General features: G+C 63.5%; 55 protein-coding genes (2 of these 55 running past the window's edge). 27 read left to right on the forward strand and 28 right to left on the reverse strand.

Annotation, left to right across the window (positions count from 1 at the left end; genetic code table 11):
- Positions 1 to 516, reverse strand: partial view of a GNAT family N-acetyltransferase gene (locus AWB74_RS20120; RefSeq protein ID WP_061148564.1) — the 5' portion only. The gene continues 357 nt to the left of window position 1, outside the view; 516 of the gene's 873 nt are visible here — the first part of the coding sequence; its start codon is at positions 514 to 516; the stop codon falls past the left edge of the window.
- Positions 517 to 759: 243 nt separating this feature from the next.
- On the opposite strand from AWB74_RS20120, the gene AWB74_RS20125 reads away from it, so the two are divergent.
- From AWB74_RS20125 to AWB74_RS20175, 11 genes are all read left to right on the forward strand, one after another.
- Complete coding sequence (locus AWB74_RS20125; RefSeq protein WP_061148565.1) at positions 760 to 2238, forward strand: aldehyde dehydrogenase family protein; 1479 nt, start codon at positions 760 to 762, stop codon at positions 2236 to 2238.
- Between the two features lie 209 nt (positions 2239 to 2447).
- Positions 2448 to 3116, forward strand: coding sequence for a haloacid dehalogenase type II (locus tag AWB74_RS20130; protein WP_061125266.1), 669 nt, complete (start codon positions 2448 to 2450; stop codon positions 3114 to 3116).
- Positions 3117 to 3142: 26 nt separating this feature from the next.
- Complete coding sequence (locus AWB74_RS20135) at positions 3143 to 4417, forward strand: NAD(P)/FAD-dependent oxidoreductase (protein WP_061148566.1); 1275 nt, start codon at positions 3143 to 3145, stop codon at positions 4415 to 4417.
- A gap of 99 nt (positions 4418 to 4516) precedes the next feature.
- A complete protein-coding gene (locus AWB74_RS20140; protein ID WP_061148494.1) occupies positions 4517 to 6139 on the forward strand; it encodes an ABC transporter substrate-binding protein in 1623 nt (540 codons plus the stop codon).
- Between the two features lie 85 nt (positions 6140 to 6224).
- On the forward strand, positions 6225 to 7181 hold the full coding sequence (locus tag AWB74_RS20145; protein WP_061125268.1) for an ABC transporter permease: 957 nt from the start codon (positions 6225 to 6227) through the stop codon (positions 7179 to 7181).
- Positions 7178 to 8110 carry an ABC transporter permease gene (locus tag AWB74_RS20150; protein ID WP_061148495.1) on the forward strand — a complete coding sequence of 311 codons (933 nt, stop codon included), beginning with the start codon at positions 7178 to 7180 and terminating at the stop codon, positions 8108 to 8110. Before AWB74_RS20145 ends, AWB74_RS20150 begins: the two co-directional genes overlap by 4 nt.
- Positions 8107 to 9954, forward strand: coding sequence for an ABC transporter ATP-binding protein (locus tag AWB74_RS20155; RefSeq protein WP_087039117.1), 1848 nt, complete (start codon positions 8107 to 8109; stop codon positions 9952 to 9954). Before AWB74_RS20150 ends, AWB74_RS20155 begins: the two co-directional genes overlap by 4 nt.
- Positions 9951 to 10262, forward strand: a complete 312-nt coding sequence (locus AWB74_RS20160) for a (2Fe-2S)-binding protein (RefSeq protein ID WP_061148496.1) — start codon at positions 9951 to 9953, stop codon at positions 10260 to 10262. The genes AWB74_RS20155 and AWB74_RS20160 overlap by 4 nt, the downstream gene beginning before the upstream one ends.
- Complete coding sequence (locus tag AWB74_RS20165) at positions 10247 to 11635, forward strand: FAD/NAD(P)-dependent oxidoreductase (RefSeq protein ID WP_061148497.1); 1389 nt, start codon at positions 10247 to 10249, stop codon at positions 11633 to 11635. Before AWB74_RS20160 ends, AWB74_RS20165 begins: the two co-directional genes overlap by 16 nt.
- A complete protein-coding gene (locus tag AWB74_RS20170) occupies positions 11632 to 12801 on the forward strand; it encodes an NAD(P)/FAD-dependent oxidoreductase (protein WP_061148498.1) in 1170 nt (389 codons plus the stop codon). Before AWB74_RS20165 ends, AWB74_RS20170 begins: the two co-directional genes overlap by 4 nt.
- Positions 12798 to 13214, forward strand: a complete 417-nt coding sequence (locus AWB74_RS20175; protein ID WP_061148499.1) for a helix-turn-helix domain-containing protein — start codon at positions 12798 to 12800, stop codon at positions 13212 to 13214. Before AWB74_RS20170 ends, AWB74_RS20175 begins: the two co-directional genes overlap by 4 nt.
- Here the strand turns inward: AWB74_RS20175 and AWB74_RS20180 are convergent.
- Positions 13128 to 14099, reverse strand: a complete 972-nt coding sequence (locus AWB74_RS20180; protein WP_061148500.1) for a LysR family transcriptional regulator — start codon at positions 14097 to 14099, stop codon at positions 13128 to 13130. The two genes, AWB74_RS20175 and AWB74_RS20180, sit on opposite strands and share 87 nt — an antisense overlap.
- 101 nt (positions 14100 to 14200) lie before the next feature.
- Here AWB74_RS20180 and AWB74_RS20185 point away from each other — a divergent pair, with 101 nt between their 5' ends.
- The 6 genes from AWB74_RS20185 to AWB74_RS20210 all read left to right on the forward strand — a co-directional run bounded on the left by AWB74_RS20185 (position 14201) and on the right by AWB74_RS20210 (position 20550).
- Entirely contained in the window at positions 14201 to 15277 is a 1077-nt protein-coding gene (locus tag AWB74_RS20185) for an ABC transporter ATP-binding protein (protein ID WP_061148501.1), read from the forward strand.
- Between the two features lie 70 nt (positions 15278 to 15347).
- A complete protein-coding gene (locus tag AWB74_RS20190; protein ID WP_061148502.1) occupies positions 15348 to 16061 on the forward strand; it encodes an HAD-IA family hydrolase in 714 nt (237 codons plus the stop codon).
- A 5-nt stretch (positions 16062 to 16066) separates the two neighbouring features.
- On the forward strand, positions 16067 to 17401 hold the full coding sequence (locus AWB74_RS20195) for an NAD(P)/FAD-dependent oxidoreductase (RefSeq protein WP_061148503.1): 1335 nt from the start codon (positions 16067 to 16069) through the stop codon (positions 17399 to 17401).
- Entirely contained in the window at positions 17398 to 18309 is a 912-nt protein-coding gene (locus AWB74_RS20200; RefSeq protein ID WP_061148504.1) for an ABC transporter permease, read from the forward strand. Before AWB74_RS20195 ends, AWB74_RS20200 begins: the two co-directional genes overlap by 4 nt.
- Positions 18306 to 19103, forward strand: coding sequence for an ABC transporter permease (locus tag AWB74_RS20205; protein WP_061148505.1), 798 nt, complete (start codon positions 18306 to 18308; stop codon positions 19101 to 19103). The genes AWB74_RS20200 and AWB74_RS20205 overlap by 4 nt, the downstream gene beginning before the upstream one ends.
- 19 nt (positions 19104 to 19122) lie before the next feature.
- On the forward strand, positions 19123 to 20550 hold the full coding sequence (locus tag AWB74_RS20210) for an aldehyde dehydrogenase family protein (RefSeq protein WP_061148506.1): 1428 nt from the start codon (positions 19123 to 19125) through the stop codon (positions 20548 to 20550).
- Here AWB74_RS20210 and AWB74_RS20215 read toward each other — a convergent pair.
- The 12 genes from AWB74_RS20215 to AWB74_RS20270 all read right to left on the reverse strand — a co-directional run bounded on the left by AWB74_RS20215 (position 20538) and on the right by AWB74_RS20270 (position 33250).
- Positions 20538 to 22262, reverse strand: coding sequence for a GMC family oxidoreductase (locus AWB74_RS20215; protein WP_061148507.1), 1725 nt, complete (start codon positions 22260 to 22262; stop codon positions 20538 to 20540). The two genes, AWB74_RS20210 and AWB74_RS20215, sit on opposite strands and share 13 nt — an antisense overlap.
- Positions 22263 to 22277: 15 nt before the next feature.
- Positions 22278 to 23339: an ABC transporter substrate-binding protein gene (locus tag AWB74_RS20220; protein ID WP_061148508.1), complete on the reverse strand. Its 1062-nt coding sequence runs from the start codon at positions 23337 to 23339 to the stop codon at positions 22278 to 22280.
- A 198-nt stretch (positions 23340 to 23537) separates the two neighbouring features.
- Positions 23538 to 23882 carry a cupin domain-containing protein gene (locus AWB74_RS20225; RefSeq protein WP_061148509.1) on the reverse strand — a complete coding sequence of 115 codons (345 nt, stop codon included), beginning with the start codon at positions 23880 to 23882 and terminating at the stop codon, positions 23538 to 23540.
- A 10-nt stretch (positions 23883 to 23892) separates the two neighbouring features.
- Positions 23893 to 24873 carry a M14 family metallopeptidase gene (locus AWB74_RS20230; RefSeq protein ID WP_061148510.1) on the reverse strand — a complete coding sequence of 327 codons (981 nt, stop codon included), beginning with the start codon at positions 24871 to 24873 and terminating at the stop codon, positions 23893 to 23895.
- On the reverse strand, positions 24870 to 26342 hold the full coding sequence (locus tag AWB74_RS20235) for an NAD-dependent succinate-semialdehyde dehydrogenase (protein ID WP_061148568.1): 1473 nt from the start codon (positions 26340 to 26342) through the stop codon (positions 24870 to 24872). The genes AWB74_RS20230 and AWB74_RS20235 overlap by 4 nt, the downstream gene beginning before the upstream one ends.
- Before the next feature lie 17 nt (positions 26343 to 26359).
- Positions 26360 to 27424, reverse strand: a complete 1065-nt coding sequence (locus AWB74_RS20240; RefSeq protein ID WP_061148511.1) for a tartrate dehydrogenase — start codon at positions 27422 to 27424, stop codon at positions 26360 to 26362.
- Between the two features lie 106 nt (positions 27425 to 27530).
- A complete protein-coding gene (locus AWB74_RS20245; RefSeq protein WP_061125287.1) occupies positions 27531 to 28028 on the reverse strand; it encodes an Lrp/AsnC family transcriptional regulator in 498 nt (165 codons plus the stop codon).
- A 43-nt stretch (positions 28029 to 28071) separates the two neighbouring features.
- Positions 28072 to 29481 carry an aspartate aminotransferase family protein gene (locus AWB74_RS20250; RefSeq protein WP_061148512.1) on the reverse strand — a complete coding sequence of 470 codons (1410 nt, stop codon included), beginning with the start codon at positions 29479 to 29481 and terminating at the stop codon, positions 28072 to 28074.
- A gap of 163 nt (positions 29482 to 29644) precedes the next feature.
- Entirely contained in the window at positions 29645 to 30571 is a 927-nt protein-coding gene (locus AWB74_RS20255; RefSeq protein WP_061148513.1) for a 2-hydroxyacid dehydrogenase, read from the reverse strand.
- 4 nt (positions 30572 to 30575) lie between these two features.
- On the reverse strand, positions 30576 to 31448 hold the full coding sequence (locus AWB74_RS20260) for a GNAT family N-acetyltransferase (RefSeq protein WP_087039119.1): 873 nt from the start codon (positions 31446 to 31448) through the stop codon (positions 30576 to 30578).
- A 69-nt stretch (positions 31449 to 31517) separates the two neighbouring features.
- Positions 31518 to 32045 carry a DUF488 domain-containing protein gene (locus AWB74_RS20265; RefSeq protein ID WP_061148515.1) on the reverse strand — a complete coding sequence of 176 codons (528 nt, stop codon included), beginning with the start codon at positions 32043 to 32045 and terminating at the stop codon, positions 31518 to 31520.
- Positions 32042 to 33250 (reverse strand): YbfB/YjiJ family MFS transporter, encoded by a 1209-nt coding sequence (locus AWB74_RS20270; RefSeq protein ID WP_061148516.1) that lies wholly within the window; start codon positions 33248 to 33250, stop codon positions 32042 to 32044. The genes AWB74_RS20265 and AWB74_RS20270 overlap by 4 nt, the downstream gene beginning before the upstream one ends.
- A 95-nt stretch (positions 33251 to 33345) precedes the next feature.
- Here AWB74_RS20270 and AWB74_RS20275 point away from each other — a divergent pair, with 95 nt between their 5' ends.
- Positions 33346 to 34218 (forward strand): LysR substrate-binding domain-containing protein, encoded by an 873-nt coding sequence (locus AWB74_RS20275; RefSeq protein ID WP_061148517.1) that lies wholly within the window; start codon positions 33346 to 33348, stop codon positions 34216 to 34218.
- Between the two features lie 22 nt (positions 34219 to 34240).
- On the opposite strand, the gene AWB74_RS20280 is transcribed toward AWB74_RS20275, so the two are convergent.
- Positions 34241 to 34864, reverse strand: coding sequence for a TetR/AcrR family transcriptional regulator (locus tag AWB74_RS20280; RefSeq protein ID WP_061148569.1), 624 nt, complete (start codon positions 34862 to 34864; stop codon positions 34241 to 34243).
- Between the two features lie 137 nt (positions 34865 to 35001).
- Here AWB74_RS20280 and AWB74_RS20285 point away from each other — a divergent pair, with 137 nt between their 5' ends.
- A complete protein-coding gene (locus AWB74_RS20285; protein ID WP_061148518.1) occupies positions 35002 to 37038 on the forward strand; it encodes an NADH:flavin oxidoreductase in 2037 nt (678 codons plus the stop codon).
- 12 nt (positions 37039 to 37050) lie between these two features.
- Positions 37051 to 37998, forward strand: coding sequence for an Ldh family oxidoreductase (locus AWB74_RS20290; RefSeq protein ID WP_061148519.1), 948 nt, complete (start codon positions 37051 to 37053; stop codon positions 37996 to 37998).
- A 25-nt stretch (positions 37999 to 38023) separates the two neighbouring features.
- Here the strand turns inward: AWB74_RS20290 and AWB74_RS20295 are convergent, their stop codons facing one another.
- The 7 genes from AWB74_RS20295 to AWB74_RS20325 are packed head-to-tail and all read right to left on the reverse strand — an operon-like array spanning position 38024 to position 44753.
- Entirely contained in the window at positions 38024 to 39070 is a 1047-nt protein-coding gene (locus AWB74_RS20295) for an ABC transporter substrate-binding protein (protein ID WP_061148520.1), read from the reverse strand.
- Between the two features lie 14 nt (positions 39071 to 39084).
- Positions 39085 to 40230: an NAD(P)/FAD-dependent oxidoreductase gene (locus AWB74_RS20300; RefSeq protein WP_061148521.1), complete on the reverse strand. Its 1146-nt coding sequence runs from the start codon at positions 40228 to 40230 to the stop codon at positions 39085 to 39087.
- Positions 40223 to 41638 (reverse strand): FAD/NAD(P)-dependent oxidoreductase, encoded by a 1416-nt coding sequence (locus tag AWB74_RS20305; RefSeq protein ID WP_061148522.1) that lies wholly within the window; start codon positions 41636 to 41638, stop codon positions 40223 to 40225. The genes AWB74_RS20300 and AWB74_RS20305 overlap by 8 nt, the downstream gene beginning before the upstream one ends.
- Positions 41635 to 41943, reverse strand: a complete 309-nt coding sequence (locus AWB74_RS20310; protein ID WP_061148523.1) for a (2Fe-2S)-binding protein — start codon at positions 41941 to 41943, stop codon at positions 41635 to 41637. Before AWB74_RS20310 ends, AWB74_RS20305 begins: the two co-directional genes overlap by 4 nt.
- A gap of 9 nt (positions 41944 to 41952) precedes the next feature.
- Complete coding sequence (locus AWB74_RS20315) at positions 41953 to 42747, reverse strand: ABC transporter permease (RefSeq protein WP_061148570.1); 795 nt, start codon at positions 42745 to 42747, stop codon at positions 41953 to 41955.
- Positions 42748 to 42751: 4 nt separating this feature from the next.
- Positions 42752 to 43669 (reverse strand): ABC transporter permease, encoded by a 918-nt coding sequence (locus AWB74_RS20320; RefSeq protein ID WP_061148524.1) that lies wholly within the window; start codon positions 43667 to 43669, stop codon positions 42752 to 42754.
- Positions 43662 to 44753: an ABC transporter ATP-binding protein gene (locus AWB74_RS20325; protein WP_061148525.1), complete on the reverse strand. Its 1092-nt coding sequence runs from the start codon at positions 44751 to 44753 to the stop codon at positions 43662 to 43664. Before AWB74_RS20325 ends, AWB74_RS20320 begins: the two co-directional genes overlap by 8 nt.
- A gap of 273 nt (positions 44754 to 45026) precedes the next feature.
- On the opposite strand from AWB74_RS20325, the gene AWB74_RS20330 reads away from it, so the two are divergent.
- Positions 45027 to 45902: an IclR family transcriptional regulator gene (locus tag AWB74_RS20330; RefSeq protein WP_061148526.1), complete on the forward strand. Its 876-nt coding sequence runs from the start codon at positions 45027 to 45029 to the stop codon at positions 45900 to 45902.
- A gap of 3 nt (positions 45903 to 45905) precedes the next feature.
- On the opposite strand, the gene AWB74_RS20335 is transcribed toward AWB74_RS20330, so the two are convergent.
- The 4 genes from AWB74_RS20335 to AWB74_RS20350 all read right to left on the reverse strand — a co-directional run bounded on the left by AWB74_RS20335 (position 45906) and on the right by AWB74_RS20350 (position 49291).
- Positions 45906 to 46736 carry a tetratricopeptide repeat protein gene (locus AWB74_RS20335; RefSeq protein ID WP_327362155.1) on the reverse strand — a complete coding sequence of 277 codons (831 nt, stop codon included), beginning with the start codon at positions 46734 to 46736 and terminating at the stop codon, positions 45906 to 45908.
- The gene (gene ku / locus AWB74_RS20340; RefSeq protein WP_061148571.1) at positions 46733 to 47656 is read right to left on the reverse strand and encodes a non-homologous end joining protein Ku; all 924 of its coding nucleotides are present in this window, start codon (positions 47654 to 47656) and stop codon (positions 46733 to 46735) included. The genes AWB74_RS20335 and ku overlap by 4 nt, the downstream gene beginning before the upstream one ends.
- A 78-nt stretch (positions 47657 to 47734) precedes the next feature.
- Positions 47735 to 48367, reverse strand: coding sequence for an NUDIX hydrolase (locus AWB74_RS20345; RefSeq protein WP_061148527.1), 633 nt, complete (start codon positions 48365 to 48367; stop codon positions 47735 to 47737).
- A 6-nt stretch (positions 48368 to 48373) separates the two neighbouring features.
- Positions 48374 to 49291, reverse strand: a complete 918-nt coding sequence (locus tag AWB74_RS20350; protein WP_061148528.1) for a LysR substrate-binding domain-containing protein — start codon at positions 49289 to 49291, stop codon at positions 48374 to 48376.
- A gap of 115 nt (positions 49292 to 49406) precedes the next feature.
- Between AWB74_RS20350 and AWB74_RS20355 the strand changes: the two genes are divergently transcribed.
- A complete protein-coding gene (locus AWB74_RS20355; protein ID WP_061148529.1) occupies positions 49407 to 49604 on the forward strand; it encodes a hypothetical protein in 198 nt (65 codons plus the stop codon).
- A gap of 15 nt (positions 49605 to 49619) precedes the next feature.
- Positions 49620 to 50927, forward strand: a complete 1308-nt coding sequence (locus AWB74_RS20360) for an NAD(P)/FAD-dependent oxidoreductase (protein ID WP_061148530.1) — start codon at positions 49620 to 49622, stop codon at positions 50925 to 50927.
- A 6-nt stretch (positions 50928 to 50933) separates the two neighbouring features.
- On the opposite strand, the gene AWB74_RS20365 is transcribed toward AWB74_RS20360, so the two are convergent.
- Positions 50934 to 51497, reverse strand: coding sequence for a PAS and helix-turn-helix domain-containing protein (locus tag AWB74_RS20365; RefSeq protein WP_061148573.1), 564 nt, complete (start codon positions 51495 to 51497; stop codon positions 50934 to 50936).
- A gap of 130 nt (positions 51498 to 51627) precedes the next feature.
- Between AWB74_RS20365 and AWB74_RS20370 the strand changes: the two genes are divergently transcribed.
- The 3 genes from AWB74_RS20370 (at position 51628) to AWB74_RS20380 (ending at position 54810) form a co-directional block, all read left to right on the forward strand.
- Positions 51628 to 52596 (forward strand): dipeptidase, encoded by a 969-nt coding sequence (locus AWB74_RS20370; protein ID WP_061148531.1) that lies wholly within the window; start codon positions 51628 to 51630, stop codon positions 52594 to 52596.
- A 63-nt stretch (positions 52597 to 52659) separates the two neighbouring features.
- Positions 52660 to 53994, forward strand: a complete 1335-nt coding sequence (locus AWB74_RS20375) for an MFS transporter (RefSeq protein ID WP_061148574.1) — start codon at positions 52660 to 52662, stop codon at positions 53992 to 53994.
- Positions 53995 to 54174: 180 nt separating this feature from the next.
- On the forward strand, positions 54175 to 54810 hold the full coding sequence (locus AWB74_RS20380; RefSeq protein ID WP_061148532.1) for a TetR/AcrR family transcriptional regulator: 636 nt from the start codon (positions 54175 to 54177) through the stop codon (positions 54808 to 54810).
- A gap of 26 nt (positions 54811 to 54836) precedes the next feature.
- On the opposite strand, the gene AWB74_RS20385 is transcribed toward AWB74_RS20380, so the two are convergent.
- Positions 54837 to 55766 (reverse strand): LysR substrate-binding domain-containing protein, encoded by a 930-nt coding sequence (locus tag AWB74_RS20385; RefSeq protein WP_061148533.1) that lies wholly within the window; start codon positions 55764 to 55766, stop codon positions 54837 to 54839.
- A gap of 151 nt (positions 55767 to 55917) precedes the next feature.
- Between AWB74_RS20385 and AWB74_RS20390 the strand changes: the two genes are divergently transcribed.
- Positions 55918 to 56535, forward strand: the 5' portion of a protein-coding gene (locus tag AWB74_RS20390) for a LysR substrate-binding domain-containing protein (protein WP_061148534.1). The gene runs 297 nt beyond the window's last position; the window shows 618 of its 915 coding nt (coding positions 1-618); it begins with the start codon at positions 55918 to 55920; the stop codon falls past the right edge of the window.

Below are 56535 nucleotides of genomic sequence, written 5' to 3' on the forward strand. Positions count from 1 at the left end.
GCGGTCCAGTCCGCTCGCGCGCGATGCGAGACCGGCGAGACGCGGCGTGTCCTTCGCGCCGATCGGCCGCAGCCGTTCGCCGGGCGGCAAGGAAACGAGCGGCGGCTGAAAAGCCGCGCCCTGATGTTGCTGGATCGTATCGATGCGCGTGAAGCCGCGTGCCCGGCACAACGGCACGCCTTCGTCCGATGCATGAATGAGCAGCATGCGCTGACCGAACTTCGCGATCAAACGATCGAGCAGTCCGCGCCCGATACCGCGCCGCTGATATTCCGGCGACACGATGAACATGCCGATCGTCGCGGCAGCCGCGCCGAACTCCCATGCGAGCGCCGTGCCGACGACCTGGCCCTGACTGTCGACCGCGGCGAAGCCATGACCGAGACGCGCCGCGAAGCGCAGGTCTTCGGCGCGATGCCGCCATTTGACGGAGGTGGTCAACGCGTGGGCAGCGGACACGTCGTCGAGCGTGAAAGCCCGGTATTCGATCACATCGTTCTTGTTTGAGTCGGGCACGCCGGCCTCCTCATCCTGAGACATTTACCGTGACTTTGACACCGCGCAGCGCGCATGGCTAGGACGATCTTCTTGTCCCGCACGGCGTCTGGGCGTGCGCGCATGATGCAACGCAAAACCGCGGGTTATCGCGGCGAGAACGCGCACGATGTGCTGAATCGGCAATTTTGTCAGCGAAATATGCCGGCGCTCTGGTCCTACGATGAAGCCATGTCAACGCACCGTCCCGGAGGACTCACGCATATGGACCGTTTCGATCCCGCCAGCATCGGCATCAGGAGCGGGCATTTCATTGGCGGCGAACTGATCGATGCAGGCGCGGCGCGTATCGACGTGTCGCGGCCCTCGGATGGCGTCGTCTATGCATCGGTGCCCATCGCCGATGAAGCGATGATCGACTACGCCGTGCAAAACGCATATAACGCGTTCAGGAAGAGCGACTGGGCGCGACGTGCGCCGCGCGAACGCGCACGCGTACTGCGCAAGTTCGCCGATCTCGTCGCCGCCGATGCCGCCCATCTCGCGCCGCTCGAAGCGCTCGGCTCGACGCGTCCCGTGCGCGATGCGTACAACTGGGACGTGCCGTTCACTGCCGAAAGCCTCCGCTTCTATGCGGAGTTCGCCGACAAAATCGGCGGCGATGTCGCGGCCACCGATCATCGTCATCTCGGCATGACGATCGCCGAGCCGTATGGCGTGATCGGCGCGATTGCACCGTGGAATTTTCCGCTCGTCATGGGCATCTGGAAGACCGCGCCCGCGCTCGCGGCGGGCAATGCGGTCGTGCTGAAGCCTTCGGAGATGACGCCGTTTTCCGCATTGCGTCTTGCCGAACTCGCGCTCGAAGCGGGCGTGCCGCCGGGCATCTTCAACGTCGTTCAGGGCGATGGCCGCATCACCGGCGATGCGCTCGTGCGTCATCCGCGCATCGGCAAGGTGACGTTCACCGGATCGACGCGCACCGGCGCCGCGATCATGGCCGCGTGCGCGGAGACGGGCACGAAGCCGGTCACGCTCGAACTCGGCGGCAAGAGCCCGCAGATCGTTTTCGCCGATGCCACGCGTATCGATGACGTCGCGCGGCGCATCGCGGGCGCGATCACCGGCAACGCGGGACAGGTATGCGTCGCGGGCTCGCGACTGCTCGTGCAACGCGCCGTCGCCGATGAGCTGATCGAGCGCATCGCGAAAGTCTTCGGCGAACTCAAGGCCGGACCGACATGGGCTGCGGGCACGACCTTGTCACCGATCATCTCGGAGCCGCAGGCGCAGCGCATCGACGGCATCGTTCAGCGCAGCATCGCGAATGGCGCGACCTTGCGTTGCGGCGGCGCACGCGCGGATGCAGCGACGCCCGGCGCGTTCTATTCACCGACTCTGCTGTGCGATGTCACGCCGGAAAACGAAGCCGCGCGCAGCGAGATCTTCGGCCCCGTGCTGACCGCACAAGTCTTCGATACGGAAGAAGAAGCGCTCGAACTGGCCTCGCATCCCGAATACGGTCTTGCGGCGGGCGTGCATACCGCGGATATCGGCCGCGCGTTGCGCATGGTGCGCGGCATCGAAGCGGGCACGGTATGGGTTAACCGCTATGGCCGCACGAGCGACTTCGTGATTCCGACGGGCGGCTACAAGCGCTCGGGCATCGGCAAGGATCTCGGACGGCAGGCGTATGAAGCGAATCTGCGCTTCAAGAGCGTGCTGATAGATAGCGAAGGATGAAGCGAAGAACGACGCGCACGATCGTTCAAAAAACACGCCGCATTTTGTGCTGCGGCGATGCCTCAAAACGCATGACTTATAGCGCCGCGAGGCACGCATTCGACGCCATCAGTCATTTTTGCCCTGTTTAAATTTTCCTCAACGATTCGCTGTTCCTCGTTTTCAACACCGAACTCCGCACGGGTTCATCACACGACAGGACTGACACCATGATCGATTTCGAGCCGAAGTACATCACGTTCGACTGCTACGGCACGCTGACGAAATTCCGCATGGCCGACATGGCCCGCGAGATGTACGGCGACCGCCTGCAAGGCGACGACCTGGAGCAATTCGTCAAGTTCTTCTCGGGCTATCGCCGCGACGAAGTGCTCGGCGCATGGAAGCCCTATCGCGACGTGATCGTCAATTCGGTGCGCCGCACGTGCGAGCGCATGAATGTGGAATTCAACGAAGCCGAAGCCGAAAAGTATTACCTCGCCGTGCCGACGTGGGGTCCGCATCCGGACGTGCCGGAAGGTCTTTCGCGCCTGGCAAAGAAGTACAAGCTCGTGATTCTGTCGAACGCGTCGAACGATCAGATTCAAAGCAACGTCGACAAGCTCGGTGCGCCGTTTCATCGCGTGTTCACGGCGCAGCAGGCGCAGTCGTACAAGCCGCGCATGCAGGGCTTCGAGTACATGTTCGACCAGTTGAACTGCAATCCGGAAGACGTGCTGCACGTTTCGTCGAGCCTGCGTTATGACCTGATGACCGCGCACGATCTGGGCATCAAGCACAAGGCGTTCGTCAAGCGCGGCCACGAGCCGGGCACGCCGTACTACGAGTATTACGAAGTGGACACCATCGGCGATCTCGCCACGCAGCTCGGTCTGTAACACACCACTTCTCGCGGGCAATGCCGATGAAACTCGACTCCTACTGGCTCGATACCGCACCCGCGATGACGTCCGCGTGCGAAGGCCCGGTCGATGGTCAGGCCGATGTCGCCGTGATCGGCGGCGGGTTCACGGGTCTCTCGGCGGCGCTCGCGTTGGGTAAGCGCGGCGCGTCGGTCGTCGTGCTCGATGCGGGTCGCATCGGCGGTGGCGCGTCGGGGCGCAATGGCGGTCAGTGCAATACGGGCGTCGCGCAGGATTACGCGGCGCTGCGCGCACAACTCGGCGTCGAGCGCGCGCAAGGCTGTTATCGCGCATATGCGGCGGCCGTCGATACGGTCGAGCGTCTGATCAGGGAAGAAGGCATCGATTGCGACTATCTCGCGTCGGGCAAGCTGAAGCTCGCCGCGAAGCCGCATCATCTCGAGCACATCGCGAAGACCGCTGAACTGATTCGACGTGAAGTCGATCCCGACATCGATCTGCTCGATCGTGAACAGGTCCGCAACGAAGTGCAATCGGACGCCTTCTACGGCGGTTTGCTGCAACGCCACGGCGGACAGATGCATATGGGCAAGTTCGCGGCCGGCCTCGCGCAAGCGGCAGTGCGGCAAGGCGCGCGGCTTTACGAACATGCCGAAGTGACGGCGATCGCGAAGGAAGGCAACGCGTATCGCATCGATTCGAAGCGCGGCACGTTGCGCGCAAAACAGGTATTGATCGCAACGGGGCCTTCGAAGCACGGCCCGTTCGCGTGGTATCGGCGCAGGCTCGCGCCGGTCGGCTCGTTCATCATCGTGACGGAGCCGTTGCCTGAAGCGCAACTGAAGCAACTGCTGCCGAACCGGCGCTCGTACACGACGAGCCGCCTGATGCACAACTATTTTCGCGTCACGCCCGATGCGCGCCTCCTGCTCGGCGGACGCGCGCGTTTCACCGCGTCGGAGCGGGCATCGGATGCGAAGAGCGGACGCATTCTGCAAGCCAATCTCGCAGCGATATTTCCGGCGCTGGCCAACGTGCGCATCGACTATTGCTGGGGCGGTCTCGTCGATATAACGGCGGACCGCCTACCGCGCGCGGGTCAGCACGACGGCATCTATTTTTCGATGGGCTACAGCGGCCACGGCACGCAGATGTCGACACACATGGGCCAGGTGATGGCCGACGTGATGAACGGCAACGCGGACGCGAACCCGTGGCGCGATTTCGACTGGCCCGCGATTCCGGGCCATACGGGCAAGCCCTGGTTTCTGCCGCTCGTCGGCGCGTATTACTCGATCAAAGACGTGTTCTATTGAGGCATCGAAGCATCGAAACATCGAAGCAAAGACAGGCGGCCTACATTCCATAAACAAGCCGTCGACAAAACATCCACAGCCCCTATCGCGGAGAAGTTCATGAGCATCGACAAATCGCCTGAAGCACTTGCCCATGCCGATGCAGGCACACGGCTCGAAGAACTGACGCGCCGCGGCGCGTCGCGGCGCAACGTCCTACGCGCGATGGCCGCGGGCGGACTGCTCTCCATGACCGGCGCGGGCCTGCTCACCGCGAGCGGCGCGGCGTTCGCGCAGGACAAGCCGAAGCAGGGTGGACGCATCCGCGTGGCGACGCAGTCGTCTTCCGCCGCCGATACGCTCGATCCCGCCAAGGGCTCGCTCGGCACCGACTACGCCCGCGGGTTCATGTTCTACAGCGGCCTTACCGAACTCGACAATCATCTCGGCGCGAAGATGGCGCTCGCCGAATCGCTCGAAACGAAAGATGCGACCGTGTGGGTCGCGAAGCTTCGCAGCGGCGTGCAGTTCCATGACGGCAAGTCGCTCACGCCGCAGGACGTCGTCTATTCGCTGATGCGTCACAAGGATCCGGCGATCGGCTCGAAGGCGAAGACGCTCGCCGATCAGTTCAAGGAAGTCAAGGCGACGGGCCCGAACGAGGTGACGATCACGCTGACGGGCGCGAACGCCGATCTGCCCGTGATCCTGGCGGACTCGCACTTCCTCATCATCAAGGACGGCACGACCGACTTCAAGACGGCTGTCGGCACGGGACCGTTCAAGGTCAAGGAATTCGCGCCGGGCGTGCGCACCATCGGCGTGCGCAACGAGAAGTACTGGAAGCCGGGCATGCCGCATCTGGACGAAGTGGAGCTGATCGGCATCGCGGACGAACCGGCGCGCGTGAATGCGCTCATTTCGGGCGACGTGCAACTGATCAACGCGGTGAGCGCGCGTTCGACCGAGCGCATCAAGGGCACGCAGGGTTTCACGGTGCTCGAAACGAAGACGGGCCAGTACACCGATCTCATCATGCGCGACGATGGAGGCATCACGGGCAACGCGGACTTCCGCCGCGGCATGATGTATCTGATGGACCGCGAGCAGATGAAGAAAACGATCTTCCGCGGCTATGGCGCGATCGGCAACGATCAGCCGATCGATCCGAGCAACAAGTACTACATGGCGGGCCTGCCGCAACGCGCGTTCGATCCGGAGAAAGCGAAGTTCCACTTCCAGAAGGCGAAGGTCGGCAACACGCCGATTCAACTGTACGCATCGCCGGCGGCGGAAGGCTCCGTCGAAATGGCCGTGCTGATGCAGCAGGTCGCGCCTCAGGCGGGCATCAATCTGCAAGTGACCCGCGTGCCGTCCGACGGCTACTGGTCGAATCACTGGATGAAGCATCCGCTCGGCTTCGGCAACATCAATGCACGCCCGAGCGCGGACGTGATCTTCACGCAGTTCTTCAAGTCCGATGCGCCGTGGAACGAAGCCAACTGGAAGAGCGCGCAGTTCGATCAGTTGCTGGTCAGCGCGCGCGGCGAGCCGGACGACGCCAAGCGCAAGAAGATCTACGGCGACATGCAGGAACTCGTGCACAAGGACGGCGGTATCGGCATTCCGATGTTCCAGAGCTCGCTCGATGCGCACACGACGAAGCTGAAGGGTCTGGGTGGCATCCCTCTCGCGGGCCTGATGGGCTGGATGTTCGCGGAGAACGTGTGGCTCGAGGCATGAACGTGGTGTAGCAGCGGACGCGCGCCGTCATGTGCAACAGCGACGGCGTGCGATATCAACCCTTCAAAACGAGAGGCGATATCCGATGAAAGTTCATGCGCAACGACTCGTCGCCGCGCGCTTCGGCCTCGCGCTGCTCACGCTCCTGATCGTGTCGATGGTCGTGTTCGGCATCACCGGTCTCCTGCCGGGCGATGCCGCACAGCAGGCGCTCGGTCAGGCCGCGACGCCCGAGCAGGTGGAAGCGCTGCGGCATCAGTTCGGTCTCGATCAGCCCGCGATCACGCGTTACGTGCAGTGGCTCGTGCATGTGGTGACGGGCAACTTCGGCACGTCGCTGTCGAACAATCTGCCCGTGAGTGAGCTGATCGCGACGCGTCTGCCGAACTCGCTCGTGCTCGCGGGACTCACGGCGCTCGTCTCGGTGCCGGTCGCGCTCTTCATCGGCATCGCATCGGCGATGTATCGCGGCTCGCTGCTCGACCGCACGCTCAACGTCGTCACGCTGTCGACGGTCGCCGTGCCGGAGTTTCTCGTCGCGACCATCGCCGTGCTCATCTTCGCGGTGAAGCTGCGCTGGCTGCCGGCGTTGTCGTATCTGTCGGACGTGTCGTCGTTCGGCGCGCTCCTGCGCACCTACGCGATGCCGGTGATGACGCTCTGCTGCGTGATCGTCGCGCAGATGGCGCGCATGACGCGCGCGGCGGTGCTCGATCAGTTGAACGCGTCGTATGTGGAAATGGCGGTGCTCAAGGGCGCTTCGCCGATGCGCGTCGTGTTGCGTCACGTCTTGCCGAACACCATCGGGCCGATTGCGAACGCGGTCGCGCTGAGCCTCTCGTATCTGTTCGGCGGCGTGGTGATCGTCGAATCGATCTTCAACTATCCCGGTCTCGCGAGCCTCATGGTCGATGCCGTCACCAACCGCGACATGCCGCTCGTGCAGGGCTGCGTGATGGTGTTCTGCGCCGCGTATCTGTCGCTCGTGCTCATCGCCGATCTGGCTCAGATCGTCTCCAACCCGAGGCTGCGTCAACGATGAATCGGAACCTCTCTTCCCACGCCACGACCGTGATATACGATCAACCACCAGCCGATGCCCCGCAGGAACAAGCGCCCGCCGCCGTCAGGCGCAGTGCATTGAGCCGGCTCGTGCATCGCTTCTCGGTGCTCGGGCTGATCGGTCTATTCATCGTCATCTTCTGGCTCGCCATCGCGTTCATCGGGCCGGTCGTCGCGCCTTACAAGGGCGGCGCGTTCACGTCGACGGAAATCTTCGGCTCGTATAGCGCGGCGCATCTGCTCGGCACCGACTATCTCGGCCGCGACATGCTGAGCCGCATTCTCTACGGCACGCAATACACGGTTGGCCTCGCGCTCGCATCGACGGTGGCGGCGAGCGTCATCGGCACGTTCTTCGGTCTGGTCGCGGCAGTGTCGGGCCGCTGGGTCGATGAAGTGCTGAGCCGTCTCTTCGATGCGCTCATCTCGATTCCGAGCAAGATTCTCGCGCTCGTCGTGATCGCGGCGTTCGGCTCGTCCATTCCGATGCTGATGATGGTCGCCGCGCTCGCGTATATCCCCGGCGCGTTCCGCATCTCGCGCTCGCTCGCGGTGAACATCATGACGCTCGAATACGTGCAGGTCGCGAAGGCGCGCGGTGAAAAGCTGTTCTATATCGCGCGCGTGGAAGTGCTGCCCAACATGATTCATCCGATGCTCGCGGACTTCGGCCTGCGCTTCGTGTTCATCGTGCTGCTGCTCTCGGGCCTGAGCTTTCTCGGCCTCGGCGTGCAGCCGCCGAACGCGGACTGGGGCTCGCTCGTGCGCGAGAACATCGGCGGTCTCGCGGAAGGCGCGCCTGCCGTGCTGATGCCAGCGGTTGCGATCGCGACGCTCACGGTCGGCGTGAATCTGCTCATCGACAGTCTGCGTCGTCATGGCGCGCGTTCGCAGGGAGGCGGCCAATGAGCACGACAATGAGCACGAACATGATCGAAGTGAAAGGCCTGCGCGTCGTTGCGGGTCACGCGCCGGACCCGGTCGTCGAGATCGTGAAGAGCGTCGACTTCACGGTGAAGAAGGGCGAAGTGCTCGCGCTGATCGGCGAATCCGGATCGGGCAAGACGACCATCGCGCTGTCCTTGCTCGGGCATGCGCGCAGCGGTTGCGCCATTGCGGGCGGGTCCGTGAAGATCGGCGATATCGATGTGCTCGCGCTCGACGAAAAAGGCCGCCGCGCATTGCGTTCGCGCACGGTCGCGTATGTCGCGCAGAGCGCGTCGGCGGGCTTCAATCCCGCGCGCACGATCATGGATCAGGTGACCGAGCCCGCACTGCTGCACAAGCTGATGACGGCCACGGCAGCGCGCGAGAAAGCCATCGGCCTCTTTCGCAAGCTCGCGTTGCCGAATCCCGAGAGCATCGGCGACCGGTATCCGCATCAGGTGTCGGGCGGCCAGTTGCAGCGCCTGATGGCCGCGATGGCGCTGATCACCGATCCCGCTGTCGTCGTGTTCGATGAACCCACGACCGCGCTCGATGTGACCACGCAGATCGAAGTGCTCGCCGCGTTCAAGGGCGTGGTGCGCGAACTGGGCACGACGGCCGTGTACGTATCGCACGATCTGGCCGTGGTCGCGCAGATGGCGGATCGCATCGTCGTATTGAACGGCGGACGTGTGCGCGAAAACGGCGCGACCGCGCAAGTGCTCGATGCGCCCGCCGACGACTACACGCGCGAACTGCTCGCGGCGACACGCCGCCCGGAAGTGGAACTCACTACGGATAACGAAGCAACGGCGACGCCGCTGCTGGAGATCCGCAATCTGAGCGCGGGCTATGGACGCGTCGATGCGAACGGCGTGCCCGCCGTGCGCGTGCTCGATGATGTGAGCCTGAAGATCGCGCGCGGCGCCACGCTCGGCGTGATCGGCGAATCGGGTTCGGGCAAGACGACGCTCGCACGCGTGATCGCGGGCCTCGTCGATCGCGCGCGCGGCGACGTGCTGCTCGACGGCAAGCCCTTGCCCGCGAAGTTATCGGCGCGCACGCTCGATCAATATCGCCGCGTGCAGATCGTGTTTCAAAACGCCGATACCGCGCTGAACCCGAGCCGCACCATTGCCGATATTCTCGCGCGGCCGATGAACTTCTATCACGGACTGCGCGGCCCGGCTGCGAACAAGCGCATGCTCGAACTGCTCGATCTGGTGAAGCTGCCCGCATCGATCGCGAAGCGTCAGCCCGGCGGTTTATCGGGCGGACAGAAGCAGCGCGTGAATCTCGCGCGTGCGCTCGCGGCGAAGCCCGAGCTCATTCTCTGCGATGAAGTCACGTCGGCGCTCGATACGGTCGTCGGCGCGGCGATCCTCGATCTGCTCGCGGAACTGCGCCGTGAGCTGAAGGTGTCGTACATGTTCATCAGCCACGACATTTCGACGGTGCGCGCCATCTGCGACGAAGTCATCGTGCTCTATGCGGGGCAATGCGTCGAAGCGGGCCAGCGCGATGCGCTTTCGCATCCGCCGTATCACCCGTACACGGGCTTGCTCGTCGATTCGGTGCCCGCACTGCGTCCCGGCTGGCTCGATGCGCGCCGCGCGATGGCGCTCGCCGCGCTGCCCGCGCTCGGCCCGGAAAGCGATGCGCGCGAGTTGTGCAGCTTCCGTTCACGCTGCGCCGCGCGCATTGACGGCAAGTGCAACGTCACGCCGCCCGCGAAGAAGATTTTGCCTTCGGGCGCGGAGATTCTGTGCCATCACAGCGCCGCCGATCTCGCGCGCATGCAGTCGGCGGATACGGTGACGGCATGAGCGGACGCTTCGTGAGAGTCGCGGAGACAGGGCGCAGGACGTTCGAGATCGTCATCGATGGCAGGCGCGCGTTGGCATCGGAAGGCGACACGCTGATGGTCGCGCTGCTCACATCGCAGCATGATCTGCGCGACTCCGAATTCGGCGATGGCCGCCGCGCGGGATTCTGCGTGATGGGCGCGTGCCAGGACTGCTGGGTGTGGACGGCACAGGGCGAGCGCGTGCGCGCATGCACGACGCAAGCGTTCGAAGGCATGTCGATCGTTACGCGTCTCACGGAGGCGGAGGGCGTATGGCCGCTACTGTGATTGTGGTCGGCGCGGGACCGGCGGGCGTGCGCGCGGCGCAGGCGCTCGTGCAGGCGGGCTTGCGTCCCGTCGTCATCGATGAAGGCAGAAGGGATGGCGGGCAGATCTATCGTCGTCAGCCTGAGGGATTCACGCGCACTTACGAAACGCTGTACGGCACGGAAGCCGAAAGCGCGCGCGCGTTGCATCGCGACTTCGATGCGTTGCGCGCGAAGATCGACTACATGCCCGATACGCTCGTATGGAACATCGAGCCGAACGCGGTGCATGTGGTGAGCGGCACGCGTCATCGCACGCTCGCGTTCGATGCGCTCATCATTTGCAGCGGCGCGACCGACCGATTGATGCCCGTGCCCGGCTGGCATCACGCGGGCGCGTATAGCCTCGGCGGCGCGCAGGTCGCGCTGAAATCGCAGGGCTGCGCGATCGGCTCGCGCGTCGTGATGATGGGCACGGGACCGTTGCTCTATCTCGTCGCCGCGCAATACGTGAAGGCGGGCGCGACGGTCAGCGCGGTGCTCGATACCTCGACGTTGACGCAACGGCTGCGCGGATTGCCGCAATTGCTCGCGATTCCATCGACGCTGAAGAAGGGCATCGCGTTGATGAACGTGCTGAAAGACGCGCGTGTGCCGGTTCATCGCGGCATCACGCCGGTTGCGATCGATGGCACGCCCGAACATGGCGTGCAAGGCGTGCGCGTCAAGCGTGCCGATGGCGCGACGCTGCAAGTGACGTGCGATGCCGTCGCGCTCGGTTATCACTTGCGCTCCGAAACGCAGCTTGCCGATCTCGCGGGCTGCGAATTCCGCTTCGATCAGGCATTGCGGCAGTGGCTTCCCATCGCCGATGAAGACGGCCGCAGCAACGTGAAAGGCATCTATCTCGCAGGCGATGGCGCGCGCGTGCGTGGCGCCGATGCGGCCGAACGCGCGGGACGTCTCGCTGCACTCGCTGTATTGCGCGATATCGGCTTGAAGGGCAACGAAGCAGAAGCCAACCGCTTGCGCACACAACTCGGCCGCTACACGCGCTTTGCACAAGGTTTGCGCACGGCGTTCCCGTGGCCCGCGCGTTTCGCCGCCACGTTGCCGGATGACACCATCGTGTGCCGCTGCGAAGCGATCACGGCGGGCGAGTTGAGGCACGTCGTCAACGAGATGGGCGCGAAGGAAGCGAATCGCGCCAAGGCCTTCTCGCGCGTCGGCATGGGCCGTTGCCAGGGCCGCTTCTGCGCGCATGCGGGCGCCGAAGTCATCGCCGCCGAGGCACGTGTGCCGCTCGAAGCGGTCGGCCGCCTGCGCGGGCAAGCGCCCGTCAAACCTCTGCCGATGGCCCTCGCGCCGCATGCGGACATGGAGACGAGCGAATGAGCGAGCGCGCCGATGTGATCGTGATCGGCGGCGGCATCGTCGGCACGTCGACCGCTTTCTTTCTGCGCCGCCGCAAGCGTTCGGTGATTCTGCTCGAACGCGGGCTGACGGGGCAGCAGGCGAGCGGCGTGAACTTCGGCGGCGTGCGTCGGCAGGGACGCGCGCTCGAACAACTCGCGATGTCGAATCGCGCGCTGGAAACATGGCGGCATGCGCGCGAGTTGCTCGGCGAGGATGTCGAATTTCTGCCGTCGGGCCATACGCGCGTGTGCTATCACGCGCACGACGCCGAATACTTTCATCGCTATGCCGCCGATGCGCGCGCGTATGGCCTCGATCTCGAAGTGCTCGAAGGCGCTGCGATGTTCAAGCGCTATCCCTTTCTCGGCCGCGACGTGCTCGCGGCATCGATTTCGCCCGTCGATGGTCACGCGAACCCACGTCTCGCCGCGCCCGCGTTTGGACGCGCGGCGGCACGCCTCGGCGCGCGCATCGTCGAGAACACGGAAGTGGTGCACGTCGAGAAAGAGGTGGGCGGCTTTCGCGTGGACACCGCAACGGGCGAGGTTTATCGCGCGGAGCAAGTGCTGATTTGCGCAGGCGCATGGGCCAACGCGCTCTCGACGCAATTCGGCGAACCCGTGCCGCTCGCTGCGCGCGGCCCGCAGATGGCCGTGACCGAGCCCGTGCCGTATGTCTTCAAATTTTCGATGGGTGTGTACACGTCGATCAAGCAGGAGAGCGTCTATTTCCGGCAGATTCCGCGCGGCAATATCGTGCTGGGCGGCGGCCCGCCCGGTCCCGCGAATGCCGATACGAAACGCGCATCCGTCCTGCCCGACAACACCATCGCGCAGATGGCGCAGTTTCGCCGCATGGTGCCCGCGATGCGTCCGCTGCACGTGATTCGTGTGTGGAGCGGCGTGGAAAGTTATCTGCCGGATTCGGAGCCGGTCATCGGCCCGAGTTCGAAAGTCGATGGCCTGTTCTATGCGTTCGGCTTCTCCGGCTCGGGTTTTCAGATCGGTCCGGGCGTGGGCGAAACACTCGCCGAACTGCTCGATAGCGGCAGCACGCCGATCGATCTCGCATCGTTTTCCATCAGACGATTTCAGCGTGCATCGTCGACGCACGCGGAATCGGTCACATCCGAGACTTCGCCATGAGCCAAGCCAATCTCGTCGAAGCGCTCGCCTATATCGAAGCCAATTTCGACAAGACCGTGAGCCTCGCGCAGCTTGCGGATCTTTCGGCGCTGAGCGTGTCGCGCTTCGCGACGGTATTTCGCCAGCAATTTGGGCTTTCGCCGTACAAGTACCTGTGCGAATTGCGCGTGCGCCGCGCGCAGATGTTATTGCTCGCGGGCGTGCCGGGTTCGGTCGTCGCGACGGAAGTCGGCTTCTTCGATCAAAGCCATCTCGCGCGGCATTTCAAGCGGCTATGCGGCGTGACGCCGAGCGCTTTCGTCGCGCGCACGCGCAAGAAAGCGCGTTCAGCCGAGCTCGATGCCGGTCTGATGAAGCGCGTCGCGCAAGCCGAGACGCGGGTACTGGCTTTCGACGATGCGCATGTCGCTTAACGCTTCCTGGATGATCCAAGCGCGCACGTCGGCGACGATGGGCCGCACAGGTTGATTCGGCGGCGTGAGCAGACAACAGCGGCGGCTCGTGACGATCAGTTCTTCTTCGGCCGGCACGAGCGTGCCTTGCGCGAGCCAGTGCGATGTCACGTTGAGCCAGCCGAGCGCAATGCCTTGCCCGAGCAGCGCCGCCTGCACGACGATCGCGTAATCGTTGAAGCTCAGCATGCCGGCCGCATGGCGTTCTTTCTTCGCGAATGCATGAAAACGTTCGTGCCAGCCGCGCTCTTCGTCGTCCATGACGATGACCGTATCGCCATGTGCGCGCCCCGCTTCCGATTGCGCCTGCTCGTGATAACGCGGATTCGAAAGCGGCAGCAGCATTTCCGGCATTACGAGCACGGCGTTTTCATCGATCTCTTCGTCGTGAAGAAAGCGCATGCCGAGATCGACATCGACGAGCGGACCGCCAATGCGCCCGGATATCAACTGAAACCTCAGATCCACGGAAGGAAACGCCTGATTCAGGCGGCTCATGCGCGGCATGAGCCAGTGTGTCGTAAAGCCGGTGGATACGGACAGCGTGACGGTTTCGACGCCGGTTGCGCGCGCCTCGATTTCGCGGATCGCGCTTTCTATGCCGCTAAAACCTTCCGATATCTTGCGATAAAGAATCCTGCCGCTTTCCGTCAGTTCGATACCGCCGCGCACGCGCTCGAAAAGCCGCACGCCGATATGGTCTTCCATGCGCGCGAGCATGCGGCTGACCGCCGGCTGACTGACATAGAGTTCTTGCGCGGCGCGCGTGAAATTACCGCAGCGCGCGGCGGCTTCGAACACGAAAAGCGCATTCGCGCTCGGCAGTTTTCTGCGAAGGTTTGGCATGACTTCATGTTATGCCCGATCCAACAATTTTGGAATTGCCGTCAAAAACATCGCGACATAGTATTTTCCCAACCTCTCTCTTTTTGAATGAGACGAACGTCATGGACGCACGAGCAAAAACAGGGGTGTCGATCAGGTCCGCGACCAAGCGCTATGGCGCAGTGACGGCGCTGGAAGACGTATCGCTCGATATCGCGCCGGGCGAGTTCGTCTCGCTGCTCGGACCGTCGGGTTCGGGCAAGACGACGTTGCTCGGCATTCTCGGCGGCTTCGTGCAGCCGACATCGGGCAGCGTGTGGGTCGGCGAGCGTGACATTACATTTGCGCCGCCGCACAAGCGCGAGATCGGCATCGTGTTTCAGAACTACGCGCTCTTTCCGCACATGACGGTGGGCGAGAACGTTGCGTTCTCGTTGCGCGCGCGTCGCGAGCCGAAATCGACATGGGCGAAGCGTGTCGCCGAAGCGCTCGCGATGGTCGAGCTCAAAGGTTATGAAAGCCGCAGCATTCATCAGCTTTCCGGCGGGCAGAAGCAGCGCGTCGCACTTGCACGCGCAATCGTCTTTCAGCCGCAACTCATTTTGATGGACGAACCCTTGTCGGCGCTCGACAAGCAATTGCGCGAGACCATGCAGATCGAATTGCGCAGGCTGCATCGGCAACTCGGCGCGACCATCGTCAACGTGACGCACGATCAGCGCGAAGCACTCACGATGAGCGATCGCGTCGCGGTATTGAAGGACGGCAGGCTCGTGCAGATCGATACGCCCGAGCGCCTGTACGACCGTCCCTGCGATGCGTTCGTCGCGAGCTTCATCGGCGAAGCGACGATGCTCGATGTCACGCGCGCCGGCGACGATGCCGTGCGTCTCGGCGATACCGTTCTGCGCACCGCGCATCCCTTGCCGCGCGGCGAAAAGCTATTGCTCGCGGTGCAGACCGAAAAGCTCGTCATCGACGGCGAGCATCGTCATGCGAACGCCAATCGTCTTTCGTGCCGCGTGACCGAAGTGCTTTATCAAGGCGAGAGCCTGCGTGTGTTCGCCGCGCTCGCCGACGGCACCACCATCAGTCTTCGTCAACCCGGCAGCCATGAGGCGCGCAGGCGCATTCCGGCGCCGGGTGCATCGATGACCGTCGCACTCGATCCGCAGGACACGATCGTCGTGCCGGCCTGATTTTTTCACCGCCTGTGCACGGGCGATTTCGACTGCCAACGTAGCTGCGCAACCCGTAAAGGATGAAGCAATGAATCTCACCGATTTCAAGGTTCTGACGTTCGATGTCGTGGGCACGCTGATCAACTTCGAAAAGGGCGTGCTGGATTCGGTGCGCCGGCTCGGCGGCCCGAAGGCGCGCGACCTGACCGACGATCAGATTTTCGAGCCGTACATGGAAGGGCGCGCGATTCATCCGGGCCGCTCGAGTCATGAAATGGCGAACGTGTATCTGCATCTCGCGAAAAAGCTCGGCTTGCCCGACGATGCGCAATCGGCCGCCGCGTTTCAGCGTGACGTGCTCGAATGGCCCGCGTTCGAAGACTCCGTCGCAGCATTGAAGCGCCTGCGCAAGCACTTCCGTCTGGTCGCGATGACGAATGCGGACCGCGTCGCGTTGTCGGCGTATGCACACACGCTCGGCAATCCGTTCGACGATACCGTGTGCTGCGATGAAACCGGCGTCGCAAAGCCCGATCCGCAATTCTTCGCTTATAACCGCGGACGTCAGGCGGCTTTCGGCTACAAGTTCGAGGAGATTCTGCATACGGCGCAGAGCCAGTATCACGATATCGGCATTGCGACGCAGCTCGGTTACGCGACGTGCTGGATCGAGCGGCGTCAGGGCATGAAGGGTTTCGGCGCGACGCCGGTGCCCGAAAGCGTCACGACGCCGACGTGGAAGTTCGCGACGCTCGCAGCACTCGCGGATGCCGTCGACGCCGAAGTGCGCGCCGCGGCATAACGACGATGCGCGCCCCGACGACACAACCGCGCCCCCAACCCGAATCGCTGTGGCGGGCGATGGCTGCGCGCGTGCCCACGATGGACGCGCCCGTGAGCACGGGCGCACCGCTCGCACGCGATATCGATGTGGAAGTGGCGATCATCGGCGCGGGTTATTCGGGATTGAGCGCCGCGTATGCGCTGCAGAAACGCGGCGTCGAATGCGCGGTGCTCGATGCGAATCCGGTCGGCTGGGGTGCGAGCGGGCGCAATGGCGGCGTGGTGTCGTCGAAGTTTCGCGTGTCGTTTCCTGCGATTGCGAGTGCGCATGGCATCGATGTCGCGAAGCGCATGCATCGGCTCGCGCATGACGGCGTGCGCACCGTCGAAATGTTCGTCGATGAATTCAGGCTCGAACGGGCGCGCTTCGAGCACACGGGCAGCCTGCGCTGCGCGCATACGGATCGTGCGCTGGCATCGATATGCGCCGAAGCGGACTGGGTGCGCACGGCGCTGAACGATACCTCGATGAGCGTGCAATCGCGCGCGGAAGTGGAGCACGAGACCGGCTCGAAGGGTTTCGTCGGCGGCGTGCTGAGCGCGGACGCGGGTACGATCCTGCCGCTGGAATACGTGCGCGGCATCGCGGCCGGACTGACCGCGCGCGGCGTGAAGATCTACGAGTCGACGCCTGTCATCGACATGTCGCGCGCGCAGGATGGCCGTGTGCATTTGAAGGCGCCCGGCGGCACGGTGCGCGCGAAGCAGGTCATCGTCGCGACGAACGCGTATTCGAATCTGACCGATGCCACCGCTTCGTATCATCGCGAACTGGTTCCGTTCAGAAGCGCGATGATCGCGACCGCGCCATTGCCGCCCGAGATCGATCGCGAACTCATGGTCAATCGGCGCAGCTACACCGAAACGCGCCGCATGATGAAGTGGTTCCGCAAGGTCGATGGACGCATGCTCTTCGGCGGCCGCGATGCGTTCGGCAAGGAAGGCGAGCCGACCGGCTTCGATGCGCTGCAACGCGCGATGGTCGCGCTCCTTCCGCAATTGAAAGACGTGGCGGTGGACTATCGCTGGTCGGGTTATGTCGGCATGACGTTCAACGCATTGCCGCATGTCGGCCGCAGCGACGATGCCACCACATTCTGTCTCGGCTACAACGGCGCGGGTGTCGCGATGGCAAGTCTGATCGGCCAGCATGCAGCGGCGCTCGCCCTCGGCGACAAACCCGAGCTCGCGCTGCTCGCGCAAGATGGTTTGCGGCCCGTGCCGTTTCACGCGCTGCGCGCGCCGGGCGTGAGGTTCGTCGCCGCGTGGTATCAGTTTCTCGACGCCGTGGGTGCATGATGACGACAGCCAAACGGATTCTCCAGGACACCGCCGTGATGCCTTCCGCGACGATCGACCCTTCGGTGCGCCATCAGCGTCGTGAAGACCGCACGATGCTGCTGTTGATGGCGCCTGCGTTGCTGGTCATCGTCGTGCTGCTCGTCGTGCCGCTCGCGTGGCTGTCGTGGCAATCGTTCTATCACGACGGCGTGTTTTCCCTCGTCAATTACAAGCGTGTCTTCACGGGCGCGTATCTCGACACGTTTCTTCTCACGTTCAAGCTCAGCTTCATCGTGACGGCCATTACGTTGCTGCTCGGCTATCCGGTCGCGTACTTCGCGGCATCGATATCGCCGCGCTGGAGCGCGCTCGTGCTCGGCATGGTGATCCTGCCGTTCTGGACCAGCGTGCTCGTGCGCACGTATGCGTGGCTCGTGCTGTTGCAGCGCACGGGTCTCATCAACAAGACGCTGCTCGGCATGGGTCTCATCGATCGACCGTTGCAGCTTTCGTATAACCAGTTCGGCACCGTCATCGCGATGGTGCATATCCTCTTGCCGTTCATGGTGCTGCCGCTCTATTCCGCGATGCAGAAGATTCCGTCGAATCTGTCGCAAGCGGGTGCGAGCCTCGGCGGTTCGCCGTTGCATGTGTTCCTGCGCGTGTTTCTGCCGCTGTCGATGAGCGGCGTGCTTGCGGGCGTCACGCTCGTCTTCGTGCTGTGCCTCGGCTTCTACATCACGCCCGAACTGATGGGCGGCGGCAAGTCGATGATGGTGTCGATGATCGTGAGCCGCAACGTCGAAATCTATAACTCGTGGGGCGCGGCGAGTTCGGTGAGCGTGGTGCTGCTCATCTGCGTGTTCGCGATCTTCTATGCCGTGAGCCGCGTAATTCCGCTCGAAAAGACGCTGGGGGCGAAATGAATAGCGTATCGTTTGGCCGCGTGACGCTCGGCGCATCGGTGATGCTGATACTCGCGTTTCTGATGATTCCCGTGGTGATCGTCGTGCCGCTGTCGTTTTCGGATGCGCGCTTTCTGACGTTTCCGCCGCCCGCGTATTCGCTGCGCTGGTATCACGCATTCTTCGATAACCCCGCGTGGATCGACGCCGCGAAAACGACCTTTGCGGCATCGTCATGCGCGGCGCTGATCGCGACACCTCTTGGCATCGCGGCGGCGTATGGCATTCAGTACGGGTCGCACTGGTCCTTGCGCTACTTGCGCCCGCTGCTGATGCTGCCGCTGATGGTGCCGATCATCATCGTCGCGGTGGGCGTGTTCTTCGTCTTCACGCAGATGGGTTATGTGAATACGCTCGGCGGCCTTGTCATCGCCGATACGATGCTCGGCCTGCCTTATGTGCTGATCTCCGTCGGCGCGGATTTGCGCACCTTCGACCGCACGCAGGAAATGGTCGCGCGCAGTCTCGGCATGAACCGCTTTCGCGCGTTCATGGCGGTGACGCTGCCGCAGATCAAGGCGAGCGTGATTTCGGGTGCGGTGTTCGTGTTCATTCAGGCGCTCGATGAAACCGTCGTCGCGCTGTTCATTTCCGGCGGCAATAACCAGACGCTCACGCGCCGCATGTTCGTCACGTTGCGCGATGAAATCGATCCGACGATTGCCGCCATCAGCACCATGCTGACCGCGCTGACCTTGTGTCTCGTGATGATCGTCGTCGTGAGCCGGCGATCGTCGGCTGCGGCGCGGGCCTGATTCCTTCACTACGGAACCTATGCGACATCTACAGCAGTTTTATATCGACGGCGATTGGGTCGAGCCGTCCGGCAGCGCGCGCTTGCCTGTCATCGATCCGGGGACGGAAGAGACGATCGGCGAAGTCGCGCTTGGGCATGCGCGCGATGCCGATCGCGCGGTGGCTGCTGCGCGGCGCGCGTTTGCATCGTATTCGCAGACGAGCATCGAAGAACGGGTTGCGTTGCTTCGACGTTTGCTCGATGCCTACATCGCACGCTATGACGAGATGGCCGAAGTCATCTCGCGCGAGATCGGCGCGCCGGCGAAGCTCTCGCATGCGTGGCAAGCGGCGCTCGGCAAGCGGCACATCGAGGAAACGCTGCGCACGGTCGAGCGCTTTCAGTGGCAGCGCAGAAAGGGCACGACGCTCGTCAATCACGAGCCGGTTGGCGTGGCCGCGCTCATCACGCCGTGGAACTGGCCGATCAATCAGATCGTCTGCAAGGTCGCGCCCGCGCTCGCGGCGGGCTGCACGGTCGTGCTCAAGCCGAGCGAAGTATCGCCGATGAACGCGGTGCTGTTCGCCGAGATCATCGATGCGGCAGGCGTGCCCAAGGGCGTCTTCAATCTCGTCAATGGCGATGGCCCGACGGTCGGCGCGGCGCTTGCCGGGCATCCGGATGTCGATATGGTGTCGTTCACCGGATCGACGCGCGCGGGTATCGAGATCGCGAAGCTGGCCGCGCCGACAGTCAAGCGCGTGCATCAGGAGCTGGGCGGCAAGTCGGCCAACATCCTGCTCGACGATGCCGATTTCGACGTGGCGGTGACGGCGGGCGTGAACGCGTGCTTCAGCAACAGCGGGCAGTCGTGCAATGCGCCGACGCGCATGCTCGTGCCCGCGTCGCGACATGATGAAGCGGTTGCGATTGCATTGCGCGCGGCGCAGAAGCATCGCGTGGGACCGGCCAACGATCCCGCGACGACGATGGGCCCCGTCGTCAGCGATGTGCAGTTCGGGCGCGTGCAAAGGTTGATCGGTATCGGTATTGAAGAAGGCGCGGTATTGGTGACGGGCGGCGCAGGACGTCCCGATGGGCTCGAACGCGGCTATTACGTGAAGCCGACCGTGTTCGCGAACGTGATTCCGTCGATGACGATTGCGCGTGAAGAAATCTTCGGGCCGGTGCTCGCGATCATGCCGTATCGCGATGAAGAGGAGGCCATCGCCATTGCGAACGATACGCCGTATGGACTCGCGGCTTACGTGCAGTCGGCGAATCAGGCGCGCGCGCGGCGTGTGGCGATGAGAATGCGCGCGGGCAGTGTGTACGTGAATTATCCGGCGTGGGATCCGGGCTCGCCGTTTGGCGGTTACAAGCAGTCGGGGAACGGGCGAGAGTATGGGGAGTGGGGATTGGAGGCGTTTCTGGAGGTGAAGGGGATTGTGGGTTATGGGGAGTAGTCGAGGGTCTGGGCGGAGGTTGCGCGTTGGTCGGGTGATCTGCCGCGCAACCCATCCGCCACTCTCTCCGCGATCATGATCGTCGGCACATTCGTATTGGCGCAAGGAATCGACGGCATCAGCGACGCATCGCACACATACAGCCCCTCGACGCCATAGACCGCGCCATGCGAATCCGTCACCGCATGCGGATCGTTCGATGAACCCATGCGGCAAGTCCCCGAAGGATGCCACGTGCCACCGACATTGCGCATGACGAATGCGTTCATCGCTTCATCATCGCCGAGTAACTGATCGATACCGACGCCCTGCGTCACGACGCTTCTGACGAGCGCACCGCGCAACGGCCCTGCGATGTCGAGCAAGACGCTCAACACGCCGCGCTGCACGGCGTTCCATATGCCCGGCATCGCGACCGCCGCCACGCGCGGCGAATAACTCGACGGAAAGATCACATCGCGATGTGCGTTCATCGAAGGCGATGCGAGCACGCCAGCGCCGAAGCGCAGTGCGAGCTTGAGCCGTTCGAGATCGCGCGCGTCGGAGAGCATCGCGAAGTCGACTTCGGGTTCATCGAATGCATTCTTCGATGCAAGCGTCACGCGCCCGCGCGAATACGACTTGTTGACCCAGAAAAAGATCGTGCCGAGCCGATAGCCCACGGAATGCCAGCCCGAGCGCGAGAGAATCGCGCCGTGCATGTCGCCCTGCACGGTGTCAGGCAAGCCCGAAGAGAAGCGCACGATCGCCTGCTCGTGATGTTCGTCGCGAAACGGCGTACGTGCGCCGCGCGGCAGAAACGCGGACACGGCAATCGACGGATGCTCCATCAGATTGCGCCCGACGCCGGGACGATCCGCGCGCACGTCGATGCCGAGCGCGGCGAGTTCATCGGCGGGACCGATGCCGCTTCGCATCAACAACGCGGGACTGTGTATCGCACCCGCCGATACGATCACGCGTCGCGCGAGCATATCGTGGTGCGTGCCGTCATCGCGAACGATGCGCGCGCCGATTGCACGCTTGCCATCGAACAGAATGCGCTCGACGATATCGCCCGTGTGTATCGTCAGATTGCTGCGCGCGCGAACCGCATCGTCGAGATAACAGACGGACGTGGGAATGCGTTCGCCCTTCGCGCTGACCGCGATCGATCCGATGAACGTGCCGTCTTCCCACGGCCCGTTCTGATCGTCGTGCATCGGATGACCGCTTTCAGCAAGCGTGCCGAGGACTGCGCGCACGAACGGCGAAATGCGCGCCCAGGGCGCGCGTTGAACACGCAACGGTCCGGCGTTGCCATGCAGCGAGCCGCTGAAATCGCAATCCGTTTCGAGCTTGCGAAAGTAGGGCAGACACGTCTGCCAGTTCCAGCCCTGCGCGCCGAGCGTTTCCCATTCGTCGTAATCGGAGGGCGAGCCGCGATTGGCCATCAGCGCGTTGATCGCCGAGCCGCCGCCCAGAAGCCGCGCCTGTTCATAGCGGCGCAATGAAGCAACAGTGCTCATGCGCGCCTTCAACGCCTGCCAGATATTGCGCGTGTCGAGATAGGCGCGGCCCGGATAACGGCTGCGAATCGCATCGGGCATCGTGCGCGCGGAAATATCGCGGCCCGCTTCGACGAGGCACACGTTCACGCGCGCATCTTCGGAAAGGCGCGCGGCCAGCACGCAGCCGGCCGAGCCGCCGCCCAGAATCAGCGTATCGAACACGACAAGGTCGTCGCGCTATTGCATGAACTTGAGCCAGCGCGCCTTCGCCTGAATGCCCGGTTCCGATGCCCACCATTCCTCCGACAACAACGCCTGCTTCGCCGCATTCGCGGGCGCGCTCGGCAATTCGGCCGCGCGCTTTTCAGTGATCTTGCCGGTCTTGAATGCGGCAGGATTGCCGGGGCCGTAATCGATATACAACGGCAGATTCGCCTGCAATTCCGGCGATACGGCGGCATTCAGGAAGCGCACCGCGTCATTCATGTTCGGCGCATTCTTCAAAATGCAGAGCTGCGTGTTTTGCAGAATGCCATCGTTGAACGTGAAGGCGACGTCGGGAACGTCCTTCATCACGGCGCTCGCGCGGCCGTTCCAGATCATCGTCATGTCGACTTCGCCGTCGTGCAGCAATTGCGCCGACTGCCCGCCCGAGGTCCACCATACCGTGATGTTCGGCTTGATCTGTTCGAGCTTCTTGAACGCGCGATCCACATCGAGCGGATACAGCTTGTCGCGCGGCACGCCATCGGCGAGCAACGCGGCTTCGAGCACGGTCGTCGGGTCGTTGCGCAAGGCACGCGTGCCGGGGAAGTTCTTCACGTCCCAGAAGTCCTTCCAGTTTTGCGGCACCTTCTTCAGCGTCTTCTTGTTATAGGCGATGACCGTCGAATAGAACTCGTACGCCACTGAATACGGCGTGCGATATTTCTCGGGAATGGCCGCCGCATTGGGAATCTTCGAGAAGTCGAGCTTTTCCAACAGGCCTTCGCGACCGCCGCGCAGACAATTCGATGTCGGCGTATCGACCACATCCCAGATCGGCTTGCCGGTCGCGCCTTGCGCCTTGATCTGCGGCCACGCATCCGGAATGCTGTCCTGATTGATCGTGATGCCGAGCTCTTTCGCGGCGGGATCGAGTATCGCCTTCGTCTGCGCTTCCTGATACGCGCCGCCTTGCGATACGAACGTGATCTTGCCCGCGGCGAACGCCGGCGCCGTTCCCGCGATGGACAGCAGCAATGTCATCGCGAGCGGGCGAACGGGAATGAGCGGGCAGCGAAACCTTGCAATCTTCATCACGGCGTTTTCCTCGACAAGGTTGAAGCAGTGGACGTCTTGCAGGTCGCGCGGTCCCGCCCGCCTTCAACGTCAAGCGGGGACGACGCGAGGATGAATAAAAATATATTGAGTCAAATAGAAGCCGGCAACGCCGGAATTGTTGGAGTGACCATGACCTGATGTTATGTCAGGGCATTGGTCACGAACTATGCGTTTTTAAAAGATCACGTAGACCTTGCGCATGGTTTCATCGACTTCCCATGTGCCTTCCGTGTTCGCCGCGAAGAAAAGCGTGTCGCCGCCGCTGAAGTGAACGGTATTTTCGCCATCGGGCGTGAAGCGGCCGCTGCCCGCCAGAAAATGCATGACTTCCGCCTGCTTGACCGCGCGTCGATACGTGCCGGGCGTGCATTCGAACACGCCTGTATCGATCGCCTCGCTGCCCGGAATGACTTTCTGCACGCCGGATATCCTGATCTCCGGCGTGCCCGGAAGTCCGGCCGTGCCCCAATCTTCCAATCCGTTTATCGCAATGCTTTGCTTGATCTGCTGAACTTTCATGATGTGGTCTTCAATGGGATTTGATTCGACGTTCGATCTTGCCGAGCCGCACGACCGTCACGCCCGGCCGCAACTGACGCAGCGACGGCATCACGAGCATGCAATCGTCGTAGGGTGTCTTCACAGGCTCGCCATCCGACCAACCGATCACGCTGCCCGCTTCGGGAAACACTTCGAGGCCGGTGTAATCGTCGGCGAAACGGAAGTCCATGCTCTTCGCGACGACAGGTTCCGTCACGCGCACGACGAGCATTTCTTCGGGCGATGGCTGTATCCAGTCCGCAGGCAAGTCTTCTTTATCGACGATGCCGGATAGCACGAGAAAGCGCGCGGTCACATCGCGCGCGACCGTTACCGCGTTCGCTTCCCAGTGCTGTCCGCATTCGATGAGCAACGCGTTCTTCGCACTCGCCGGATCGCCGAAGCCTTCGTAATCGCGCATACGCCGGCCTTCGGGATGACCTTCGTCGCAGATGACGGTCGCGGGCGTGCCGAGCTTCGCCGACAATTCGATGCCTTTATCCAGCGGCCCGGCGACGATCAAGGGCTTGCTCTTTTCATGCATCGAATGGAGATCGAGCAGCAGATCCACAGTGTCGATGACAGGCCGCATCGCACGGGCGCGGCGCAGTTCGCTCGAATCGCGCGACGTATCGTCGAGCGCCTGCGCGGTCCATACGCGATTGAAGTCCTGATCGACGAAGCGCGATGCGTCCGGCTTGTCCGCGTCGAAGCGCTTATACGCATCGACATTCGCGAAGGCCAGCGTGAGCTTGCCTTTACGCGGGCGCAACTGCGCGCGCAGCAACGCATCGACCACGATTGCGCCGCACACTTCATTGCCGTGCGTGAGGGCGTTGATCATCACATGCGGACCGTCGACGCCCGAATCGAACGTATGCACATACGGCACGCCCTTATTGCCTGATGCGTGTGCGCCGATATCGGGAAACGCAATCTCGATCGGGTATGCGTTCAAATGCGCGTTCATTCGAGGCCGCCCTGACAGAGATATTTGATCGACAGATAATCGTCGAGACCGTACTTCGAGCCTTCGCGTCCATAGCCCGATTCCTTCACGCCGCCGAACGGCGCGGCTTCGCTCGAAATCGCGCCTTCGTTGATGCCGACCAGGCCCGTTTCGAGCAGACGCGACACGCGATCGATGCGCTTCGCGTTCTGGCTATAGAAGTACGATGCGAGGCCGAACGGCGTGTCGTTGGCGACGCGAAGGGCTTCCTCTTCATCATCGAAGCGGAAGAGCGGCACGACCGGGCCGAACGTTTCCTCGCAGCTCAGCTGCATCTCGGGCGTGGCGTCGGCGAGCACGGTCGGCGCGTAGTAGTTCGGGCCGCGTTCGGAAAGGCGCTTGCCGCCGGTGAGCACACGCGCGCCGCGTTTAACGGCATCGTTCACATGGCGCTCGATCTTCTCGACAGCGCGCGCGTTGATCATCGGGCCGATCTGCGCATCGGCGTCGGTGGCGGGGGCGACCTTCAATGCAGCGACGCGCTTCGTCAGCAACTCCGCGAATTTGTCATAGACGGACGATTGCACGTACACGCGATTCGGGCATACACAGGTCTGCCCGCCATTGCGGAACTTCGATGCCATCAGTCCCGTGACGGCGGCGTCGAGATCGGCGTCGTCGAACACGATGAAGGGCGCGTTGCCGCCGAGTTCCAGCGACAGCTTCTTCAACGTACCCGCCGATTCGCGCGCGAGATACTTGCCCACCGGCGTCGAGCCAGTGAAGGTGATCTTGCGCACGCGGCCGTCTTCGAGCCAGTCGGCGACGGCTTCCTGCGCGTTTTCGCGCGATGCGCTGATCAGATTCAACGCGCCCGCCGGCACGCCCGCTTCATGCGCGAGCATCACGAGCGCAAGCGCGGTGAGCGGCGTGTCTTCAGCCGGCTTGCCGATGACCGTGCAGCCCGCCGCGAGCGCGGGCGCGATCTTGCGCGCGATCATCGCGAGCGGAAAATTCCACGGCGTGATGGCCGCGACGATGCCCACCGGCTCCTTCACCGCGCTCATGCGCTTGCCGCGCTGCTGCTGCGGAATGATGTCGCCATAGATGCGCGTGGCTTCATCGGCGAACCAGGCGACATACGATGCGCCATACATCACTTCGCCGCGTCCTTCCGCGAAAGGCTTGCCTTGTTCGAGCGAGATGAGACGCCCGAGCGCATCCGCGTTCTCGACGATCAGCGCATGCCAGCGATGCAGCACGGCCGCGCGATCCTTCGGCAAGGTATCGCGCCAGGCGGGGAAGGCGCGCGCGGCAGCATCGGTGGCGGCGCGTGCATCGGCGGGGCCGCTGTCGGCCACTTGCGTGATGGTTTCGCCCGTCGCCGGGTCCGTGACCGCGAAGCGTTTGCCGCTCGCCGCGGGCACCCATTTACCGTCGATGAAGTTATCGGCGTGAATCAATTCCTTCAGTTCATAACGCTTGGTCATGATCGTCTCCAAATAAATCAGGCGAGCAATTGCGCGATGGCCGCGCCGACTTCCGCGGTGTTCGCCTTGCCGCCGAGATCGCCGGTATGCGGGCCTTCCTTCAACACTGCGGAGATCGCGGACAGCATCGCGTCATGCGCTTCGCGCTCGCCGAGAAAATCGAGCATCATCGCGGCGGACCAGATCATCGCGACCGGATTGGCAATGCCCTTGCCCGCGATATCCGGCGCCGATCCATGCACCGGCTCGAACAGCGACGGGAAGTTGCGCTCCGGATTCATGTTCGCCGATGGTGCAATGCCGATCGTGCCCGTGCATGCGGGGCCGAGATCCGAAAGAATGTCGCCGAAAAGATTGGTTGCGACGACCACATCGAAGCGATCCGGATTCAGCACGAAGCGCGCGCACAGAATGTCGATGTGCTGCTTGTCCCATTTGATCTCGGGATATTGCCCGGCGATTTCGGCAGCGCGCGCATCCCACCACGGCATGCTGATCGAAATGCCATTGCTCTTCGTCGCGACGGTGATTTTCTTCTCGCGCTTTTGCGCGAGATCGAATGCGAACTTCAGCACGCGTTCCGCGCCGTGGCGCGTGAAGATCGAAGTCTGCGAGACGAACTCGCGCTCGGTGCCTTCGAACGATACGCCGCCCACCGCCGAATACTCGCCTTCGGTGTTCTCGCGCACGATCATGAAGTCGATATCGCCCGCCTTGCGATTCGCAAGCGGCGAAGGCACGCCATCGAACAGGCGCGCCGGACGCAGATTGATGTATTGATCGAACTCGCGGCGAAACTTCAGCAGCGAGCCCCACAGCGAGATATGGTCCGGAACGGTATCGGGCCAGCCCACTGCGCCGAACAGAATCGCATCGGCGTCCTGCAGTTGGGCTTTCCAGTCGTCCGGCATCATCTGGCCATGCTGCGCGTAGTAGTCGCAGCTTGCCCACTCGATATGCTGGTACTCGAGCGCGATATCGAAACGCTTGCTGACGGCATCGAGCGCGCGCAATGCTTCGGGCATCACTTCCTTGCCGATGCCGTCGCCGGGGATCACGGCAATACGATAGGTGCTGGACATGTGCTACTCCGCGTGAAGTTATAGACGAGTTATCGACGTGAAAAAGCACGCGCGTGCAAATAAGCGCGAGCGTGCGTTCGAACAAAATAAGTTAGAGGCGGGCGCCTCAGTGATGGTTCTGCGAGAAGAGCGTTTCGAGCGGGTAATGCGTCTTCACGAACGACGTCTTGATGATGACGTAGCTGAAGTACTTCTCGATGCCGATACCGCGCTCCAGCAGCCCTTCGATGATGCTTTGGTAATGACTCACGCTGCGCGTGACGAACTTGAGCAGATAGTCGTAACCGCCGCTCGCCAGATGACATTCGACGATCTCGTCGACATCCTTCACGGCATTCACGAAGTTGATGAAGTCCTCGCGGCGATGATCCGCGAGGGTGACTTCCGTGAAAACCACTTGCACGTCGCCGAGCTTTTCGAGCTGAATCTGCGCGCCATAACCTACGATATAACCCGCCTTTTCCAGCCGCTTCACGCGAATCAGGCAAGGGCTGGGCGACAGACCGACCGCATCGGCGAGCTCCACGTTGGTGATGCGCCCGCGCTTCTGCAATTGCGAGAGGATACGCAGATCGATTCGGTCCAGCTTGCTGTCGTTGCTCATCGCGGCGGGGTTGGTCTCGCATGTCGGCGGTCGGTCGATGTTATCACGCAGCCGCGCGCGAACTGAAGCCCGATCCGCCCTTCAATGCGTCGCGCACCTCGCTTTGCGCGAGAACATCGTCGAGCGTTTTCGTGAGGCGCTCGAACAGCATGTCGAAGTTGGCTTCGGTATAGCAGAGCGCCGGCGCGAAGCCGAGAATGTTATCGCCGAAAGCGCGAAACACGAGGCCGTTGCCATAGGCTGCTGCCGCGATGCGATCCGGCAGTTTCAGCGCTGCATCGAAGCCGCGCTTGCTGTCTTTATCGGCGACGAGTTCGAGCGCGCCGAGCAAGCCGCGATGACGCGAATCGCCGACGAGCGGATGCGCGAGCAATGCATCGAGCCCTTGCGCGAAACGCGGCGCCCGCGCCTGGCCGTTCGCGAGCAGGCCGCCTTCGTGATAGAGCCGCATGACTTCGAGGCCGATGGCCGCACTCACCGGATGCGCCGAGTACGTGTGACCATGACCGACGGGAGCGGACATGTCACCGCCATCCTTGATGCCCTGATAGACCGCATCGGACATGAGGACCGCGCCCATCGGCGCATAGCCCGCGGTGAGGCCCTTGGCGACCGTCATCAGATCCGGCTCGACGCCTTCGCCTTCGCACGCGAACAGGGGACCGGTGCGGCCGAAGCCCGTGATGACTTCATCGGCGACGAAGAGAATGTCGAGCTTGCGGCATGCTTCGCGCATCGCCTTCAACCAGCCTGCGGGCGGCACGATCACGCCGCCCGAGCCTTGAATCGGCTCGCAGAAGAAGGCCGCGACATTGTCCGCGCCCAGCTCCGCGACCTTCGCTTCGAGCGCTTGCACGGAAGCCGCGATCAATGCGGCGTCGTCGGCGTAGTCGTTGCGATACGCATACGGCGACGGAATGTGATGCTGCGTCGGCAGCGGCAGATCGAAGTTGCGATGGAACGCGGGCAACGCAGTCAGCCCCGCGCCGATCGACGACGAACCGTGATAGCCGCGTTGCAGCGCGATGAAATGCTTCTTCGAAGGACGGCCGGTCGCGTTGTAGTAGTGCGTGATGAAGCGCAGCGCCGAATCGACGGCATCCGAGCCGCCGAGCGTGAAGTACACGTGTTGCAGCGATGCGGGCGCGAGCTCGGCGAGCTTCGCGGCCAGTTCGATCGCGGGCTCGGAGCCGAAGTGGAAATAGCCGGTCGCGTAGGGCAGCTTCGCCATCTGCTTCGCGGCGGCCTCGACGATGCTCGCGTGGCCATAACCCGTGTTCACGCACCACAGGCCCGAGAATGCGTCGAGCAGTTCCTTGCCTTCGATATCGCGCAGGAACACGCCATCGGCGGAATCGAGCACGGTGACGCCACGCGCCTCATGCGCGCGATAGCTGACGACGGGGTGGATCAGATGTTTGCGGTCGGACTCGACAAGCGATTGGTTCGGCATGATGCGGCTCTCTCTTCGCGAAGGGGTCGGAATGGCTCTTGACCGTTTCATACTAGCCGCGAAGCCCCAACGCGCGCATCGCCAAAAAAATCGTCAAAGAGAGCAAATGCGCTTTTTTCGGGGCGTGCGCAGCATTTTGTGCTGCGCACGCCGTGCGCTGGCTTCAGTAGCCGCGCGTGCGGTCGATCGCGCCGATCAGCGGCAGGCCCGCGCGATGGCGGCGCAGGTTGTCCAGCACCACATCGACGGCGGTTTCCGGACGCGTCGCGCTCGCGATATGCGGCGTCAGACGGACGCGCGGATGTGTCCAGAAAGCATGCTCGCGGGGCAAAGGCTCGGGATCGGTGACATCGAGAATCGCGGCATGAAGATGGCCGCTGTTCAACGCGTCGAGCAGATCCGGCTGAACGACGTGCGGGCCGCGTCCCACGTTGATGAACGATGCGCCTCTCGGCAGCCTGTCGAATACGCGCTTGTCGATGAGACCGCGCGTCGCGTCCGTGAGCGGCAACAGGCACACGAGGATATCGGTGCGGGCGAGAAAGGCATCGAAAGAATCGGCGCCCGCGAAACATTCGACGCCTTCTATCTCGTGCGCAGAACGGCTCCAGCCCGCGCAACGAAAGCCGAACAGTTTCAGCGTCTTCAATACGGCGGTGCCGAGCATGCCGAGGCCGAGCACGCCAACGCGGCGCGTCGATGCGGCGCGCACGGGCATTTCGCGCCATACGCGTTCGCGTTGCAGCGCGGCGTAATCGAAGAGATCGCGATGAATCGTGAGCACCGATTGCGTCACGTACTCGACCATGCCTTCAACGATGCCCGGCTCCGTCATCCGCACCACGGCGATATGCGGCGGCACGCCCGAGAGATCGAACTGATCGATGCCCGCGCCCGTCGAGAAGATCACTTCGAGATTGGGAAAGGTTTGCGTGACATCGGCGGGCGGTTCCCACGCGGCGAGATAGCGCACGGCGGCGGGATCGCCGATATCGGGCCATAAACGGAACGGCACGTCCGGCGCTTTCTCCGCGAAGAACTGCGCCCACTGCCTGCCGCGTTCGGGATTGGCTTTATAGAGGATCGTCATTCGCTTAGCCGAGTGCCTGATTGATGATCGCGAATTGCGCGACGGATGCATCGCGCGATGGCGCACCGTTGCGAGCCATCTTGATGACCGTATCGACGCGCTTCAGCCCGACGCGTTCGAGCCAGTCCGCGAGACCGCTTTCGTCCGGCGTGTCGATGCGCGTGAACCCGCCTTCGTTGCGCCCGAGCCAGTGCGCGATGAGCGCTTGCGCGCGGCGCACGTGCTGTCCATCGTCGGTGACGGAGACCACCGGGCCGATCGCATGGCCGCGCCCGAATTCGCGCATGAGCGCGAAGCCGAGCGCTTCTCCATCGCGTTCGAGCACGACGCCTTGCGCGACGTTCAGCAGCGAACGCAGCAGCACGCTTCTGTCGAATCCGCTCGCGCGCGATGCAAGCGCGACGAGCGTTTCAGTGTCGCGCGGTTCGATCGCGCGAATATGCTCGCCGCGCTGCAAGTCGATGCGCGGCACGGTGAAATCGGCGGATTGATGCTGATGTATCGCACCGATGCGCGTGAAGCCGAGCTTCGCGTAAAGCGGCTCGCCGGCGGGCGTCGCGTGCAGCACGGTAGTGCGTTCGCCGAGCGCTCCGAGCAGCAGTTCCATCAGCGTGCGGCCGATGCCCTTGCCCTGGCAATCCGGCGCGACGATCACCATGCCGAGCGATCCGCCGTTCTCGCCGAACGTCCAGAAAAGCGCGGTGCCGACGACACGATCGCCGTCCTGCGCGACGAAGCCCGCGCCGGCATCGTGGACGAAGCGCCAGTCATCGGCGCGATGCGGCCATTTCACTTCGACCGATAACGCGTGCGCCGCGGGGATATCGTCGGCGGTAAAAGGGCGATAGAGAAGAGTGGATGTTTCGGCGGGGGACACGGCATGCTCCACGTCAGAGAATGCCGCTTACTTTGACACGCACGCCATCGCGCGGATAGGACGATCCTGCTATGGATAGTGAACGGCGTCGGGAGACAGGACGGACGCGCCCTGCGTCAGATGCGCTTCTTCGATGCGGTCATCGCCCATGAGATGAAACACGGTCTCGCCGCGGGCAAGCAGATAGTCCGCGACGATGCGCCTATGACAGCGCCACCAGACCGCTTCCGAGCACATCACGGCGCAGCGTTTTTTGCGTCCGAGCTCGATCAGTTGTTCGAGGCCTTCGCGAAAGGAAGCCGAGAGCGCGTAGTCCGCGTAATTGTGAAAGCTCTGGTTCTCCCAGAAGCCATTCACATCGGGCGCGATGTCTTTCGACTTGGCGCGAAGCCCGCCGAGTTCCTTGATGCGCTCGTATCCGATTCGATGAGGTTCGAGGCTCGCGGGCAAGGTGTCCGCGTTGAACTGCGGATTCGTTCGGGATTTCGGCACGGTGCGGATATCGACGATCACCTCCACCGCTGCCGTGTGCAGCAGCGTCGCCAGTTCTTCGACCGTGCGGGTCGAATGGCCGACCGTGTAGAAGGGAAGGTTCATGCGCGCTTTGCAGCATGCAGCGTGCCGCGCATACCGAGCCAGGCCAGTCCCGCCGCGCCCAGCGCGAGCGCCGCCACGGCGATCCATAACGCGATGGAGAACGATCCGGTGTGCTCCGCGATCGGCGCGGCGACCAATGGTCCGACGATCTGCCCGAGGCCATAGGCCGCGGTCGCGTAACCCATCAGGCCGGCGGCGGCCTCGCCGCGCAAACGGCGCGCTTCGCGCATCGCGAACAAGGTGATGGCGGTGAACGGCAAGCCCAGCAGCAGGCTGCCGAGCCCGAAGCCGAGCGCGGTCGGAAACACGATGCCGAGACAGATGCCGAGCGCCTGAATGACATAGCACGCCGCCGACAGCAGCCGGTTGTCCCACGACAGCGGCAGCCGCGCGGCGATCAGCGCGCCTGCGATCAGCGCGAGACCGAACGCCGGCCAGAACAGGTCGGGCCACGGCGAGCCCGGCAACGCCTGCCGCGCGATCACGGGCAGAAACGTCGCGGTGATGATGTAGCCGAATCCCGCGAGACTGTAGAGGCCGACGAGCCCGATGGAATCGGCGCGCGTCGAGGCGGGCGGCGTGTTGTCGGCGGAACGCGCCTGGCTACGCGCCGCCGGTGCCCGGTGCGCGAAAGCCTTCCATACGATGACGCCCGCCACGCCCGAGCACAGCGCGAAGCCGATCCACACCGATGGCGCGGGCACGTCGAGCGCGGCGGCGACGGCGCCCAGCAGCCCCGTCGCGACGATGCCCACGCCCGGCCCCGCGTAGATCACGCCGCCGAGGCCGTGCGCGTCGAGTTCCGCGAGCCGTCGCAAGCCCCATTGCGAGGCGAACACGAACGCCCACGCGCTCCCGACACCCGCCGCGAAGCGGATCGCGGCCCACAGCCAGAAGAGATCGACGACGCCCATCGCGAGCGTCAGCAGGATCGTCGCTGCCAGCGCGAGCCGCACCATGCGCGCGTGATCGACGCGAATCGCCGCGCACGACAGCGCGCCGATCAGATAGCCGGCGTAGTTCGCCGATGCGAGCCAGCCGCCGTGACGGATATCGAGCGCGCCGCTTTTCAGCATCAGCGGCAGGAGCGGCGTGAACGCGAATCGCCCGACGCCGAGCGCCACCGCGAGCACGACGGCGCACGCGAGCGCGGCGTTTCGCGCGTGATGAGCGGGCAGCGAGGAAGCGTGGGCGGGCGAAGCCATAAATGGATCATAGAAGCGCAATGGAACGATCGTAGCTTGACCGCATCATCTTGAAAAATGAATAATCGAGATTCGATGCATCTTCGGAAAAGATCATGGATCTTGCAGCGCTGACGATTTTCCGGGCGGTCGTGCGCGAGAACGGCGTGACGCGCGCGGCGGCCAAGCTCAATCGCGTGCAGTCGAACGTGACGACGCGCATCCGTCAACTGGAGGAAACGCTCGGCACGGACCTCTTCATTCGCGATGGCCGCCGTCTCGTGCTGACGCCCGCGGGCGAAACGCTTCTGCCGTATGCGGAACGCCTGCTCGCGCTCGCCGAAGAAGCGCGTCACGCGGTCAGCGAGAACCGTCCGCAGGGGCGGCTGCGTCTCGGCACGATGGAGAGCACGGCGGCGAGCCGTCTGCCGCGCGTGCTGGCGACGTATCACCAGCGCTGGCCGCAGGTGACGCTGGAACTGGCGACGGGCGTGACGCGTGCGCTCATCGACAGCGTGCGCGCGTTCGAAATCGACGCGGCGGTGATCGCGCGCCCCATCGAGCCGGACGCACTGCCCGCTGAGCAGTTCGAATCCGTGCCGGTGTTTAGAGAAGAACTGGCGCTGATCACGCCGCGCGGGCGGAATCCCACCGCGATGGCCGACGATGCGGCCGGGCTGACGCTGGTTGCGTTCGAGCGCGGCTGCGCGTACCGCTCATACGCGATGCGCTGGTACGAGCGGCAGAAGATCAGGCCGGCGCGCGTGCTGGAGCTGGGTTCGTATCATGCGATCGTCGCGTGCGTGGCGGCGGGCGCGGGCGTCGCGGTCGCGCCGCGCTCGGTGCTCGAACTGGCGCGCCTGGGCGATGAAGTCGATCTGCATCCGATGGGCGTGCTCGGCCAGATCGACACGCTGCTGGTCTGGCGCAAGGGGCACTTTTCGGCGGCGCTTAATGCGATGCGGGATTTGCTGGCCGAAGGCGCCTGACGCGAGGATCGGCGTCGATCATCTATTGAAACTGGAAACCCCGCCGCGCATAAAACCGCTGCAATTCATGCTTCTTCGGCCGCACGCCGGTAAAGACCTCGACATATTCCGGAATCCGCAACATCCGGACGCCCATGTCCTCTTCGCTCTTCGTCGACACATAGCCCGCTTGCGTGAAATACGCCACGCGCGCGCGGACGTCCGCGGCGCGCGCTTCATAACCGAAGCGCGTGAACAGAGCCGTGAGCGCCTCGATGCGTTGCGCATCGTCTCGCGCCATATGCTCCGCGATTTCCGGCGATTGCTGCGCCCAGCTTCGCATCGCGGCGTCGAAGCGCGAATCGAAGATCGTCTCGTCGAACCAGCAATCGAAGACGTTCAACATCGCCTCGCACACGCTGTCCGCGTAGGCTTCCGTACGTTCGATCCAGTTGCCCGTGTTCTTCTGTTTCCATCGGTCGAGCAGAGCGGAAAGCAGTTCTTCGCGATCCTTGAAGAACCAGTAGAAACTCGTTCGCGACAGGTTCAGCTTCTTCGCCAGCGGAAGGATGCGGACCGCTTCCAGGCCGCCTTCGAGCAGGCTTTCATACGCCGCCTCCAGCCACATGTCGGCTGAACCGCGCACCACGTCCAGCGTCTCGTCCATTTCGGGTTTTCCCTCGTCAGGCATGCGTTCGTGTTCATCCACTGTACACCATTGTTTCCCTACTTGACACCTGTGTACAGTGCTTCTAATCTTGATTCACAACGCCGAATTTTCCTCACTCGCTCCGAAGAGGCACCATGTCCACGGATCCGCTGCTGCAGCCCTATACGCTGAAACATCTGACGTTCCGCAACCGGATCATGACGACATCGCATGAACCGGCTTACGCCGAGGACGGCATGCCGAAGGAGCGTTACCGCGCTTACCACGTCGAGCGGGCCAAGGCTGGTATCGCGTTGACGATGACAGCCGGGTCCGCGGCGACGTCCAAGGACAGTCCGCCGGTCTTCAACAACATCCTCGTGTACAAGGATGAAGTGGTGCCGTGGATGAAGGATCTCGTCGACGAGTGTCACGAGCATGGCGCGAAGGTGATGATCCAGCTGACCCATCTCGGCCGCCGCACGCGCTGGGACAAGGGCGACTGGCTGCCCGCGGTGTCGCCGTCGCACAATCGCGAGGCGTCGCATCGCGCGTTTCCGAAGAAGATGGAGGACTGGGATATCGAGCGCATCGTCCGTGACTTCGCGGACGCGGCCGAGCGCATGAAAGCCGCCGGGCTCGACGGGCTCGAAATCGAAGCGTACGGCCATCTGAACGACCAGTTCTGGTCGCCGCTCACGAACACGCTCGAAGGTCCGTACGGCGGCTCGCTCGAGAATCGCATGCGTTTCACGTTCGACGTCCTGCGCGCGATGCGCGAGCGCGTCGGCGAGCGCTTTCTGCTCGGCATCCGCTATACCGCCGATGAAACGCTCGTGGGCGGCATCACGAAGGAAGAGGGCATCGAGATCTCGAAGCGCCTGAAGAACAGCGGGCTCGTCGATTTCCTGAACGTGGTGCGCGGGCATCTGGACACCGACGCCGGACTGACCGACGCCATCCCGATCATGGGGATGAAGAGCGCCCCGCATCTCGACTTCGCGGGCGAGATCCGCCAGGCGACGGACTTTCCCACGTTCCACGCCGCGCGCATTCAGGACGTCGCCACGGCGCGCCATGCGATCGAATCGGGCAAGATCGACATGGTCGGCATGACGCGCGCGCACATGACCGATCCGCATATCGTGCGCAAGATCATCGAGCGCCGGGAGGACGATATCCGCCCCTGCGTCGGCGCGAACTATTGTCTCGATCGCATCTATCAGGGCGGCATGGCGCTGTGCATCCATAACGCCGCGACGGGCCGCGAGCTCGAAATGCCGCAGACCATCAAGCCGGCCGCGATCAAGCGCAGGATCGTCATCGTCGGCGCGGGGCCCGCGGGTCTCGAAGCCGCGCGCGTGGCGGGCGAGCGCGGGCATGACGTCGTCGTGCTCGAAGCGATGAACGATCCTGGCGGCCAGATCCGCCTGACCGCATTGAACCCGCGCCGCAAGGAGATGATCGGCATCGTCGAATGGCGCATGGCGCAGTGCGAAAAGCTTGGCGTGCGCTTCAAGTTCAATACGTGGGCGGACACCGATACGGTGCTCGCGGAGAATCCCGATGTGGTGATCGTCGCGACCGGCGGCATGCCGCATACGGAGGTGTGCACGTCAGGCAACGAGCTCGTCGTCTCTTCATGGGACATCATTTCCGGCGACGTGAAACCCGGCGCCAATGCGCTGATCTTCGACGATGCCGGCGATCACGCCGCGCTGCAGGCCGCCGAAACCATCGCGCAGGCGGGCGGCAAGGTCGAGGTGATGACGCCCGACCGCACGTTCTCGCCCGAAGTGATGAGCATGAATCTCGTGCCTTACATGCGCTCGCTGCAAAAGCTCGCAACGACGTTCACGGTGACATTCCGGCTCGAATCGGTGCGGCGCGAAGGCAAGGACCTCGTCGCGACGATCGGCAGCGACTACGGCGGCGTGACGAAGGAGCAGCGCTACGATCAGATCGTCGTCAATCACGGCACGATTCCGATGGACGAGCTGTACTTCGAGCTCAAGCCGCTCTCGAAGAATCTCGGCGCGGTGAACTACGACGAGCTCATCGACGGCAAGCCGCAGACGCCGCAAACGAATCCCGACGGACGCTTCCAGCTTTTCCGTATCGGCGATGCGGTGTCGGCGCGCAACACGCACGCCGCGATCTATGACGCGCTGCGTCTCGTGAAGGATCTGTGAGCCGGGCGCGGCATGCGATTCAGCCCCGACGAGGCGCATGAGCTCGCGCGCCGTGCCGCCATGCGGGCAGGCGCGCGTGAGGACGTCGCGGATTCGCTCGCGAAGGCCGTCGTGTCCGCGGAACGTGCGGGCAAGAAGACGGTCGGATTCGCTCATCTGATCGACTATCTGCACGCGTTCGCCGAGGGCCGCATCGACGGGAAGGCGACGCCCGTCGTCACGTATCCCGCGCCTGCCCTGATTCGCGTCGATGCGCAGCAGGGCATCGCGCAACTGGGGTTCGATCTGGCGTTCGAAGAACTGATGGCGCGCGCGAAAGCGCATGGCGTCGCGACCTTCCAGCAGCACGGCAGCTATACGGCCGGCGAGCTCGGTTATTACACACGGCGGCTTGCCGGGCGCGGACTGCTGGCGATGGCCGTGTCGAACGCGCCGGCGCTGATGACGACCGCCGAAAGCCGCAAGCCGATCCTCGGCACCAATCCTCTGTCCTTCGCCGCGCCGCTGGAAAACGGCGGGCCGCTCGTCTTCGATCAGGCATCGAGCGCGACCGCGTTCGTCAACGTGAGACACGCGGCGCAAGCGGGCGAAGCGATTCCCGAAGGCTGGGCGCTCGACGGCGCGGGCGAGCCCACCACCGACTCGCGCGAAGCGCTGAACGGCGCATTGCTCGCGTTCGGCGGCGCGCGCGGGGCCAACATCGCGTTGATGGTCGAAGTCCTGGCGGCAGGCCTGACCGGCGCGAACTGGTCGCTCGATGCGCCTTCGTTCGTGCAGGGCGGGCAGTCGCCGTCGGTGGGTCTTTGCGTCGTCGCATGGGACGCGGCGGCCGGCTTCGGCACACGGCTGCAGACGCACATCGAGCGGCTCGCGCAATGCGGCATGCACATTCCGGGCCGCCGGGGAAGCCTCGATGAACTCGATATCCCCGACGACATCATCGAGCAACTGGAGCGCTGAAAGCGCCGCCGCTCAACGACTCGATTTACTTCTCGATCTGCTGGTTCCAGCGCTTGTCCCACTGCGCGCGATTCGCGTTGATCGTGTCCCAGTCCACGACGGTCACTTTCTTCACGAGCGCATTGAGGTCGCCGAGATTCTTCTCCATCTCGGGCGTCATCTTCGCCTGCGAGTTGGTGGGAATCTGCTTGCCCGCTTCGGCCGCCTTCGTCTGCGCGGGCGCGGACAGCAGGAATTGCGCGAGCTTCTGCGCGAGCGCCGGGTCGGGATTGTTCTTCACCACGCACAGATCGACGAGCAGCAGCACCGCGCCTTCCTTCGGCGCGACATACGCGACCGGCAAGCCTTTGTCCTTCAGATCGCCGACGGCGGTCGGCGTGAGCGGGAAGAGGCCGGCTTCGCCCGTCGTGATCATCTCCGAGAGCTTGGCCGAGTTCGGAATGTATTCGACGACATTCGGGCCAACCGTCGTCGCCCATTTGCTGAAGCCCGGCTCGACGTTCTCCTCGCTTCCGCCGAGCAGACGATTGATCGCGAGGAAGCCGTGCAGGCCGAAGGTGCTGCTCGATGCCGACTGGAACACCACCTTGCCCTTGTACTTCGGATCGGCGAAGTCCATCCACGAGGTCGGCGGCGCCCAGCCCTTTTCCTTGAAGAGCTTCGTGTTGTAGCCGATCCCCGTCATGCCGAGCTGCACGCCCGCGCCCATGTCGTCTTTGAGGCGCGCGAACGGATAAAGCTCCTTGAGCACGGGCGCATCGTCGAGCTTCTGGCATACCCCCATGCTGACGGCGCGGGCCATCACGCCGTCATCGAGAAACGCGACGTGAATCTGCGGGCTGTTGCGGTTCGCGAGCAGCTTGGCGAGCACATCCGACGACGTGCCCGGTACCACGACCACCTTCACGTTGTTGGCCTTCTCGAAGTCGGGCAGAACGCCGCTCGTATAGGCCTTTTCCATCGGCCCGCCGTTCATGCCGATATAGATGGTTTTGCTCTGCGACCACGCGGACGACGTGACGCCGAGTGCGACGAGCGCAGCAAGCGAAGCGAGTGTGCGGGACAGCTTCATCGTGTTTGTCCTTGTTATGGCAGTTGAGTGGCGGAAAGAGGCATGTGGCTGAACCGCGCGATCGAAAAGGCTTCGATCGGCGTGGCGGTTTCGCCTTGCGTGACGAGATCGGCGAGCACTTCGCCGACGCCGGGCGCGAGCAGAAAGCCGCCGCCCGAAAAACCGAATGCGTGCAGAAGACGCGGCGTCGTGTGGCTCAGGCCGATCACCGGATTGCTGTCGGGCGTCTCGCCTTCGACGCCGCTCCATGTGCGGATGAGCAGTGCATCGCGCAAGGCGGGCAGGAGCGCGCATGCATCGCGCATGACGGCGCGCGTCGTGGCCGTCGATGGCTGCGCGTACTCGCCGTCTCCATGTCCGCGCCCGCCGCCGATCACGCAGTTGCCGCGCTCGACCTGGCGCGCGTAGATGCCGCCGCCCACCACGCCGAGACTATGGCCGATGAAAAGCGGCAGCGGCTCGGTCACCCACATGTTCGGATAGATGGCTTTCATCGGCACGCTTTCGCCGAAGCTGCCTGCGATGCGGTTCGCCCACGCGCCCGCGCTGTTGATGAGCCAGTCCGAACTGATAAGCTCGTCGCCCGCGCGCATCTGAAAGCGCGTGCCGTCGAAGACGATATCGCTCAGCTCGGTTTGCTCGCGCACGTCGGCGCCCGCGCGTCGCGCTGCATGCGCGAAGCCCGACGACACGAGACGCGGATTGGCGTGGCCATCGGACGGGCAGAGCGAGCCGCCGATCGCCGCGGGGCCGAGCCACGGATAGCGCCTGCGAAATTCCGCGCCGCGCATGACCTGCGATTGCACGCCGTGTTCGCGCGCCATCGCGGACCATTGATCGAGCACGTCGAGATCGGCTTCGCGCCGCGCGAGCCGCAGATGCCCCGACACGACGAATTCGCCGTCGATGCCGATGAGTTCCGGCAATCGCGCATACACGCGCCGCGCGCGCACCGCGAGCGGCAGTTGCTCCGCGCTGCGTCCCTGCGTGCGCACGCCGCCGTAGTTCACGCCGCTCGCCTGCGCGCCGCAGAAGCGCCGTTCGACAAGCGCGACGCGCAGGCCTTTCGACGCGAGCGCGAGCGCCGCCGACGAACCGACGAGCCCGCCGCCCGCGATAACGACATCGTAATGACACACACCCGGTCGCGCGTCACTCATCGTGGGCTTCCTCGGGCTGCACTTGCACGCCGTCGTCGTAGAGCATCGGCGTGATCGGAATCGGTTTGATGGGCGCCTGGCTGCGCAGTCGTCCGACAGCGGCGGGCGGCTTGCCGGTTTCGGCGCACAGCAGCGCGATCGCGGATTCGCCGCACATGCGGCCCTGACAGCGGCCCATGCCGATGCGCGTGAGCGCTTTGAGCCGATTGACCTCCGTGGCGAGACCGCTACGGATGCACGCGCGCATCGTGCCCGCGGTGACTTCCTCGCAGCGGCAGACGACGAGATCGTCCGGCCAGCTTTGCGCTGCGTTGTCGGGCGGCGCGAACGCATGCTCGATGCCCGCGCGAAAGGCCGCGATGCGCCCGAGTTCGTGTTCGAGCTTCGCCGCGTGATGTTGATTCCAAGCGACGCCGATGTCTTCGAGCAGCGCGAGCGCGGCGCGCCGTCCGGCGAGTTCGGCCGCGTCCGCGCCGGCGATGCCCGCGCCATCGCCCGCGAGGTAGACATGGCGCACGGAGCTGCGGCCGGCCGCATCGCGCTCGGGTATCCAGCAACGGTTCAGCGCGTCGAAATGAAAGTTGCAACCGGCGAGATCGGCAAGCTGCGTTTCGGGCCTGAGGCCGAAGCCCATGCCGACGGCATCGCAATCGAGCGCGCGCATGTCGCCGCGCTGCGTGCGCCAGCGAATGCCGCTCACGGCATCGTCGCCATCGATTCGATCGAGCGTCACGCCGCGTTCGATGCGCACGCCGCGCGCATGCAGCCATCCGACGTAATACAGGCCTTTCGCGAACGTCGAAGGCTGATTCAGCATGCGCGGCGCGGCGGCGGCCTGACGCGAAAGCGGACTCGTATCGAGCACGGCCACGACCTGCGCGCCTGCCTTCACGTATTGATACGCGACCAGGTACAGCAACGGACCCGTGCCTGCGAGCACGACGCGCGAACCGATCGCGCAGCCTTGCGCCTTCAGCGCGACCTGTGCGCCGCCGAGCGTGTAGACGCCCGCGAGCGTCCAGCCGGGCAGCGGCACGATGCGATCGGTCGCGCCGCTCGCGATGATCAGATGCGTGAACGGCACGCTGGTTTCGCGGCCCGCGTGCAGCGTGTCGAGACGGTTTGGCTCGCAGGCCCACGCGAGCGTGTCGGGGCGATAGTCGATCTGCGGCAGCAGCTTCGCCATCGTGTCGTGCACGGCTTCGGCCTTCTTCGCTTCGAAGCCGTAGAGCGTCGATTTGCTGCGATCGAACCCGGCATCGGCGGGCGGCTGCCGATAGATCTGCCCGCCCCAGCGCGCGCTTTCATCGATCACGACAGGACGCACACCCGTCGCGACGAGCGTCTCGGCCGCGCGAACGCCCGCTGGCCCCGCACCGACGATCACCACACGATGCGCGCCGTTCATCGCGCGTCCTCCGTGACGACGCGCATGTTCGCTTCGACGCGCGTCGAGCATGCGCGCATGCGCTTGCCGTTTTCATCGCGCACCCAGCAGTCCTGACACGCGCCGATCAGACAGAAACCCGCGCGCGGCTGGCCGCTGAATTCACTATGACGCACATGACGCTGCTGCATGAGAATCGCGGTGAGCAGCGTATCGCCCGCGAGCGCTTCCGCCGGAACGCCATCGAGAACGAAGGGGATGCGCGCGCGTTCCTTGTCGGCGAGACGGACGAACTGCGGCGCGGATTTGACCGTAACGGTGCTCATGATGTGATGTCAGTGCTGGCCGATCAGAATGCGGTTGAGCCCGTACACGCGATCGAGGATCAGCATCGCGCCCGCGGTGATGAAGATCACGAGTGCGGAGACGGACGCCATCATCGGATCGATGGATTCGGTCGCGTACATGTACATGCGCACGGGCAGCGTGACCGTTTGCGGCGACGTCACGAAGACCGACATCGTTAGTTCATCGAAGCTGTTGATGAACGCGAGCAGCCAGCCGCCGGTAATGCCGGGCAGGATCATCGGCAAGGTGACGCGGCGAAACGTGGTCCACGCGCTCGCGCCTAACGATGCCGCGGCGTGCTCGATGCTGCGGTCCATGCCGCTCACCGACGCGAGCACGAGCCGCATCACGAACGGTGTGATGATGACCATGTGCGCGAGGACGAGCCACGCGAACGAGCCGGTCGCGCCGATCATCGCGAAGAAGCGCAGCATCGCAATGCCGAGCACGAGGCCGGGGATCACGAGCGGCGAAAGCAGGAGCGCGTTCAGGAAGCCGCGTCCGGGAAAGCGCGCGCGGCCGATCGCGAGTCCCGCCGGCAAGGCAATGACGAGCGACAGCGTCGCCGATGCGAACGCGAGCTTCACGCTGTTGAAGAATGCCGAGATGAAGTCGGGATAATCGAGAATCGCGCGGAACCAGCGCAGCGAGAGGCCGCGCGTGGGCAGCGTGAGCGTTTCCTCGGGCGTGAATGCGACGAGCACGACGATGACGAGCGGTGCCAGCACGAACAGAATTACGATCGTGTGGAACGCCAGCGCGAGGGGACCGTTTTTGCGCATTTTGCTAGCCCATGCTGCGCGCATAGCGACGCTCTAGCACGCGATAGTAAGTAAGCATCACCACGAGATTCGCGATGAGCAGCAAGAGCGCGATGGTCGCGCCGAGCGGCCAGTTCATCGAACTGAGGAACTGGTCGTAGACGGTCGTGGCCGCGACCTTGAGACGCCGGCCGCCGAGCAGGCCGGGAATCGCGAAGGCGCTCGCCGAAAGACCGAACACCATCAGGCTGCCCGACAGAATGCCCGGCACGAGTTGAGGCAGCACGATGCGCCACAGCGTGACGGCGGGCGACGCCATCAGCGAGAGCGCCGCGTTTTCCGTCTGCGGATCGATACGCTGCAACGCGGTCCACACCGGAATCACCATGAACGGCAGCATCACATGCACGAGCGCGATGACGATCGCGAAGTTCGTATAGAGCAGCTTGTACGGACCCATGCCGAACGCGCCGAACATCTGGTTCACGAGGCCGTTCACATTGAGCAGCATGCTCCAGCCGAACGCGCGCACGACCACCGACACGAGCAGCGGCGCGAGGATCACGAGCAGAAACACGGAGCGCCACGGATCGCCCATGCGCGACAGGATGTAGGCCTCGGGCGTGCCGATCACGACGCATAGCAACGTGACCAGCGCGGCGATGCCGAACGTGCGCAGAAAGATCGTGTGGAAGTATTCCGAGCCGAGCACTTCGGCATAGTTATGCAGATCGAAGGCGGCGACCGGTCCCATCGACGGATCGAAACGATAGAACGTCAGCGCAAGCGTCATCGCGAGCGGCACGATCACGAGCACGGAGAAGAGCAGCAGCGCGGGCGCGCTCATCATCCACAAGGGAACATAAGCGTGCCACGGCGCGCGGCGCGTGCCGTTCGCTTGTGCCGTCGCGGCGGGTTCGGACGAGCGCAGCGTGCTATCCACGGGCGGCCTCCTGCTGGATGAAGCGGATCGATTCCGTGTTCCAGTCGATGCCCACCTGCGCGCCTTCTTCGAGCGGTTCGTCGCCGTGATTCTGGCAGCACACGAGCATTTCGCCCGCACGGCTGTCGAGCCGATAAAGCCACTGGCTGCCGAGGAAGAAGCGGCTCGTCACGCGGCCCGGCAAACGTCCGCTGCCTGCCGCGCCGAGCTTCAGTTTCTCGGGACGGATGCAGACGGTGACCGCATCGCCGACGCCGATCGCGCGCTCGCGCTCCGGCAGTTGCGCGGTCGAGCCGGTTTCCGCGAGATCGTGGCCGAGGTCGATGCGAATGGCGTCGCCGTCACGCGCGACGATCGTGCCGCGCAGCATGTTCGCCTTGCCGATGAACTGCGACACGAAGCTCGTCTCCGGGCGCTCATAGGCGCGATAAGGCGTATCGACCTGCGTGATGCGGCCCGCTTCCATCACGACGACGCGATCGCTGATCGACAGCGCTTCGGACTGATCGTGCGTGACCATGATCGTCGTCGTGCCGATCTTGCGCTGAATGCCGCGCAATTCGAACTGCATGTCTTCGCGCAGCTTGGCGTCGAGGTTCGACATCGGCTCGTCGAGCAGAAGCACGGGCGGCGCGATGACGATGGCCCGTGCGAGCGCCACGCGCTGACGCTGGCCGCCCGACAGCTCGCGGGGAAAGCGTTGCGCGAGCTTGTCGAGCCGCACGAGCGACAGCGCTTCGTTCACGCGGTCCCTGCGTTCGCGCTTGTCGACGCCGCGCATCTCCAGGCCGAAGCTCACGTTCTGCTCCACGCTCATGTGCGGAAAGAGCGCATAGCTTTGAAACACGATGCCAAGGCCGCGCCGGTTCGGCCGCATATGCGTGATGTCGCGGCCATCGAGCGTGATGCGGCCGTGCGTCGCCTCGATGAAGCCCGCGATCATCTGCAAGGTGGTGGTCTTGCCGCAGCCCGACGGTCCGAGCAGCGACACGAATTCGCCTTTCTCGACCGACAGATTCACATCGGCGACGGCGTGCAGATCGCCGAACGACTTCGACAGATCCGTCAATGTGAGAAACGACATGGCTGCCCCTTTTGGACGCGTTGCGCGCCGCTTTCGATGTAGGGACTCTAGCCAGCCATATTTCATCGCGTCAATTTCAAATTCCATTGAACGATTAAAAGCTATCGTTGCATTCCGTTTGATGGAATCGAAGATCAGAACTTCAGATTTTTATTTCACTGAACGGGATATGGGTTATCCCTTAGATTGCGCGGCGTCGCCGAATCGGGTCGAATAACGGCATGCGCGTAGGCCACCGCGGCGATTCCGTTGAATGAAATAAGCGAGGCGAGAATGAAGACATCCGACGAAGCAAACGGAACGGCCGCGCCGGATGCGCCCGGCGTCGGCATGCTGCAACGCGCATTCGCCGTGATACGCGCACTCGGCGACGATCAGGCGGAAGGCAGCCGCGTGACCGCGCTGGCGAAGTCGGTCGGACTCACGCAGGCGACGGTGCATCGGATCCTGCATGCGCTGATCGCGGAAGGCGTCGTCGAGCAGGATGAAGGCAGCAAGCGTTATCGGCTGAGCGTCGATTTCTTTTCGCTGGCCGCGCAGGCGGGCAACCCGAGCCGGATGCGCGCGCTGTGCCGGCCCGCGCTGCTGCGCTTGTGCGCGAGCCTCGGCGAGACCATCTTTCTGCTGGTGAAAAGCAGTTTCGATGCGGTCTGCCTCGACATGTGCGAAGGCCCATTCCCGATCCGCTCGTTCACCGGCGATGTGGGCGGGCGCGTCGCGCTGGGGGTGGGGCAGGGCAGTCTCGCCATTCTCGCGTTTCAGCCGGAATCGGAGCGCGAAGAAATCATTCGCTTCAACGTGCCGCGGCTGCATAACTATGGCGTGTTCGACGAAGTCTATCTGCGCACCGAGATCGAGCGTGTGCGCGCGCAAGGTTATGCGGGGCGCAACAGCGGATTGATCGATGGCATGGCGGGCGTCGCGGTGCCGATTCTGGATCGCTCGGGGCATGCGGTCGGCGCGTTGAGCGTCGGCACGTTATCGACGCGTCTGAACGAGGACCGCTTGCCGATGGTCGTCGAATTGCTGAAACGCCAGGCGGCGGCAATCGGTCCGCAGATCAATCCGTTCGATGTGGCCGTGCGCCGTCCCGTTCATGGCCTGACGCGTCAAATGGCGACGAAGCCGTTATCGGGCTCGTCGCAATGAAGATCAGCTATTCAATTTCCGGTAAGCATTCAGATGACGGATGAGACCTTGCCGGTCTCCGCGCCTGTCGAGCAGGATCGCAAGGTTATGATGCGCGTCCGCATAATCCGGATCGGCTTCGAGACAGCGCCGATAACTTTGCACCGCTTCGTCGATCTCACCGATACCTTCGAGCGCGACAGCCCGGTTGAAATGCAGCACGGCATCGGTCGGAAAGTGAATGAGCGCTTCGTCGAACACGGCCAGCGCGTCGCCGCAACGGTGCTCCTCTTCGCATAGCAATGCGCCGAGATCGACGTACGCGCCGTAATGCGGTTCGGGCGACAACTCGATCGCGCGTCGATACGCACGCTCCGCGCCTCGCGCGTCGGTCTTCATGAGTTGTCCGCCAAGCTCATACCATTCGCCGGCCTGCGTCGCCGCCGCTTCCTTGCGCTCGGGCGTCGCATCGAGCAGCACGACGTTGCCCTTGACCTCCGCGACTTCGAAATCGAGCAGCAGTTGACCCGTCACGGCGTCCCATTGCGATGGTCCCGTCTTCACCACGACCGAGCCGCCCTCGGCCGTCACGCGCAAGCCGGAGAGCGGCAGTTCGTCCGGCAGGTCCGACTTCAATCTTGCAAGCGCCTGGCTGATCTTGCGCGGCGGAACATCGGCGGCGCGCAGGCGCAAGGCCGTGCGCAACAGGACGACATCCTGAAACGAGAAGCGCAGTTCGTTACGCGGCCCGCGTTCGGGCGTGACGAAGCCCGCATCGATCAGGCCGGTGACGACCCGGCGCGTCACGCCCAGCATCGACACGAGCTTGGCCAGCGATAGATCGTGAGCGATCACTTGCGGGCGCGCGTCCTGGCCGGCGCTTCGGCCGCCACTTTCGGCGCCCGCGCGGCGGGCTTTCTGACCTTCGGCACCTCGACGGCTTCCTCGGCTTCCACCGCCGTCTTGCGCCTGCTTGACGACGCGGCCTTCGGCTTCGCGCTGGTCTTGGCGAGGCTCGCGCGCAACGCATCCATCAGGTCGATGACTTCGCCGCCCGCAGCCGGTTCTTCGGCTTCCGGCGAGATGATTTCCTTACCCTCGATCTTCCGGTCGATGGCGGCGAGGACGCGCTTCTTCTCCTCGTCTTCGTAGGCGGCTGCATCGTAGGTGTCTTCGGCGCCCTGCTCGATGATCTGAAGCGCGAGCTTCAGTTCCGCGTCCGACACCGTCACGTGCTCGATGTTCAGATCCTTGAGGGAACGCACTTCATCGGCGAAAAGGAGTTGTTGAAAGACCATGCCGTCATCGGCGGGGCGCACCTGGACGACGCGCGTCTTGCCCTTATAGGACCATTTGGCCAGCGCGCACCGTCCGCTTTGCGCGAGCGCTTGCTGAAGCAGGCTATATGGTTTGCCGCCGCGCTTGTCGGGCGCGATGAAATAGGCCTTGTCATAGAAGATCGGATCGACGGATTTCTCGGGCACGAACGAGACGATTTCGACGACATGACTCGCGCCTTCTTCGAGAGCCTTCAGTTCGTCGCCGGTGAAGACGACATAGCGGCCTTTCTCGAACTCGTAGCCCTTCTTCATGGCAGACCGTTCGACGAGCTCGCCCGTCGCGTCGGACACGTATTGCTGTTTGACCCGCGAGCCATCGGGCGCGAGCAGATTGAAGCGGACATCCGATGCGCTCTCGGTCGCCGAATAAAGCTTGACGGGTATCGAGACGAGTCCGAACGAGAGTGACAAAGACGCAATCGAGCGTGCCGGCATGGGCTTCTCCTCGGTAAGCATTCGGCGAACCGCCTCACAGATTACCACCGGTCGGATGGCAGGGTTCGCCGCTGTGCTTCAGTCGAAGTCCACGTCGGCGCCGCGTCGCAATTCATCCAGCCGTCGAATCTGGCCGGGCATGATCCGGCCGAGCGACAGCGCCGGCAGATCGTTCAGACTGAAGAATCCGACGGCGTCGGTTTCCTCGCCGATCTTTTCGCCGGCATGAAGCACCTTGCCGAGGAAGACGAGCTTCCAGATATGAAAGACCGACGGCGGATGACAATGCTTCGCCGTATCCCACGCTGCGAGCAGGCGCACGATCTCGACCGTATAGCCGCTTTCCTCGCGCACTTCCTTGGCGGCGTTTTCCGCGGGCGACAAACCTACGTCGGCCCAGCCGCCGGGAAGCGACCACAGTCCATCGGCCGCTTCCTGCACGAGCAGAATCTGTCCGGCCTCGTTGAACACGGCGCATCTGACATCGAGCTTCGGATTGGCATAGCCCGATTCGAATGCGAAGAGCTCGGCGACCTTGCCCGTTTCCATCGAGGCGATCTCCGCGATCTGCTCATGCGCGATCGTCGCGATTTCGTCGTAGCGTTCCTTGTCGAAGATGCCGGTCGTGTAATGCAAGCCTGTCTGCGCGAGGGCGAGCAGGCGGCGGGCCTGTTCGAGCCGTCGCGTGAATGATGGGTTTTCCGATGACATGGGCGCTCACTGGTCGGTCCGTCGTTCGGTTTCGATATACGACTGCGCGGTTTCCAGCAGCCAGTGCTCGAAGGTCCGCAGCAACGGCGAGTTCTGCTTGCGCTCGGGATAGACGAGGTAATACCCCTTGTCGCTGGGCAGGGATAGCTCGAACGGCCGCACGAGTTCGCGCGTGTGCAGTTCGTGCGCGACGAGAAAGCGCGGCACGAGTGCGATGCCGAGACCGGCTTTCGCGGCTTCGACGAGCATCGAAAAGAGTTCGTATCGCTGGCCCTTCATGCTGTCGACGTCATGCGCGGCTGCCTGAGCGAGCCACTGCCGCCATGCGTCGGGACGCGCGGACTGATGCAGCAGCGTGAAGCCGGCGACGTCCCGAGGCGCGAGCTTCTTGCGCCCGGCGAGCAGGCGCGGACTGCATACCGCCGTGATTTCCTCGCCGAACAGATACTTGGCCACCGAACCGGGCCAGACCGGATCGCCGAAGTGGATGGCGGCATCGAAAGGCGTGTCCTTGAAGAGAAACGGCGCCGCCCGCGTGGTCAGGTTGACGACGATGTCTTCGTGCTCCGCATAGAACGCCGGGAGCCGCGGGATGAGCCAGCGCGTGGCGAAGGTGGGGATTACCGCGAGTTCCAGAATGCCGCCCGCGTTACGGTGCGCCATCGCGGCGAGCGTGTCGCGTTCTAGACGTTCGAGATTTTCACGGACCCGCTTCGCATAGATCTCGCCGGCTTCGGTCAGGCTGATTCGCCGTTTGTGCCGGTTGAAAAGCGGCGTGCCGAGATATTCCTCCAGGCTCGCGACCTGACGGCCCACCGCACTCTGCGTCAGCGACAGTTCTTCGGCGGTGCGCGTGAAGCTCAGGTGCCGGGCTGCGGCCTCGAACGCGATCAGGGCGTCGATGCTCGGTATTTTGCGTCTCACACATCCTTCCTGTTACGCACAACGTTGAGTGTTTATATCGTTTGCCGGCCATTAATGGTGCCATGAGAATCGTTCCAACGGCATTTACTTCCTAACGAACGTTCTCATTCGAACCATGAACCCTTTCATCGACGAAGCCGCATTCTCCTTTCAAGCCTTGTCCCAGGGCAATCTCTCCACGTCGAAGCGTTCCGTCGACAAGGCGCGCGCCTCGTCGTATTCGAAGCTGCTGGAAGGACCGGTTGCCATCATGGCCGGCAATGTTCCGGAACGCGCGGACGCCATTTCGGCGGCCATCCTGGGCTACAACTGAGCGGGAGGGCTGCAGATGCATCGCATCGTCATCGTGGGAGGCGGGGCCGGCGGACTGGAGCTGGCGACGCGCCTCGGCAACAAGCTCGGCAAGGCGGGACGCGCGCACGTGACACTGGTCGATCGTTGCGCCGTGCACGTGTGGAAGCCGCTTTTGCACGAAGTGGCGGCTGGCAGCCTCGATACGCACGCGCACGAAATCGCTTATGCAGCCCACTCGCACTGGAACGGTTTCGCGTTCGTGCATGGCGAGATGACCGGCCTCGACCGCGAAAGCCGCCGCCTGAAGATCGGTCCGATGTTCGAATCCGACGACAGTGACGCCGAAGTGCTGCCGTCTCGCGACCTCGAATACGACACGCTGGTGCTCGCGCTCGGCAGCCGCACGCATTTCTTCGGTGTGCCGGGCGCGGAAGAACACGCCATCGCGCTCGATACGCTCGAACAGGCGGAGCATCTGCGCAAGCGTCTGCTTCGGGTCTGCCTGAGAAAGCACGCGCAAGGCACGAGCGAAGCGGACGAGGCGGTGGATATCGCCATCATCGGTGGCGGCGCGACGGGTGTCGAACTCGCGGCGGAACTGCGGCGCATGGAACACACGTTGAAGCAGTTCAGGCTGCTTTCCGGCAGCCCGCGTGCCGCGATGCGCATTACGCTGCTCGAACGCGGCGATCGCGTGTTGCCCGCGCTTCCCCGGCGCGTGTCCGATACGACGCGCGATATCCTCGAGAAGATGAGCATTTCGGTGCGGGTGTCGACGTCGGTGACGAGCGTGCGGCCGGATAGCGTCGACGTCGCCGGCGGGGCATCGATTCCCGCCGACATCACGATCTGGGCGGCGGGCATCAAGGCGCCGTCCGTGCTTGCATCCCTCGATGGTCTCGCCGTGAATCACGTCAATCAGGTCAGGGTCACGAGTTCGTTGCAGAGCGAAACGGATGCGAACATCTTCGCGCTCGGCGATTGCGCGAGCTGCGCATGGACCGCCGATGTGCTGGTTCCTCCGCGTGCTCAGGCCGCGCATCAGCAAGCGATGTTCTTGTGCAAGGCGCTGAACGCGCGCATCGAAGGCCGGGCCGTCGGCGCGTTCACGTACAAGGACCACGGCTCACTGGTTTCGCTGGGCTCGCCGACGGCGGTAGGCAGCGTGGCCGGTATCACCAGCACGGGAAAGTTCTTCGTTGAAGGGTTCGTCGCGAAGCTGATGTATGCGGCGCTGTATAGAAAGCATCTGATGGCCGTGTCGGGCTTGCGTCGAACGGTCTTCGGCATCGCCGCGCATGGTCTCGGCAGACTGCTGGCGCCGCGGGTGAAGCTGCACTGAGTGGCGTCAGGCCAGAATCCGCTTGATCAGATCAGCGGTGGTCTTGACTTCGTACTTTCGCAACAGGCTCGCACGATGGATATCGACCGTCCGCGGGCTGATGTCGAGTTCTCTTCCGATCTCCTTGCTCGTCATGCCATGCACGACCAGCGCGGCGACATCGCGCTCGCGCTCGGTCAACAGGCTGGCGACGTCCGAGTGCTTCTCCTGCGCCGACAAATCCGTGAAGGTCCATAGCGCCAGCTCATAGGGACGCTTCGGGTTGAAGCCGAATCCGCATACGGTGACCCAGAAGTGACTGCCGTCGATACGGCGCATGATGCGATCGTCGCTGAACACGGCGCGCTTCGCGATCAATGGCGCGATGCGGCGGCCCGTGCTTGCGAAATCCTTCTGCTCCGGATAGAGCACCGCGAATGACTGATTCACGATGTCACTGCGCTTTGCGCGAAAGAGTGCGAGCGCGCGGTCGTTGCAGTCGATCATGATGCGCTCGCGCGCGACGATGACGGCAGTGGGCAGTTTCAGGAATATTTCTTCGTAATCGAGCGGCGGCGCGGGTGTGGACATCGTGTAATCCATGCGGCGAATCGGTCGTCCTGCCCAACATTTACCTAGGTAACCGATACGTATAGACCTATGTAATCGACGCGACTACATTTCTCTCAACGGTGACGGAAAGTCAATAGCGAGGAGAGAAATGACACTGCACGAACGTTGCGTGGTGATGGACGGTCTCATCGTGTCCAAATGGGAAAAGTCGATTTTCGAGGACATGAGCCGCGGCGGGCTGACCGCCGCGAACTGCACGGTATCGATCTGGGAAGATTTCCTCGGAACGATCGACAACATCATCGAGATGAAGAAGCTGGTCGCGGCCAGCAGCGAACTGGCGACGATCGCGCGATCCGTCGCCGATATCCGCGCTGCAAAGTTATCGGGGAAGACGGCGATCATCCTCGGGTTCCAGAACAGTCACGCATTCGAAGACCGCATCGAATATGTCGGTCTTTTCAAGGAGCTCGGCGTAGGCATCTCGCAGCTCGCCTACAACACACAGAATCTCATCGGCACGGGCTGTTATGAACGCGATGGCGGGTTATCGGGCTTCGGGCACGAGATCGTCGCGGAAATGAATCGGGTCGGCATGCTCGTGGATCTGTCGCACGTGGGGGCGAATACATCGAAGGAAGCGATTCTCGCGTCGAAAAAACCGGTCTGCTATTCGCACTGCCTGCCATCGGGACTCAAGGAACATCCTCGCAACAAGTCGGATGATGAATTGCGCTTTATCGTCGACCGCGGCGGGTTCGTCGGGGTGACGATGTTCTCGCCGTTTCTCAAGAATGGTCCCGACTCGACGATCGACGACTATGTCGAAGCCATCCAGTACGTGATCAACGTCGTGGGTGAAGACGCGGTGGGTATCGGCACCGACTTCACGCAAGGTTACGACAAAGGCTTCTACGACTGGATCAGTCACGACAAAGGCGCATACCGAAGGCTGACGGATTTCGGAACGGTGCTGAATCCGCTCGGCCTGAGGACGATCGGGGAATTCCCCAATCTGACTCGCGCGATGGAAGCCGCGGGCATGCCGGAGCGCATCATCGAGAAAGTCCTCGGCGAGAACTGGCTGCGCCTCCTCGATGAAGTCTGGTCCGTGTGATTCGATTTGATTCGCTTCGAGACACACCGATAACCCGCGAACCCCGCAATGCACGGAGGAGACATGTACAGAAAGATCCAGCCGCTCGCGAGCGATCTGAATTACGACACATCGGACGAGCAGGCTCAATCCCGGCTCTACAGGAAAGTCGCATGGCGGCTCATCCCGCTCTTGTTCATTTGCTATGTCGTGGCCTATCTCGACCGCATCAACGTCGGCTTTGCGAAGCTGCAAATGCAGGATGCGCTCGGCTTCAGCGACACGGTGTACGGATTGGGCGCGGGCATTTTCTTCGTCGGCTACTTCCTCTTCGAAGTGCCTAGCAACTTGATTCTGGAACGCATCGGCGCGAAGAAGACGATCGCGAGAATCATGATCTGCTGGGGCATCGTGGGTTGTCTGATGGCTCACGTGTCGAGCCCCACCGGATTCTATGTGCTGCGCTTTCTGCTCGGCGCATTCGAAGCAGGCTTCTTTCCGGGCGTGGTCTATTACATCGGCTGCTGGTTTCCCGAAGCGAGACGCGGTCACATGCTCGGCATCTTCATGACCGGCATTCCGATTGCCGGGCTGTTCGGCGGCCCCGTATCAGGATGGGCGATGACGAGTCTCAGCGGCTTCGGCATGGCGGGCTGGCAATGGCTCTACATCATCGAGGCAGTGCCCGCGGTGCTGCTCGGGATCGTCGCACTCATCTATCTCGATGACAGCGCGAAGACCGCGAAGTGGCTCACGTCCGACGAGCGCGACCGCCTGACCCGCGCGCTGGCGGGGGAATCGGAGCGGAACTCGTCGCGCGCGGATTCCAGCTTGCGCACGGCGATGACGAGCCCGCGGCTCTACGCCCTGGCGTTCGCGTATTTCGCCTTCATCTGCGGGACGTATGCCGTGAGCTTCTGGCTTCCGACGGTGCTTAAATCGAGCGGCGTCACCGATGTCGCGCGCATCGGCTGGTATTCCGCCATTCCGTTCGGGATCAGCGCGCTCGGCATGGTCTGGCTGTGCCGGAATTCCGATCGTACGATGGAACGCCGCTGGCATACCGCGCTTGCGGCGATTGCGGGCGCCGTCGCGCTTGCCTTGCTGCCGCATGTGCCGGCGAATGTCTCGGTGACCATCGTCCTGCTGACGGTGGCCGCGACCGGCATCTTCGCGACGATGCCCTTGTTCTGGTCGATCGCGACGGACTACTTTTCGGGTACGTCGTCGGCCGCGGTGGCGATCGCGTTCATCAACAGCCTCGGGCTCGTCGGCGGATTCGCCAGCCCCTTCGTGATGGGCTGGCTGAAGACCGTGACCGGCTCGCTCACCTCCGGGCTCTACCTCGTGACGGGCGTATTGCTGCTCGGCGCGCTGGTCCTGCTCTGGTGCGCGCCCCGCCCGACGCGGCGTGTCTAGGACATCGGTCGGTACACGGCACGGCGCGGTCCGTGCCGTTTTTTCAGCTTTCACTAGCGTTTCATATTACCCTCGTCAAGGCGGCAACAATCCGTATATGCCGCCCTATGCCTGGGACCGTGACGCTCGGCATAATGTCGGCTATTAATTAAGGGTTGCAATTCCATTGGTAGCCGAGAAATGAGCGAACAACGAGCAAAACGTGATCCGGAAGGCACGAGACGGCGCATTCTCGAAGCCGCCACCGAGCAATTCACGAGATTCGGCCTCGCAGGCGCACGGGTCGACGCCATCGCCACGGCCGCGGGCACGAACGAGCGCATGCTCTACTACTACTTCACGAGCAAGGAAGGCCTGTACGTCGCGGTGCTCGAAGCCATGTACGTGCAGTTCGCTGAGCGGGAGGCACGCCTCGACCTGTCCGGCCTGCAACCGGCCGAAGCGATCCGCGAGCTGGCGAAGTCCATCTGGACGCATCTGCGGGAAAATCCCCAATGGTTGAGCCTCGTCAACAACGAAAATCTGCATGAAGGCCGCTATCTGGAGCGCTCGAACGGCTTGCGCGAGACGATCTCGCCCGTGGTCGACCTGGTGCGCGTCACGCTCGAGCGCGGCGCGGCGGCAGGACAGTTTCGCCAGGGCGTCGATCCGCTGGATTTCTACGTGACGCTGGTCGGCATGGGGTATTACATCGTATCGAACCGCTTCACCATCGACGCGTTCACGGGCCGGAACTACGCCGAATCCGCCCATCACGAGTCCATTGCCGCCATGCACCTCGACATGCTGCTCGGTTATCTGCGACCGGCCGCCTGAACGGGACTGAACCGGCCGCCGCGCGGTTATGACCCGCGCGCGGCCACTTCGCCTTTGAGCTCGTGCGCGATGAAGTCGACGAACGCGCGAATCCGGTTGGACATCTGATGCCGCTGCGAATACACAGCGAAAATATCGGCGTTCGGCGTTTCGTGGTCGGGCAGCACGCGAACGAGTGAACCGTCCGCCAGATAGTGCTCGATGTCCCATTCGGCGCGCATCAGGATGCCGTGGCCTTCGAGCGCCCACTTGACCGCGATCTCGCCGTCGTTCGTCGTCAGCGTCCCGTTGATCCGTACGGCCTCCGTTTTACGCGACGTCCCGCGCCCCGATGTCAGGCGCCACACGCCATACGCTTCATCGCCCTGACGAATGCCGATGCAGTTGTGGCGCGTGAGATCGTGCGCCGTGAGCGGCATGCCGCGCGCCGCGATATACGAAGGCGCGGCGCACAACAGCCGCCGGTTTTCGGCAAGCCGCCGCGCGACCACGCGCGTGTCCGGCGGCTCGCCGAAGCGGATGCAGACATCGAAGGCATCGTCGGTGAGGGGCGGCGGCGTGACCGACAACTGCAATTGCACCGATACCTGCGGATACTTCGCGACGAACCGCGATATCGCCGGCGCAACATGACTGCGCCCGAAGCCGAGCGTCGCGTTCACGCGCAGCAGTCCTTTCGGGCTGCGCTTCGCCGACCCGAGCAGCTCCGACAATTCATCGATTTCGTCGAGAATGCGGCGCGCATGTTCGAGGTACAGCTCGCCTTCCGGCGTGAGCATCATCCGCCGCGTCGTGCGGTTGACGAGCGCGACGCCCGCGCGCGTCTCCATCTGCGACAGGCGCTTGCTGACGGCGGCCGCCGTGAGGCCCAGCTCGCGCGCCGCCGCGCTCAGGGAGCCCGCTGCGGAAAGCGTCGAAAAGAAGCTCAGATCGGCGGCCTGGACGGTATCGGGCATCGCGGCTATTCGTGAATCGAAGTTAACGATGCCGTCAGTTTAGCAGCGGTTTTATCGTCGTAATGCGGGTAAAACTCGCGCGCGGCAAGCGTAGAATTTCGGCTCGCGGCGGCGCACCGGTTCGTCGCCGGAATCGGGAGATGGCTGGCTCATGGAAATCAAGTGGATCGAAGACTTCATCGCGCTCGCCCGATATCAAAGCTTTTCGCGCGCGGCGGAATTCCGTAACGTCACGCAGTCGGGCTTCAGCCGGCGCATCCAGTCGCTCGAACAATGGGTCGGCGCCGATCTCGTCGACCGCAGCGGTTTTCCGCCGACGCTCACGCCAGCAGGACGATTGTTCCGCGACGCGGCCGAGGACATCCTCGACAAGCTGTTCGACACGCGCGCCATCATCCGCACGGAGCAGCGGATCGCGGGCACGAGCCTGCAGATCGCGGCGGGCCATACCATCGCGCTCAACTTTTTGCCCGGCTGGCTGCGCACGCTGGAGAAACATATCGGCGAAGTGCGCGCCCGCGTGATTCCGGCGAACGTCCACGATTCGATCCTGAAGCTCGTGAACGGAAATTGCGAGCTGATGTTCGCCTATCATCATCCGCAACTGCCGCTGCATCTCGACCCGGAGAAGTACGAATACGTGACGGTGGGCGTCGATACGTTCATGCCGGTCTGCAAGCCCAACCCGCGACTCGCGCCGATCTACCGGCTGCCCGGCACGACGGATCGCCCGATGCCGTTCATCGCCTATATGGAGACGAGTTACTTC

The sequence above is a fragment of the Caballeronia arvi genome, from assembly GCF_001544695.2.
Classification (GTDB): Bacteria; Pseudomonadota; Gammaproteobacteria; order Burkholderiales; family Burkholderiaceae; genus Caballeronia; species Caballeronia arvi.

Coding starts and splice junctions, on each gene's coding strand:
- AWB74_RS20125 (WP_061148565.1), top strand. CDS start 760: ATGGACCGTTTCGATCCCGCCAGCATCGGCATCAGGAGCGGGCATTTC.
- AWB74_RS20130 (WP_061125266.1), top strand. CDS start 2,448: ATGATCGATTTCGAGCCGAAGTACATCACGTTCGACTGCTACGGCACG.
- AWB74_RS20135 (WP_061148566.1), top strand. CDS start 3,143: ATGAAACTCGACTCCTACTGGCTCGATACCGCACCCGCGATGACGTCC.
- AWB74_RS20140 (WP_061148494.1), top strand. CDS start 4,517: ATGAGCATCGACAAATCGCCTGAAGCACTTGCCCATGCCGATGCAGGC.
- AWB74_RS20145 (WP_061125268.1), top strand. CDS start 6,225: ATGAAAGTTCATGCGCAACGACTCGTCGCCGCGCGCTTCGGCCTCGCG.
- AWB74_RS20150 (WP_061148495.1), top strand. CDS start 7,178: ATGAATCGGAACCTCTCTTCCCACGCCACGACCGTGATATACGATCAA.
- AWB74_RS20155 (WP_087039117.1), top strand. CDS start 8,107: ATGAGCACGACAATGAGCACGAACATGATCGAAGTGAAAGGCCTGCGC.
- AWB74_RS20160 (WP_061148496.1), top strand. CDS start 9,951: ATGAGCGGACGCTTCGTGAGAGTCGCGGAGACAGGGCGCAGGACGTTC.
- AWB74_RS20165 (WP_061148497.1), top strand. CDS start 10,247: ATGGCCGCTACTGTGATTGTGGTCGGCGCGGGACCGGCGGGCGTGCGC.
- AWB74_RS20170 (WP_061148498.1), top strand. CDS start 11,632: ATGAGCGAGCGCGCCGATGTGATCGTGATCGGCGGCGGCATCGTCGGC.
- AWB74_RS20175 (WP_061148499.1), top strand. CDS start 12,798: ATGAGCCAAGCCAATCTCGTCGAAGCGCTCGCCTATATCGAAGCCAAT.
- AWB74_RS20180 (WP_061148500.1), bottom strand. CDS start 14,099: ATGCCAAACCTTCGCAGAAAACTGCCGAGCGCGAATGCGCTTTTCGTG.
- AWB74_RS20185 (WP_061148501.1), top strand. CDS start 14,201: ATGGACGCACGAGCAAAAACAGGGGTGTCGATCAGGTCCGCGACCAAG.
- AWB74_RS20190 (WP_061148502.1), top strand. CDS start 15,348: ATGAATCTCACCGATTTCAAGGTTCTGACGTTCGATGTCGTGGGCACG.
- AWB74_RS20195 (WP_061148503.1), top strand. CDS start 16,067: ATGCGCGCCCCGACGACACAACCGCGCCCCCAACCCGAATCGCTGTGG.
- AWB74_RS20200 (WP_061148504.1), top strand. CDS start 17,398: ATGATGACGACAGCCAAACGGATTCTCCAGGACACCGCCGTGATGCCT.
- AWB74_RS20205 (WP_061148505.1), top strand. CDS start 18,306: ATGAATAGCGTATCGTTTGGCCGCGTGACGCTCGGCGCATCGGTGATG.
- AWB74_RS20210 (WP_061148506.1), top strand. CDS start 19,123: ATGCGACATCTACAGCAGTTTTATATCGACGGCGATTGGGTCGAGCCG.
- AWB74_RS20220 (WP_061148508.1), bottom strand. CDS start 23,339: ATGAAGATTGCAAGGTTTCGCTGCCCGCTCATTCCCGTTCGCCCGCTC.
- AWB74_RS20225 (WP_061148509.1), bottom strand. CDS start 23,882: ATGAAAGTTCAGCAGATCAAGCAAAGCATTGCGATAAACGGATTGGAA.
- AWB74_RS20230 (WP_061148510.1), bottom strand. CDS start 24,873: ATGAACGCGCATTTGAACGCATACCCGATCGAGATTGCGTTTCCCGAT.
- AWB74_RS20235 (WP_061148568.1), bottom strand. CDS start 26,342: ATGACCAAGCGTTATGAACTGAAGGAATTGATTCACGCCGATAACTTC.
- AWB74_RS20240 (WP_061148511.1), bottom strand. CDS start 27,424: ATGTCCAGCACCTATCGTATTGCCGTGATCCCCGGCGACGGCATCGGC.
- AWB74_RS20245 (WP_061125287.1), bottom strand. CDS start 28,028: ATGAGCAACGACAGCAAGCTGGACCGAATCGATCTGCGTATCCTCTCG.
- AWB74_RS20250 (WP_061148512.1), bottom strand. CDS start 29,481: ATGCCGAACCAATCGCTTGTCGAGTCCGACCGCAAACATCTGATCCAC.
- AWB74_RS20255 (WP_061148513.1), bottom strand. CDS start 30,571: ATGACGATCCTCTATAAAGCCAATCCCGAACGCGGCAGGCAGTGGGCG.
- AWB74_RS20265 (WP_061148515.1), bottom strand. CDS start 32,045: ATGAACCTTCCCTTCTACACGGTCGGCCATTCGACCCGCACGGTCGAA.
- AWB74_RS20270 (WP_061148516.1), bottom strand. CDS start 33,250: ATGGCTTCGCCCGCCCACGCTTCCTCGCTGCCCGCTCATCACGCGCGA.
- AWB74_RS20275 (WP_061148517.1), top strand. CDS start 33,346: ATGGATCTTGCAGCGCTGACGATTTTCCGGGCGGTCGTGCGCGAGAAC.
- AWB74_RS20280 (WP_061148569.1), bottom strand. CDS start 34,864: ATGGACGAGACGCTGGACGTGGTGCGCGGTTCAGCCGACATGTGGCTG.
- AWB74_RS20285 (WP_061148518.1), top strand. CDS start 35,002: ATGTCCACGGATCCGCTGCTGCAGCCCTATACGCTGAAACATCTGACG.
- AWB74_RS20290 (WP_061148519.1), top strand. CDS start 37,051: ATGCGATTCAGCCCCGACGAGGCGCATGAGCTCGCGCGCCGTGCCGCC.
- AWB74_RS20295 (WP_061148520.1), bottom strand. CDS start 39,070: ATGAAGCTGTCCCGCACACTCGCTTCGCTTGCTGCGCTCGTCGCACTC.
- AWB74_RS20300 (WP_061148521.1), bottom strand. CDS start 40,230: ATGAGTGACGCGCGACCGGGTGTGTGTCATTACGATGTCGTTATCGCG.
- AWB74_RS20305 (WP_061148522.1), bottom strand. CDS start 41,638: ATGAACGGCGCGCATCGTGTGGTGATCGTCGGTGCGGGGCCAGCGGGC.
- AWB74_RS20310 (WP_061148523.1), bottom strand. CDS start 41,943: ATGAGCACCGTTACGGTCAAATCCGCGCCGCAGTTCGTCCGTCTCGCC.
- AWB74_RS20315 (WP_061148570.1), bottom strand. CDS start 42,747: ATGCGCAAAAACGGTCCCCTCGCGCTGGCGTTCCACACGATCGTAATT.
- AWB74_RS20325 (WP_061148525.1), bottom strand. CDS start 44,753: ATGTCGTTTCTCACATTGACGGATCTGTCGAAGTCGTTCGGCGATCTG.
- AWB74_RS20330 (WP_061148526.1), top strand. CDS start 45,027: ATGAAGACATCCGACGAAGCAAACGGAACGGCCGCGCCGGATGCGCCC.
- ku (WP_061148571.1), bottom strand. CDS start 47,656: ATGCCGGCACGCTCGATTGCGTCTTTGTCACTCTCGTTCGGACTCGTC.
- AWB74_RS20345 (WP_061148527.1), bottom strand. CDS start 48,367: ATGTCATCGGAAAACCCATCATTCACGCGACGGCTCGAACAGGCCCGC.
- AWB74_RS20355 (WP_061148529.1), top strand. CDS start 49,407: ATGAACCCTTTCATCGACGAAGCCGCATTCTCCTTTCAAGCCTTGTCC.
- AWB74_RS20360 (WP_061148530.1), top strand. CDS start 49,620: ATGCATCGCATCGTCATCGTGGGAGGCGGGGCCGGCGGACTGGAGCTG.
- AWB74_RS20365 (WP_061148573.1), bottom strand. CDS start 51,497: ATGTCCACACCCGCGCCGCCGCTCGATTACGAAGAAATATTCCTGAAA.
- AWB74_RS20370 (WP_061148531.1), top strand. CDS start 51,628: ATGACACTGCACGAACGTTGCGTGGTGATGGACGGTCTCATCGTGTCC.
- AWB74_RS20375 (WP_061148574.1), top strand. CDS start 52,660: ATGTACAGAAAGATCCAGCCGCTCGCGAGCGATCTGAATTACGACACA.
- AWB74_RS20380 (WP_061148532.1), top strand. CDS start 54,175: ATGAGCGAACAACGAGCAAAACGTGATCCGGAAGGCACGAGACGGCGC.
- AWB74_RS20385 (WP_061148533.1), bottom strand. CDS start 55,766: ATGCCCGATACCGTCCAGGCCGCCGATCTGAGCTTCTTTTCGACGCTT.